At 71.0% G+C, this 57,503-nt stretch carries 52 protein-coding genes (2 of these 52 cut by a window edge); 23 read left to right on the plus strand and 29 right to left on the minus strand.

Going from position 1 to position 57,503, the window contains the following annotated elements; all coding sequences use genetic code 11:
* The 7 genes from PKF00_RS08655 to PKF00_RS08685 form a co-directional block, all read right to left on the minus strand.
* Positions 1–92 carry the start of a (2,3-dihydroxybenzoyl)adenylate synthase gene (locus tag PKF00_RS08655; protein WP_271216856.1) on the minus strand. It extends 1,855 nt beyond the left edge of the window, so the window shows 92 of its 1,947 coding nt (coding positions 1–92); the start codon lies at positions 90–92; its stop codon lies beyond the left edge, outside the window.
* Between the two features lie 7 nt (positions 93–99).
* Positions 100–2,394 (minus strand): acetate--CoA ligase family protein, encoded by a 2,295-nt coding sequence (locus PKF00_RS08660; protein ID WP_271216857.1) that lies wholly within the window; start codon positions 2,392–2,394, stop codon positions 100–102.
* A complete protein-coding gene (locus tag PKF00_RS08665) occupies positions 2,391–4,268 on the minus strand; it encodes an FAD-dependent monooxygenase (protein WP_271216858.1) in 1,878 nt (625 codons plus the stop codon). The genes PKF00_RS08660 and PKF00_RS08665 overlap by 4 nt, the downstream gene beginning before the upstream one ends.
* Positions 4,269–4,454: 186 nt before the next feature.
* Positions 4,455–5,315 carry a VOC family protein gene (locus PKF00_RS08670; protein ID WP_271216859.1) on the minus strand — a complete coding sequence of 287 codons (861 nt, stop codon included), beginning with the start codon at positions 5,313–5,315 and terminating at the stop codon, positions 4,455–4,457.
* Between the two features lie 84 nt (positions 5,316–5,399).
* Entirely contained in the window at positions 5,400–6,023 is a 624-nt protein-coding gene (locus tag PKF00_RS08675) for a flavin reductase family protein (RefSeq protein ID WP_271216860.1), read from the minus strand.
* A 47-nt stretch (positions 6,024–6,070) separates the two neighbouring features.
* Positions 6,071–6,982: an alpha/beta fold hydrolase gene (locus tag PKF00_RS08680; protein WP_271216861.1), complete on the minus strand. Its 912-nt coding sequence runs from the start codon at positions 6,980–6,982 to the stop codon at positions 6,071–6,073.
* Between the two features lie 13 nt (positions 6,983–6,995).
* Entirely contained in the window at positions 6,996–8,450 is a 1,455-nt protein-coding gene (locus PKF00_RS08685; RefSeq protein ID WP_271216862.1) for a 4-hydroxyphenylacetate 3-hydroxylase family protein, read from the minus strand.
* Between the two features lie 292 nt (positions 8,451–8,742).
* Here PKF00_RS08685 and PKF00_RS08690 point away from each other — a divergent pair, with 292 nt between their 5' ends.
* Positions 8,743–9,513: a GntR family transcriptional regulator gene (locus PKF00_RS08690; protein WP_271216863.1), complete on the plus strand. Its 771-nt coding sequence runs from the start codon at positions 8,743–8,745 to the stop codon at positions 9,511–9,513.
* Positions 9,514–9,790: 277 nt separating this feature from the next.
* On the plus strand, positions 9,791–10,777 hold the full coding sequence (locus PKF00_RS08695) for an arylamine N-acetyltransferase family protein (protein WP_271216864.1): 987 nt from the start codon (positions 9,791–9,793) through the stop codon (positions 10,775–10,777).
* Positions 10,778–10,780: 3 nt separating this feature from the next.
* Here the strand turns inward: PKF00_RS08695 and PKF00_RS08700 are convergent, their stop codons facing one another.
* Together PKF00_RS08700 and PKF00_RS08705 are read right to left on the minus strand one after the other, a co-directional pair.
* Positions 10,781–11,665, minus strand: coding sequence for an alpha/beta fold hydrolase (locus PKF00_RS08700; RefSeq protein WP_271216865.1), 885 nt, complete (start codon positions 11,663–11,665; stop codon positions 10,781–10,783).
* A gap of 233 nt (positions 11,666–11,898) precedes the next feature.
* Positions 11,899–13,083 carry an NsdA family TPR-like regulatory protein gene (locus PKF00_RS08705; protein WP_271216866.1) on the minus strand — a complete coding sequence of 395 codons (1,185 nt, stop codon included), beginning with the start codon at positions 13,081–13,083 and terminating at the stop codon, positions 11,899–11,901.
* A 259-nt stretch (positions 13,084–13,342) separates the two neighbouring features.
* On the opposite strand from PKF00_RS08705, the gene PKF00_RS08710 reads away from it, so the two are divergent.
* Both PKF00_RS08710 and PKF00_RS08715 read left to right on the plus strand, forming a co-directional pair.
* The gene (locus PKF00_RS08710; RefSeq protein WP_271216867.1) at positions 13,343–13,630 is read left to right on the plus strand and encodes a hypothetical protein; all 288 of its coding nucleotides are present in this window, start codon (positions 13,343–13,345) and stop codon (positions 13,628–13,630) included.
* Positions 13,630–13,953, plus strand: a complete 324-nt coding sequence (locus PKF00_RS08715) for a hypothetical protein (RefSeq protein ID WP_271216868.1) — start codon at positions 13,630–13,632, stop codon at positions 13,951–13,953. The genes PKF00_RS08710 and PKF00_RS08715 overlap by 1 nt, the downstream gene beginning before the upstream one ends.
* Before the next feature lie 200 nt (positions 13,954–14,153).
* Here PKF00_RS08715 and PKF00_RS08720 read toward each other — a convergent pair whose 3' ends face one another.
* The gene (locus PKF00_RS08720) at positions 14,154–14,624 is read right to left on the minus strand and encodes a winged helix-turn-helix transcriptional regulator (RefSeq protein WP_271216869.1); all 471 of its coding nucleotides are present in this window, start codon (positions 14,622–14,624) and stop codon (positions 14,154–14,156) included.
* 117 nt (positions 14,625–14,741) lie between these two features.
* Between PKF00_RS08720 and PKF00_RS08725 the strand changes: the two genes are divergently transcribed.
* Positions 14,742–15,263 carry a pyridoxamine 5'-phosphate oxidase family protein gene (locus PKF00_RS08725; RefSeq protein ID WP_271216870.1) on the plus strand — a complete coding sequence of 174 codons (522 nt, stop codon included), beginning with the start codon at positions 14,742–14,744 and terminating at the stop codon, positions 15,261–15,263.
* A 158-nt stretch (positions 15,264–15,421) separates the two neighbouring features.
* Here the strand turns inward: PKF00_RS08725 and PKF00_RS08730 are convergent, their stop codons facing one another.
* Positions 15,422–16,486 (minus strand): serine hydrolase domain-containing protein, encoded by a 1,065-nt coding sequence (locus PKF00_RS08730; RefSeq protein WP_271216871.1) that lies wholly within the window; start codon positions 16,484–16,486, stop codon positions 15,422–15,424.
* 266 nt (positions 16,487–16,752) lie between these two features.
* On the opposite strand from PKF00_RS08730, the gene PKF00_RS08735 reads away from it, so the two are divergent.
* Complete coding sequence (locus PKF00_RS08735) at positions 16,753–17,751, plus strand: RDD family protein (protein WP_271216872.1); 999 nt, start codon at positions 16,753–16,755, stop codon at positions 17,749–17,751.
* A 183-nt stretch (positions 17,752–17,934) separates the two neighbouring features.
* Here the strand turns inward: PKF00_RS08735 and PKF00_RS08740 are convergent, their stop codons facing one another.
* Complete coding sequence (locus PKF00_RS08740; RefSeq protein WP_271216873.1) at positions 17,935–19,371, minus strand: LVIVD repeat-containing protein; 1,437 nt, start codon at positions 19,369–19,371, stop codon at positions 17,935–17,937.
* Between the two features lie 196 nt (positions 19,372–19,567).
* On the opposite strand from PKF00_RS08740, the gene PKF00_RS08745 reads away from it, so the two are divergent.
* On the plus strand, positions 19,568–20,197 hold the full coding sequence (locus PKF00_RS08745; RefSeq protein WP_271216874.1) for a DUF305 domain-containing protein: 630 nt from the start codon (positions 19,568–19,570) through the stop codon (positions 20,195–20,197).
* 106 nt (positions 20,198–20,303) lie between these two features.
* Here the strand turns inward: PKF00_RS08745 and PKF00_RS08750 are convergent, their stop codons facing one another.
* The 4 genes from PKF00_RS08750 to ahcY form a co-directional block, all read right to left on the minus strand.
* Positions 20,304–21,569: a CU044_5270 family protein gene (locus tag PKF00_RS08750; RefSeq protein ID WP_271216875.1), complete on the minus strand. Its 1,266-nt coding sequence runs from the start codon at positions 21,567–21,569 to the stop codon at positions 20,304–20,306.
* Positions 21,566–22,099 carry an RNA polymerase sigma factor gene (locus tag PKF00_RS08755; protein ID WP_271216876.1) on the minus strand — a complete coding sequence of 178 codons (534 nt, stop codon included), beginning with the start codon at positions 22,097–22,099 and terminating at the stop codon, positions 21,566–21,568. The genes PKF00_RS08750 and PKF00_RS08755 overlap by 4 nt, the downstream gene beginning before the upstream one ends.
* Before the next feature lie 172 nt (positions 22,100–22,271).
* Entirely contained in the window at positions 22,272–23,513 is a 1,242-nt protein-coding gene (locus PKF00_RS08760) for an adenosylhomocysteinase (protein ID WP_271216877.1), read from the minus strand.
* 101 nt (positions 23,514–23,614) lie between these two features.
* Positions 23,615–25,042, minus strand: coding sequence for an adenosylhomocysteinase (ahcY, locus tag PKF00_RS08765; protein ID WP_271216878.1), 1,428 nt, complete (start codon positions 25,040–25,042; stop codon positions 23,615–23,617).
* Positions 25,043–25,285: 243 nt separating this feature from the next.
* Here ahcY and PKF00_RS08770 point away from each other — a divergent pair, with 243 nt between their 5' ends.
* From PKF00_RS08770 to PKF00_RS08785, 4 genes are all read left to right on the plus strand, one after another.
* On the plus strand, positions 25,286–25,621 hold the full coding sequence (locus tag PKF00_RS08770; protein WP_271216879.1) for a MerR family transcriptional regulator: 336 nt from the start codon (positions 25,286–25,288) through the stop codon (positions 25,619–25,621).
* A gap of 221 nt (positions 25,622–25,842) precedes the next feature.
* Entirely contained in the window at positions 25,843–27,036 is a 1,194-nt protein-coding gene (locus PKF00_RS08775) for a sensor histidine kinase (protein WP_271216880.1), read from the plus strand.
* A complete protein-coding gene (locus PKF00_RS08780; protein WP_309298380.1) occupies positions 27,033–27,851 on the plus strand; it encodes a response regulator in 819 nt (272 codons plus the stop codon). The genes PKF00_RS08775 and PKF00_RS08780 overlap by 4 nt, the downstream gene beginning before the upstream one ends.
* Before the next feature lie 333 nt (positions 27,852–28,184).
* Positions 28,185–28,919: a sulfite exporter TauE/SafE family protein gene (locus PKF00_RS08785; protein WP_271216881.1), complete on the plus strand. Its 735-nt coding sequence runs from the start codon at positions 28,185–28,187 to the stop codon at positions 28,917–28,919.
* A gap of 221 nt (positions 28,920–29,140) precedes the next feature.
* On the opposite strand, the gene PKF00_RS08790 is transcribed toward PKF00_RS08785, so the two are convergent.
* The 5 genes from PKF00_RS08790 to PKF00_RS08810 all read right to left on the minus strand — a co-directional run bounded on the left by PKF00_RS08790 (position 29,141) and on the right by PKF00_RS08810 (position 33,238).
* Complete coding sequence (locus tag PKF00_RS08790) at positions 29,141–30,100, minus strand: cation diffusion facilitator family transporter (RefSeq protein WP_271216882.1); 960 nt, start codon at positions 30,098–30,100, stop codon at positions 29,141–29,143.
* A 42-nt stretch (positions 30,101–30,142) separates the two neighbouring features.
* Positions 30,143–31,249, minus strand: coding sequence for a bifunctional phosphoglucose/phosphomannose isomerase (locus PKF00_RS08795; RefSeq protein WP_271216883.1), 1,107 nt, complete (start codon positions 31,247–31,249; stop codon positions 30,143–30,145).
* Positions 31,246–31,419, minus strand: a complete 174-nt coding sequence (locus PKF00_RS08800) for a Trm112 family protein (protein ID WP_184712993.1) — start codon at positions 31,417–31,419, stop codon at positions 31,246–31,248. Before PKF00_RS08800 ends, PKF00_RS08795 begins: the two co-directional genes overlap by 4 nt.
* Positions 31,420–31,423: 4 nt before the next feature.
* Complete coding sequence (locus PKF00_RS08805; RefSeq protein WP_271216884.1) at positions 31,424–32,776, minus strand: phosphomannomutase/phosphoglucomutase; 1,353 nt, start codon at positions 32,774–32,776, stop codon at positions 31,424–31,426.
* 93 nt (positions 32,777–32,869) lie between these two features.
* Positions 32,870–33,238 (minus strand): DUF3499 domain-containing protein, encoded by a 369-nt coding sequence (locus tag PKF00_RS08810; RefSeq protein ID WP_271216885.1) that lies wholly within the window; start codon positions 33,236–33,238, stop codon positions 32,870–32,872.
* Between the two features lie 228 nt (positions 33,239–33,466).
* Here PKF00_RS08810 and PKF00_RS08815 point away from each other — a divergent pair, with 228 nt between their 5' ends.
* Entirely contained in the window at positions 33,467–33,862 is a 396-nt protein-coding gene (locus PKF00_RS08815) for a metallopeptidase family protein (RefSeq protein ID WP_271216886.1), read from the plus strand.
* 190 nt (positions 33,863–34,052) lie between these two features.
* On the opposite strand, the gene PKF00_RS08820 is transcribed toward PKF00_RS08815, so the two are convergent.
* The 4 genes from PKF00_RS08820 to PKF00_RS08835 all read right to left on the minus strand — a co-directional run bounded on the left by PKF00_RS08820 (position 34,053) and on the right by PKF00_RS08835 (position 41,080).
* A complete protein-coding gene (locus tag PKF00_RS08820) occupies positions 34,053–35,468 on the minus strand; it encodes a DUF5719 family protein (RefSeq protein WP_271216887.1) in 1,416 nt (471 codons plus the stop codon).
* Entirely contained in the window at positions 35,465–38,326 is a 2,862-nt protein-coding gene (locus PKF00_RS08825) for a glycosyltransferase family 2 protein (protein ID WP_271216888.1), read from the minus strand. Before PKF00_RS08825 ends, PKF00_RS08820 begins: the two co-directional genes overlap by 4 nt.
* Positions 38,327–38,485: 159 nt before the next feature.
* Positions 38,486–38,746 (minus strand): WhiB family transcriptional regulator, encoded by a 261-nt coding sequence (locus PKF00_RS08830; protein ID WP_012888122.1) that lies wholly within the window; start codon positions 38,744–38,746, stop codon positions 38,486–38,488.
* A gap of 228 nt (positions 38,747–38,974) precedes the next feature.
* Complete coding sequence (locus PKF00_RS08835; RefSeq protein ID WP_271216889.1) at positions 38,975–41,080, minus strand: hypothetical protein; 2,106 nt, start codon at positions 41,078–41,080, stop codon at positions 38,975–38,977.
* Positions 41,081–41,330: 250 nt separating this feature from the next.
* On the opposite strand from PKF00_RS08835, the gene cofD reads away from it, so the two are divergent.
* A complete protein-coding gene (cofD, locus tag PKF00_RS08840) occupies positions 41,331–42,350 on the plus strand; it encodes a 2-phospho-L-lactate transferase (RefSeq protein ID WP_271216890.1) in 1,020 nt (339 codons plus the stop codon).
* A complete protein-coding gene (locus PKF00_RS08845) occupies positions 42,347–43,666 on the plus strand; it encodes a coenzyme F420-0:L-glutamate ligase (RefSeq protein ID WP_271216891.1) in 1,320 nt (439 codons plus the stop codon). Before cofD ends, PKF00_RS08845 begins: the two co-directional genes overlap by 4 nt.
* A 119-nt stretch (positions 43,667–43,785) precedes the next feature.
* Here PKF00_RS08845 and PKF00_RS08850 read toward each other — a convergent pair whose 3' ends face one another.
* Positions 43,786–44,841, minus strand: coding sequence for a sigma-70 family RNA polymerase sigma factor (locus PKF00_RS08850; RefSeq protein ID WP_271216892.1), 1,056 nt, complete (start codon positions 44,839–44,841; stop codon positions 43,786–43,788).
* A 108-nt stretch (positions 44,842–44,949) separates the two neighbouring features.
* Here PKF00_RS08850 and PKF00_RS08855 point away from each other — a divergent pair, with 108 nt between their 5' ends.
* Entirely contained in the window at positions 44,950–45,819 is an 870-nt protein-coding gene (locus PKF00_RS08855) for an alpha/beta fold hydrolase (protein WP_271216893.1), read from the plus strand.
* A gap of 172 nt (positions 45,820–45,991) precedes the next feature.
* Here the strand turns inward: PKF00_RS08855 and PKF00_RS08860 are convergent, their stop codons facing one another.
* A complete protein-coding gene (locus tag PKF00_RS08860; RefSeq protein ID WP_271216894.1) occupies positions 45,992–46,246 on the minus strand; it encodes a hypothetical protein in 255 nt (84 codons plus the stop codon).
* 138 nt (positions 46,247–46,384) lie between these two features.
* Positions 46,385–47,083, minus strand: a complete 699-nt coding sequence (locus PKF00_RS08865; protein ID WP_271216895.1) for a YoaK family protein — start codon at positions 47,081–47,083, stop codon at positions 46,385–46,387.
* Positions 47,084–47,482: 399 nt separating this feature from the next.
* On the opposite strand from PKF00_RS08865, the gene PKF00_RS08870 reads away from it, so the two are divergent.
* From PKF00_RS08870 to PKF00_RS08880, 3 genes are all read left to right on the plus strand, one after another.
* A complete protein-coding gene (locus tag PKF00_RS08870) occupies positions 47,483–47,782 on the plus strand; it encodes an ArsR/SmtB family transcription factor (protein ID WP_271217040.1) in 300 nt (99 codons plus the stop codon).
* Entirely contained in the window at positions 47,779–48,000 is a 222-nt protein-coding gene (locus PKF00_RS08875) for a hypothetical protein (RefSeq protein WP_271216896.1), read from the plus strand. The genes PKF00_RS08870 and PKF00_RS08875 overlap by 4 nt, the downstream gene beginning before the upstream one ends.
* 248 nt (positions 48,001–48,248) lie before the next feature.
* The gene (locus PKF00_RS08880; RefSeq protein ID WP_271216897.1) at positions 48,249–50,504 is read left to right on the plus strand and encodes an MMPL family transporter; all 2,256 of its coding nucleotides are present in this window, start codon (positions 48,249–48,251) and stop codon (positions 50,502–50,504) included.
* Between the two features lie 51 nt (positions 50,505–50,555).
* On the opposite strand, the gene PKF00_RS08885 is transcribed toward PKF00_RS08880, so the two are convergent.
* The gene (locus PKF00_RS08885) at positions 50,556–51,440 is read right to left on the minus strand and encodes a sigma-70 family RNA polymerase sigma factor (RefSeq protein WP_271216898.1); all 885 of its coding nucleotides are present in this window, start codon (positions 51,438–51,440) and stop codon (positions 50,556–50,558) included.
* A gap of 76 nt (positions 51,441–51,516) precedes the next feature.
* Between PKF00_RS08885 and PKF00_RS08890 the strand changes: the two genes are divergently transcribed.
* From PKF00_RS08890 to PKF00_RS08910, 5 genes are all read left to right on the plus strand, one after another.
* Positions 51,517–52,227, plus strand: a complete 711-nt coding sequence (locus tag PKF00_RS08890; RefSeq protein ID WP_271216899.1) for an FMN-dependent NADH-azoreductase — start codon at positions 51,517–51,519, stop codon at positions 52,225–52,227.
* Between the two features lie 263 nt (positions 52,228–52,490).
* The gene (locus PKF00_RS08895; protein ID WP_271216900.1) at positions 52,491–52,985 is read left to right on the plus strand and encodes a hypothetical protein; all 495 of its coding nucleotides are present in this window, start codon (positions 52,491–52,493) and stop codon (positions 52,983–52,985) included.
* Between the two features lie 308 nt (positions 52,986–53,293).
* Complete coding sequence (locus tag PKF00_RS08900; protein WP_271216901.1) at positions 53,294–54,472, plus strand: sigma-70 family RNA polymerase sigma factor; 1,179 nt, start codon at positions 53,294–53,296, stop codon at positions 54,470–54,472.
* The gene (locus PKF00_RS08905) at positions 54,469–55,851 is read left to right on the plus strand and encodes a hypothetical protein (protein WP_271216902.1); all 1,383 of its coding nucleotides are present in this window, start codon (positions 54,469–54,471) and stop codon (positions 55,849–55,851) included. Before PKF00_RS08900 ends, PKF00_RS08905 begins: the two co-directional genes overlap by 4 nt.
* Before the next feature lie 398 nt (positions 55,852–56,249).
* Positions 56,250–57,503: the 5' portion of a tetratricopeptide repeat protein gene (locus PKF00_RS08910; RefSeq protein ID WP_271216903.1), read on the plus strand. Its footprint extends 552 nt past the window's final position; the window shows 1,254 of its 1,806 coding nt (coding positions 1–1,254); its start codon is at positions 56,250–56,252; its stop codon lies off the right edge, out of view.

Consider the following 57,503-nt stretch of genomic DNA (forward strand, 5'->3'; position numbering starts at 1 on the left):
GTGCCCGACGTGCCTGGCGCGCCTGGCCTGCCCGATGCGTCCGATGTGTCCGGCATGTTCGGCGTGTCCGGCGGCGTCGACGTGTCTGGCATCGTGCTCCTATTCGGTGTCTTCGACATCGCGCGTCCCCCCGGTCTCCGTCCTGGCCCGGACGACCACCGCGTCCAGCGCGACCAGGCCCCGCTCGGTCAGCCTGAGCGGGTTGATCTCGATCTCCTCCAGGGAGGGGCTGGCGGCCAGGAGGCCGCCGAGCGCCGCGAGCAGGCCGCCGAGCCGGTGCTCGTCGAGGACGGGCCCGCCGCGCCACCCTTCGAGGAGGCGGCGGCCCGCGAGGTCGTCCGGCATCCGGGCCGCCTCGGCCGCCGAAAGCGGCGCGAGCCGAACGGCCACGTCGGAGAGGGCCTCGGCCGCGGTCCCGCCGAGACCGAGCAGCACGACAGGCCCGAACACCGGATCCCTGCGAGCGCCCACGACCAGCTCGGGACCGCCGGAGACCATCCGTTCCACCAGGTAACGGCGCGCGCCCGCAGCGTCCAGGGCGGCCAGGGCCTCGTCGAGTTCGGCGGGGTCGCGCACGCCGAGGCGCACCCCGCCGACCTCGGTCTTGTGCGTCACCTCGGCGTCGAGGAGTTTGACCGCCACAGGCCCGGTCAGCTCGCGCAGTGCCCGGTGCGCCTCGGCGTGATCGGCGCAGACCCTTCGCTCCGGGGTGCGGACGCCCAGGCGGTCCAGGAGATCCTTGGCCTCGGCCTCGTCCATCGCCCCCACCCCGCCGACCGTGACCGGGAACGGCCCGCCGGAACCGGCCGCGGCGGACTCCGACACGCCGGAACCGGCTGCGGCGGACTCCGACACGGCGGAACCAGGCACGGCGCGACCGGTCGCGGTGGAACCGGTCGCGGTGGAACCGGTCATGGTGCGGCCGGTCGCGGAGAAACCGGTCATGGTACGGCCGGTCGCCGCGAGATCGGTCACGACGTGACCGGTCGCGGGGTGGGTCGCGATGTGGCGGGCGCGGGCGTCCGCGACCAGCGCGCGGACCGCGTTGGCCGCCGCCGCGGCGGTGCCGAATGCGGGCACCCCGGCCTCGTGCAGGCGGGCTCGGATCTCGTGCGCCTCGGCGGCGAGCCCGCCCACCGCCACCACGGCGGCGGAGACCCGCGCGGCTCCGACCGCGTCGGCCAGGTCCACGCTGCCGGGTTCGGTGAGGGCGTACACGGCGAGCAGGTCGACGCCGGGATCGTCGGCGACGGCGCGCAGCACTCCGGGGAAGGTCTCGGCGGGCCTGCCGGTGTCCACGGGGTTGCGCTGGTAGGTCAGCGGGGGCAGCAAGTCGCCGATCCGCTCCCTGGTCGCGCCGGTGAGGTCCGGAACCCGGATCCCGTCGTCCTTCACCCGGTCGACCAGCAGCAGGCCCGGTCCGGCCTGCGCGGTGACGATTCCCAGCCCGGGGTCGGCGGCGGGCGCCAGGCGCAACCGCGACAGGGCGGTGAGCGCGTCGACCGCCTCCCCTTCCTCCTCGGCGAGCACCGCGCCCGCCTGCCGCAGCGCGGCCCGCGTGACACGCCAGGAGGTGGCCAGCGCACCGGTGTGCGAACGCGCGAAGTCGCCGACGTCGCTGCGCCCGACGACCAGGGCGACGACCGGTTTCACCGCGGACAGCCTCCGTACCGCGGCCACCAGGCGCGGGCCGTCGGGAACGGTCTCCACGTGCAGCGCGACCGCCGTGGTCAGCGGGTCCTCCGCCAGGTAGTCCAGGACGTCGGCGGCCGTCACGTCGAGCCCCGCGCCGATGCCCGCCGCGAGGCTGATCCCGTTGCCCGCGTTGGCCAGCTCGAACGCGAGCGCGTGGTTGACCCCGCCGCTGGCCGCGACCACCGCGATCCCGCCGGAGGGCACCCGCGCCGCGCCCGGGACGAAACTCGCGGTCAATCCCGCGGCGGGCACGAAGAAGCCGGAGGTGTTGGGACCGAGCAACCGGACGCCGGTCGCGGCGACCACCCGGGCCAGGTCCCGCTGGAGGCGGGCTCCCTCCTCGCCCGCCTCGCCGAAGCCGCCCGCGCACACCAGGGCGGCCCGCACGCCCGCCTCCGCCGCCTCGGTGAGCGCGGCGGCGCACGCGGCCGCCGGGACGCAGAGCACCGCCAGGTCGACGGGCTCGCCCGTGCTCGCGACGGCCTCCCCCACGGAGGCGTACACGCCCGCCGCCCGGTCGGGGTTGCGTGTGTTGACCAGCACCGGCCCCCCGGCGTACCCGGCCAGCGATCCGGCCATCATGGCGCCGAGCTTGACGCCCCGCCGGGACGCGCCCACCACGGCGATCCCACGCGGCGCGAACAACGGCCGCAGCGTGGCGGACCCACCGGACCCGCTCACCGTGTCGTGCCCGCTCATCGCCTCCCTCCCTTCTCGTTCCCCTCGCCCGCCAGGAGCACGTCCGCGAGGTCGTCTCCCGGGACGGCCGTGTCCGGCACCGGGACCGGCACCGGCACCGAGGCCGACACCGAGGCCGTATTCGGCACCGGGTCCGTGGAGGCCGCGAAAGCCGGAAAGACCGGAGAGGCCGGGGAAGCCAGGGCGACGAGGTCGGCGCGGCCGGACAGCACGAGAGTCACGGCGCGGTCCTCACCGGCGCGACTCCCGCCCGAGCCGCCCTCACCCTCACGGCCCCCGCCCGAGCCGCCCTCGTTCGCGCGGTCGCCGTCCTCGGGGTCCTCGACGACCAGTGCCGGGACGCCGTGGAGCAGGCGCGAGTCCTCCGCCAGCAGGACGCGGGTCAGCGGCGTGCCGCCGTGCACGGCGATCAGCGCCGCGCCGGACGCGACGGCCGCCGCGAGTTCCTCGCGTGCCGCGGGCAGGCCGTCCTCACCGTCAGGCGCGGCCAGCCGGCGGCCCCACGGCGCACCAGTCCCATCCTTCGGCTCGCCTTCCCGAGTCGCCGCTCCGGGGAGACCGGCCTCGTGCGGCGTCACGTCGTACAGCGAAAGCGCGGCGACGTCTCCGGCGGCCTGGGCCACCAGCTGTCCCCGGGTCTCCCGTACGGCGACGAGCCTCCCCGAGAAGGTGTGGCCGTCCAGCCGCAGCGGCGTGGCGAGCGGCTCCGCGCCGTGAACGGTCCGCCAGTCCTGTTCGACCTCCGCCGCGAAGACCGGGTCGCGCCGGGCCAGCTTGCCGAGCCCGATGCTCCGTGACATGAAGTGGAAGGCGAACGGCAGCGGCTCGAAGGCGTCGTGGTAGGCGCCGAACCGCTCCCACCAGGACAGGCTGGGGCGGGCTGAGTTCTGGATGCGCTCCACCCGTGGCCGCCGGACCGCCTCGTACTCCGCGAACGCCGCCTGCGGATCACCGGGGTTGCCGGTGATCGCGGAGGCAAGCGCCACCGCGTCCTCCATGGCCATCTTCGTTCCTGAGCCGACGGAGAAGTGCGCGGTGTGCGCGGCGTCGCCGAGCAGCACCGTGTTCCCCGACCACCACCGCCGGGCGCGACGGGTCCGGAAGTTCGCCCAGCGGGAGTTGTTGGCGAGCAGCCGCTCCCCGCCGAGCTGCTCGGCGAAGAGCCGCTCCAGGTACAGCCTGGAGTTCTCGTCGCTGGGCCCGGGGGGCTGCCCGGTGTCGAACCCGTCGAGACCGGCCGCGCGCCATGAGGCCTCGTCGGTCTCCACGATGAACGTACTGGCGTCGTCGCTGATCGGGTAGGCGTGCGCGGCGAAGACGCCGTGCGGGCCGCGCTCGTGCACGAAGGTCAGGCCGTCGAACATGTGGGTGGTGCCGAACCAGACGAACTTGGCGGTGGCGGTCTCGGCCCGTGGTTCGAGATCGGCCGCCAGCCGGGCGCGGATCGCGGAGTTGGCGCCGTCCGCCGCGACGACCACGTCGTGGCCGTCCAGCTCGGCCAGGTCGCGGATCTCGGTCTGGAACCGTACGTCGACGCCGACCTCCGCGGCCCGCCGCCGCAGGAGCCTCAGCAGCGTCCTGCGGGTGATGGCGGCCATGCCGTTGCCCGCGCAGCGGATCCGCCGCCCCTTCGACCTGACCTCGATGTGCTCCCAGTGCCTGCCGTGCTCGCGCAAACCGGCCAGCAGCACCGGATCGGCCTCGTGGATTCCGGCGAGCGTGGCGTCGGAGAAGACCACGCCGAAGCCGAAGGTGTCGTCGGGGCGGTTCCGTTCGAAGACGGTGACCTCGGCCGAGGGGTCCGCCTGTCTGATCAGGCTCGCGAGGAACAGGCCGCCGGGCCCGCCTCCGACGATCGCGATCCGGAGGGTCATCGGGGTTTCTCACCTCATGCCAAGCAGGCCCTCTGCGGGCCGTCGATCCGTGCGATGACGGGATGATGGGCTGATGAACGCCGGTGGCACGGGCGGCCGCGGGGAACGACCGCCGACACCCCCGGTCCGGGCTGGTGGACGCCGGTCGCACGGGCGGCCGCGGGGAACGGCCGCCGGTGCTCCCGGTCAGTGCAGGTGACCCCAGATGTCCGGGCCGGGCATCTCGCAGACCTGCCAGGTGTCCTCGTCGACCAGGACGCCGCCGGCCCCGAACTCGGTGTGCACCCCCGCCGGGGACTGGACGTAGAAGGAGAACATCTGGTCGTTGGTGTGCTTGCCGAGCGACATCGTCACCGGGACGTCCTTCTCCAGCACCATGTCCCAGGACCGGCCGACCTCGTCGGGGTCGTGGACCTCCAGCATGAAGTGGTGCAGCGCGTTCGGCGCGTTGAAGAACGTCGCGTCGGCGATCGCCAGGCTGTGGTGACGGGGGTTGGTCCGCATGAAGGAGGCGCTGAAGGGCTTGTCGTTCATGTAGTCGCTGAGCCGGAAGCCGAGGACGTCGGTGTAGAACCGCTGGCTCTCCTCGAGCCTGTCGCTGAGCAGCACGACGTGTCCCAGCCCGAGGTCGCCGGCCACGAAGCCCGGCAGCCCGCGCGGCGAGTCGAAGGACGCGCCGGTGCGCGCCGGGTCGCAGTAGAGCTCGACCCGGTGCCCCGACGGGTCGGCGAAGTGGACCATGCGGCCGACCTTGCGCACCTCCAGCTCCTCGGGGGTGGCCTCGTGGACGGCCACGCCGCCGCGCTCGACGCGGTCGGCCAGCGCGGCGACGGCGGCGGAGTCCGCGAGCTGCCAGCCGTAGTAGGCCCCGCCGTCGGTCTCCGCGTGCTCGATGATGATCCGCTGCTCGAAGTCGTCCATCCGGAAGTAGGAGCGTCCCCTCTCCCCGTGTACGGCCTGCAGGCCCAGGATCCCGGTCGCGTAGTCGGAGAAGGCCTGCGGAGAGGTGGAGTTGATGCCGAGGTAGCCGAGCTGTTCGATCTGCATGATGATCCGTTCTGTCCAGGAACGTGGGGGGACGGCGGGGCCCTGCCGGCCCGGGTCACCGGGCCGGGGGCGTCCGGTCGGAGGTCACCAGTCGGGGGCGCCGAGGAACGGGATGTGACCGGCGTGCGGGTCCTCGACGCGGGGGTGGGAGTTGCGGAAGTACAGCAGGGGTCTGGCGGTGCTCGTGACCGCGAGGTCCAGGACCCGGCCCACCACGATGTGGTGGTCGCCGCCGTCGTGGACCGCCTCGACGCGGCAGTCGACGTATCCGATCACGCCGTCGAGCACCGGCGAGCCGCCGGGTGTGGCGTGCCACGACGTGCCGTCGAACTTGTCCGCGCCCTTGGACGCGAAGCGCCAGCAGTCGGCCTGCTGGTGCTCGGCGAGGATGTTCACACAGAAGACGCCGGTCGCGGCGATCCTCGGCCAGGTCGTCGACCCCTTGCCGGGGCAGAGCAGCACCAGCGGCGGGTCCAGCGAGAGCGAGGAGAACGACTGGCAGGTCATCCCGGTCGGCCCCTGGTCGTCGACCGTTGTGACGATCACGACTCCGGAGCAGAAGTTGGACAGAACCTTGCGGAAGGTCGCCGGATCCGGCGACGTGGGGAGGGGCCGCGCGTTCGTCCCGGCGGTTCCGGGACGCCACGCGCTCGCCTTGGCCGTCTCAGGACGCCCCGCACCCGCCTCGGCGGTGTCGGAACGCCTCACACTCGCCTCGGCGGTTTTGGAACGCCTCGCACTCGCCTCGGCCATGGTCAGCCCTCGCCCTGCCCCGCGGGTCCGGCCGCGCTGTTCGGCACTCCCCGGCCCGCGACGAAGTCCAGGCAGACCTCGGCGAACAGCTGGGGATACTCGATCATCGCCCAGTGCCTGCAGTGCGGCAGGATGTAGCCGGTGGAGTTCTCGAGCAGCGCCAGGAACCGGTAGGCCGTCTCCACCGGGACGATGACGTCGTCCTTGCCGTTGACCACGAGCGTCCTGGCCTTGACCTCGCGCAGCCGCTCCTCGGTGTAGGCGAGGCCGTTGGCCTTCACCCAGCCCATGGTCGCGCGGTAGGCGGCCCGGATCTCCGGCCGCACCGACAGCTCGTAGCGGTAGCGGACCTGGTCCGTGGTCGGCACGAAGCCCGGGTTGGAGAGCACGCCGATCAGCCTGCGCATCCCGTCCTCGGTGAAGTCGTAGTCGACCACCGCGCCGAGTTCGTGGGAGATGTGGGTCGTCAGGCCGCCGCTGCCCATCAGGACCAGGTTGGCGACCAGGTCGGGGCGGGTCATGGCGACGCCGAGGGCGGTCGCGCCGCCCATCGAGTTGCCGATGATGGTGACCCGTTCCAGGCCCAGCGCCTCGATGAACGCGACAAGCTGCGCGTTGCGGGCGTCCTGGGTGTAGGCGAACCTCTCGGGGTCGGGCTTGTCGGTCTCGCCGAACCCGACCAGGTCGACCGCGAAGGTGCGGGCCCTGGAGGCGAAGAGGTCGAAACACCCCTCCCAGTTGGACCGGCTGTCGGCGCCCGCCCCGCCGCCGTGCAGCAGGATCACCGTCTCGCCCTCGCCCGCCTCGTAGAAGGCCGTGCGGTACCCGAGGGTCTCCACGTGCCGTACGGCGGGCAGGCCGGTGAACGCGCCGTTCGCGGTCCCGTTCACAGTGGCGGTCGTCTCGTCGGTCACGCTCATCTCCGCCTCACCAGCCCAGCAGGCGGCTGACGAGGTCTTCGGCCTCCACCCGCTTGGGCATGCCGAAGAAGATGAGCCGGTTGGTGATCGGGTCGCCGGTGTAGTAGCGCTCGTAGAGCGCCTGCCGTCCGCCGAACTGGTCGCCGGTGATGTCCCAGGCGAGCTTCATGATCTGCAGCCGCTTCTCGGCCGGGGTGTCCGGGCCGTGCAGGAACTTCTCGACCAGGTCGTGGAGTTCGGGGTGGTCGAAGTCCGCCCTGGTCATCGCGATCGCGCCGCTGCCCGCCACGATCCGGACGGTCTCGATGGCCTTGGCCAGCACGCCGGGGAAGAAGAACATGATGCTCGCCAGACCGACGTAGGACTGCTCACGCGGCTCGCCGGGCCCGGAGGGCCGGTAGGCGTCCTGGCCCTGGGCGCGGGCGTTGACCCGCTGGTAGGTGTCGACGACGGCACCCTTGAGCAGTCCCTCCGCGACGTTGAGGAGGCCGACCAGCTCGCCGATCTCCTCCTGGTAGCGAGGAGCCTTGGCCCGGCCGTTGGTCCTGGCGAGCAGGCCCGCGAGGCCGGTGAGGAAGCGAAGCTTGGCTGTGCTGCGGGCGGCGCCCTGGATTCCGGCGTAGCCGGGGAAGTTGGGGATCACCCCGTTGTACGCCTCCAGGTCCCTGGCGACGATCACCCGGTCCCACGGCACGAAGACGTCGTCGAAGATCAGGATCGCGTCGCCCTCGTCGAACCGCCCGGAGAGCGGCCGGTCGAACTCGGCGCGCCCGAGGTCGTACGGCTCACGGCAGACGATCTTCAGCCCCTCGGTCGCGGCCGGGATCGAGAAGATCAGCGCGAAGTCCTCCTCACCCGGGCGGCGCGGGACGTAGGGGCCGACGAAGATCTCGTTGGCGAGCGGGGCCAGCGTGGACAGCAGCCGGGCGCCGCGGACCGTGATGCCGTCCTCGTTCTCGGCGACGACGCGCACGGCCTCGTTCGGCGCTCCCGCCTTGGAGCGGTCGCTCTGCGGGTCGATCAGCGTGTGGGTGACCGCGAGGTCGTTGGCGCGCAGGTGCGCGAGGTAGGCGTCGGCCTTGTCCGCCGCCTCGGTCTTGCCCATGTGCCGCAGCGCGGCGGCGGTGTCCAGGACGAAGGCCGCCATGAAGTCGGGCAGCCTTCCCATGAGGCCGTACGTCAGGTCGGTGCGGAGGTACTCGCAGCGCAGCCGCGTCTCCATCTCCTCCAGCGTCTGGGCCGCCAGCAGCGTGGTGCTGAAGCGCTCGCCGTCCTCGCCCACCTGGGTCAGGGTGTCGATGTAGCGGGGGTCCGTCTGGGTGTCATACAACCCGGCGAGGGTCTGCACTGCCCCCCGAAAAGGGGCATAGCTCGCAACATCGGACACCACCGAGCCATTGATGAACAACTTTCGCCCGTCACGCAGGCTCTCGACGTACTCTTTGCCGGTTCTGAGGCCCATGTACAGCCCTTCCCTCTCCTACCTGGCAACCCAAGGGCTGCATCGGCGGTTCGCTGTGCCGTAAATCGTTAGACAACACTCATTCACGCCGCCCGCTCCTGTCAATAGCGGGGGGACGCGCAAGTTACGGACAGGTTTCCGGCCCTCCGAAAGCCGGGTCGCCCCTCCCGACTGAAGCCCCGAACGCACGGCCCTTCCACCTCGGCCGCCAATGGGGCAAGAAGCTGTACTACAATCTTGAGCACACGGGGGGCCATCGCCGGGCGGCCGCGGATGACGGATGGGAGCGGAAGTGGACGAGCACCAAGGCGGTGGGCGCACGAAACAGGTGGAGGAGACGTCGGCGGAGGAGTCGGTCACCGACCGCGCCTACGCCTCGATCCTGCACAACGCGCTGACCGGCTCCTACCGCGCCGGGGAACGCCTCACGGAGGCCCGTCTCACCAGCGACCTCGGCATCAGCAGGGTGCCGGTGCGCGAGGCGCTGCAGCGCCTCGAACGGGACGGCATCATCGAGCTGCAGCGGCACCGCGGCGCGGTGATCCGGGTGATCACACGACGGGACATCACCGAGTTCTTCCGGGTCCGCGCCCTGCTCGAAGGCGGCGGCGCCGCCGCGTCCGCGGCCGCCGCCACGGCGGGCGACCCCAGGAACGGCGGGCTGCTGGAGGGTCTGGGCGGACAGATCGGCCTGCTGAGCCGGTGGATCGAGGAGGGCCACGACTGCTCGGCCGAGGAGTACGCCCTGCACAGCCAGGAGTTCCACCGGCTGGTCGTCTCATCCGGCGAGAACCGGCTCCTGATCCGGATATGGGACAGCCTGCACCTGCCCGTCCAGCGCCTCAACTACTTCCAGCGGTACCGGGGCGAGGACTTCCGCGTCTCCATCGACGAACACGCGAAGATCGCCTGGGCGATCCTCGCCGGAGACGCCACCTCGGCCGAGCGTCTCGCCCGCGAACACGTGAACCGGATCGCCGCGCACGTTTTCATGCTCCCCGACGAGGAGTTCAACCGCGTGTTCAACCCCGGCCTCAGCCGGGAGCCCGCGACGACGGAGTGACCACGCGGCCCCGGACCACGGCCGGGCGAACCCTCCTGACCGGGCACGCGGCGGGAGCGCCCACCAAGCCGCGAACACAGCGGCGTGAATCGCCCTGACCGGCAACCCAGCAGGACGGCCCGCCGAACCGCGAACACGGCGGTGTGCCCCGGCCGGCAACCCGGCAGGACGGCCCGTCGAACGCGAGGCGGGGCACCCCCGCTTGACATCAAGTCAAGTCGAGGTTCTAGGTTCGGTCCCGTCGACCGAAGCCCGCCGACCGAACGGGGAAGAGAACATGGGGCACACCGACGCCGCCCGCGGATGGGACGGCGACGAGCTGGACCTGGACGCCTACCTGGACCGGATCGCCTTCACCGGAGATCTCGCCCCGACCGGCGAGACCCTGCGCGCCCTGCAGCGGGCGCACAGCGCCGCCATCCCCTTCGAGAACCTGGAGATCACTCTGGGCCGTCCCGTCCTCCTGGACCTCGCGAGCCTCCAGGACAAGATGGTGCGCGGGTCACGCGGCGGCTACTGCTTCGAGCACACCCGGCTGTTCGCGGCGGCGCTGGAACGCCTCGGCTTCGGCGTCACCGGACTGGCCTCACGCGTCCGGATGGGCTCGGGCAAGCTGCGGGCCGCGACCCACGCGCTCCTGCTGGTCGAGACCGAGGAGACGGCGGACGGCGGCGCGAGGCAGCTCTGCGACATCGGGTTCGGCGAGGGGCCGATCGAGCCGATCAGGCTCGTCGACGGCGTCGAGTCGGTCCAGGGAGGCTGGCGCTTCCGCCTCGAACGGCACAACCTCGCGGACGGCCTCCGCGCCCCGGGAGGCGACACGGGCACGGGCAGGTCCTGGAAGCCCGTGCACGGCACGGGCCCGGACAGGCCCCAGCGCGGCACGGACGCCGACGGCCCCCACGAGTGGGTGCTTCACGCGCTGCGCCAGGACGGCTGGCTCGACCTGCACGGATTCACCCTCGATCCGCACTACCCGGCGGACTACGTGGTGATCAACCACTACATCTCCACCCACCCGCACTCGCCGTTCGTCGACGCCCCGGTGATCCGACGCACCGGCCCCGAAGTCCTGCACGGCCTGAACGGAACCGAGCTGACGGCCTCCCGCCCCGACGGCTCCGCCGAGAGGAGGCGACTGGAGCCGGGCGAGGTCCCGAAGACGCTGGAGGACGTCTTCGGCATCGCCTTGGACCCGGCCGACGCCACGGCGCTCACCGCCTACCTGGTCGCCCACGCGACGAGGAACTCCGAGGACGGCTGAGCGCTACTCCGGGGAGAGGAACCCCAGCAGGGACGCGACGAGGGCGCGTGGGTTCTCCTCGGCGATCCAGTGGGCGGTGCCGGGGACGACGCAGCCGACGACGTTCTCGGCGACCTCCTTCATCATCTCCTCGACGAGCGAACCCGACGTGCTGGCGGCCCCGCCCACGGCCAGCACCGGCACGGTCAGCTTCCCCTCGCTCTCGAGCGCCGCGCGGTTGTCCCGCGCGTCCTGGTCGAAGGCGCGATAGAGCTCGAACCCGGCGCGCATCGCTCCCGGAGCCGAGTAGGCCGAGACGTAGACGTCGAGATCCGCCTCGCTGATCGCCGAAGGATCGGAGTTGCGCACGTTGAAGAACGTCTGCAGGTACGGCCGCTCCCGCCCGGCGACCAGCATCTCCGCCACGTCACGTGCGCCGTGGAAGGCGAAGTGCCACACCCGCGGATCGCCCCGCAGACGGTCGAAGACCTCCGTCCCCGGCAGCGGCGCGTCCATCACCACCAGGTGGGAGACCTCCTCGCGGTAGGCCCGCGTGTAGGCGTAGGCGACCATGAGCCCGATGTCGTGACCGACGACCGCCACCGGGCCTTCGAGGCCGAGATGCCGCCGCAGCAGGATCTGGACGTCACGGGCGACGGTCCGCTTGTCGTACCCGCCCGCCGGACGCCAGGAGTGCCCCGCGCCCCGGTAGTCGGGGGCGACCACGCGGAAACCGCTCTCGACGAGCGGCGGGATGACGTGACGCCACTCCCACCATGTCTGCGGGAACCCGTGCAGGAGCACCACGGTGCGCTCCCCCTCTCCCGCGGTGACGTAGTGCAGGCGCAGACCGGGTTCGATGTCGGCCATCCCATGTGAGACCTGCGGCGAATGGTGCTCGGACGGCATGACGGATCTCCTCCTGCGCTCGAACGGGACCACGGCGTGACGGCGGCCACCCTACGTCCGATCCTGCTCGGTCACAGCGGCCGACGGCGGGATCGAACACTTCACCGATGGCACTTCAGCCGCATCCGTGACACTCCAGACTGTCGACTTCGGGCTCCGTTCGGGGCCCCGCCCTGGCCGCGCGGTCTTGAGCTCCTCAAAAAGCAGTCACCGTGAGCGGTTTTCCTGTCGGCTCAGAGCCGTGGGCCAGTGCCTGGAAGTCCTCCGGAGCCGCACAGCTCGCGGTACGCCTCGCGCAGTTCGACGGCCTCAGAAGCGCGGCGGGTTTCAAGAGTCGTGATCACCTCGGCGGCTCTCCAGTAGTTCGACGGCACCAGGACGCCACTTGTCACGGCCGTGAGAGTGAGGTGTCGTGCCTCGTCGATCTGCCCCGAGGCGACCAGGGTCAAGGCCAGATCAAGGCGTGCGGACATCGCCCTGCGTGGCCGGGGCGGCCCGTCCTGCGGTGACTCCATCCGAGCGAGAACCTGACGGGCGTACTGCTCCGCGGCGGGATCCCCGAGCCATGAGAGGGCCGTCGCCCTGTAGGCGTCGCTCTTGGCGGGGTCGTAGCGATAGTGGTGCTCGGGCCGGTCCGGCATCGACATGGGGGAGACCAGCCGGTCGACACGCTGTATCGCGTCGCGGGTTTCCTGAGCGGCCCCCAGCCGCGCCCACGCCCGCCCTTCCTGTGCGATCGCCTGAATGTGGGCAGAGCTGCCGGGCGGCGCGACCCGCTGTGCGGCTCGGGAGAGCACCACGGCACGCCGGTGGTGGCCACCGGTCAGAGCCTGCCAGGCTTCCGTCTCCATGCACCACGCGAGGATCTCGGGATATTCAGCATGGTTCGCCAGCTGGGCCGCGGTCCGAAGCTGTGCTTTGGCCGCGGGGAACCGGTGAAGGTCGATGTTGCATGTGGCCGCCAGCAACGACAGCCATCCGCCGACCACGAGGAGGCGACGATGCTCGGCGAGCGTTTTCCTCGCGTCGAGCAGCCTCGTGACATACGTCAGATGCTGCCGCACCCTGTCGAGCAACTCCATCGGCGGCGTGCCCTGATAGGCCACAGCGAGGTCGTCGAACGCCGCCTCGAGCCGGAGGATCGTCTCTTCACTCACATCACTGCTGCCGACTCTGCGCGCCAGGTCCACAGCGGCGATCTCGTCATCGTGGATGGCGCCGTCGTCCTCGTCCGAGGCTTCGTCGCCGAACAACTCGGCTTCGCTCATCCCGAGAACACGGCAGTACAGCAGCCGGTAGGGATCCTTCGGCTGGTGCTCACCGGCTTCCCAGGACTTGATCCGCCTGATGATCGTTTCTCTCGCGGGGAGACAGGCCCTTGAAAGGTCCGCTGCGGCTTCGGCGAGCGCCTTCGCCATGTCACGTTGGGACCATCCTCGCTCGCGCCGCCCGCTACGGAGTCGGACGGCCCAGCCGGGGGCGTTTTCGGCGCTCATGCGTGCACCTCATCACCTGGAACACCTGACGGGGAAAGGCTGCCCCCTCAGTGTCCCCCATCAGCACCTGCCTGCACTCGGTATCGGCTCGTTGAATAAGGCCATGCTCTGAAGGCAGGCGGACCCGCCCGGCGCTGGAGACGACCGGGCGGGTCCTTGATCAGGAAAGGACTCCTGACCCGTGACACACCCTAGAACCACACCCCCCGCCCCGGTGATCCCCGGATGGCGGGTGATCCTCAGCGACAGGGGGCGGCTGTGGGCCTCCCGTGTCGTCCCGTTCACCGACTCCCAGTTCGACCTCGGGGCGGAGCGCACGGTGGACGCCGACACCCTCGACGATCTCAGAGCCGAGGTCGACAGGCAGGAGACGACCGCCGACAGGGCGGCCGCCCAGGCAGCCGGACAGGTGCCAAGGCAGGCGACCGGCCAGGCGACCAGCCAGACGACCGGAGGGGTGACGCCGTGATGTGGCGACGGTTCCGTGCGCCAGGCGTTCACGGCGACGGGCGGATCGGATCCCCCGCCCCGACAGCACCTCACCGCCTGTGGGACAGCCAGTCCCGCGCGGAAGCCGAACGGCTGACCCGGGTCTGGAAGGACTGGACCGTCCTGTACGGCCCCGGCAGCCGCCGCTTCTACGCCGTGGCGGCCTGGCCGACGCCCGACCCCCTGGTCGTCGAGGACCGCACCCCGGAGGGCCTGGAGATCCGGATACGGGAAGCCGAAGCGGCCGTCGTCACCCGCCGCGCGGAAGGCGACGCCGCCCCGGACACTCCTCCCGCTCCCTGAGGCGGCCTCGGCGTCCCTGAGGCGGGAGCGGTTCCCCGAAGCAGGCGTGGCGGCGTCACTTCCCCGGCGCACGCCGCCGCGCCGTACCTCGTGCGGCCAGGAACGGAGGGGTTCCTGGCCGCACTCCGATCACGGCTCCGCGCACGAACACGGTCCCGGCCTTCAAGAAGGCTTCGACAGGGGGCGGGGCACGGTTCCCGTCAGGGCGAGGACGGGGCGGGCAGCGAGCCGGGGCCGGGGAGCACGTCCACGTCGGCGGCGCGCATCGGCTGGTCGCACACCGCGCAGCGCAGTTCGACGTGGCTGATCTCACCGCAGGCATGGTGGCGGTGGAGCACCGGCGGCCCGGCCTCGCCCGCCGTCCACCGATCGCCCCAGCGCGCCATCACCAGCAGCAGGTCGCACAGTTCCATGCCCTTGGCGGTGAGCACGTACTCGTGGCGAGGCGGCCGGCTTGAGTACTCCTGGCGCTCCAGCACGCCGTTCTCGGTGAGCCACCTGAGCCGCTCGGCGAGCACCTTGCGCGAGATGCCCAGATCCTGCTGGATCTGCTCGAACCGGGTCATGCCGACGTAGACGTTCCGCAGGATCAGCGGCGACCACGGTTCGCCGACGACGTCCAGCGTGCGGGCGATGGAGCAGGCCATGTCGCCGAACCGGGTTCGCTGCATGGGACCAGTCTAGGCAGTGGGTTCTCTTAAGGAACGGTCTCTGCTACGGTCACCAAATGAGTTCCCTAAGGGAACCAACTGAAGAGACCGAAGAGTCCGAGGGCAAGGGGATTCACGATGACTCGAAGGACACCCGTGGCCGAGCTCCTGTTCGGCGAGACCGACGCGACGCCCTTCAGCACGGACGAGGCGACGCTGAAATCATGGGACCAGGCGCGGGCGTGCCTGGAGTCCACGCCGAAGGCCTGGCTCTCCACCGTGCGGCCCGACGGCCGCCCGCACGCCACGCCCCTGTTGCTGGTCTGGGCCGACGACGCGCCCTGTTTCACGATTCGTCCAGGGTCCCGTAAGAGCGGGAACCTCGCCCTCAACCCCCACTGCGTCATCACCGTCCCCGGCGAGACCCTCGATCTCGTGGTCGAGGGCGAGGCCTCCCGGCTGGACGACGAGGCCGAGCTCCAGCGGGTGGCCGACGCCTTCAAGGCGAAGTACGGCTGGGAGCTGGTGGTGCGCGACGGCTCCGTCTACGAGGACGGTTTCCCCGGCACGCCCGAGTACGGCTTCTACCGGATCACCCCTGCGCGCGCCTTCGGCTACGGCTCCGACGGCCTGACGGCGACACGCTGGCGGTTCGCGTGAACGCGACCGCCGTGCCCAGGCGGCTCGACCTCCGAGGACGGCACCGGGGACGGCGGCGGGGACGGCCGGAAAGGGCGTGACCGTCCCCGGCGGCCGAGACGAGGGCGCCTCCCCCGCGACATGTGCCCGGCCGTGATCGACCGGTCATGGCGAGGCGCTCAGCCCGCGGTCCCGCAGAACACCTTGACGGCGATGCCCATGATCTCCTGCGTGGACGGGTTGCGGGTCGAGGGGTTGATCGACATGGTGAGAGCCTTGCCCGAGTCGGCGCGGAACGCGAAGGTCTGATACCCGATCAGCTCTCCGCTGTGCCCCCACACCGTGCCGCACGGCAGGGTGTACGCCTGCAGGCCCAGCCCATAGCCGAATCCGGCCCCTGTCTCGACGGTCGTGCGCATGGCCCGCAGCGACGCGGCGCTGGTCAGCCTGCCGTTCAGCAGGGCGGACATGAACCGCTCCAGGTCCGCCGTGGTCGAGATCATCTCGCCCGCCGCCCAGTCGAGCGAGGGGTTCATCCGGGTGGCGTCCACGAGGTCGGGCATCGGCTCATACCCCTTGGCGTGCGGCGACGGCACCCCCGCCCGGTCGCCCGGCACCACCGTGTGGCGCAGTCCCAGCGGGCGCAGGACGCGGCGCGCGACCTCCTCACCGTAGGCCCGGCCCGTCAGCTTCTCCACCAGCAACCCGAGCACCACGTAGTTGGTGTTGGAGTAGTGCCACCGGCCGTCGTCGGGCAGCTTCTTGGCGAAGGCCACTTCCAGCAGCTCCCGCGGTTGGAAGGAGCGGAACCGCGCGTCGCCGCGCCACCGGTTGGTCGAGTACCCCGGCTCGCTCATGTAGTCGTACAGATGGCTTGTGTGGTTGAGCAGCTGGCGGACCGTGATGCGCTCCCCGCCCGGCACCAGGCCCGGCAGGTGCCGATCGACGGGATCGTCGAGCCGTACCTTGCCCTCGTCCACGAGCTGGAGCACCACGGTCGCGACGAACGTCTTGGTCACACTGCCGATCCGGAAGTGTCCGCTGGGCGAGGGCTGCCCACCACGCTTGACGTCGCGCACTCCCACGGCTCCGGACCAGGTCCGGCCGCCGTCCGAGACCCGCGCCAGAGCGGCTGTCGCCCCGTCGCCCGCCACGATCCTCTCCAACTCGGGACGTACCCCGACACCCTGGCCGCCTGTCGCGACGGCTACCGCTACCAGCACGTTCGTCATCGTCTGCATCATGGGCTCAACGCTATGGAGGGCCGGCCCGCGACTGAATGAGGTGCTCTGCCCACTCCTCCTGCGGAAAACCACAGCAGGAGGCCGGCAGGCGGCGATCGACGCCGGCGGGGCGACCGACCGCACCGCCGCCGGCCAGCGCGTCTCGGTCACCATGAGCGGAAAGGTCGGAGCGGACATCGGGGGCCGTCGGGGCAAGTGCCGGAAAGGGGACAGAAGCAGGTGTGCTGGCAGGGTGAAGCCTGTCCGGCATAGGTAGGGTGCTGAATGTGTCCGATGTCGTAACCGGCGAGGCCGTTGTCGTCGAAGTCCGGGTCGCCCAGCTTCCGAGCAGGGCCGTGGCTCTGCTGATCGACATGCTGGTCCAGATCGTGACGCTGTTCGGCGCGTCCCTGCTGATCGGCACCGTCGCCTGGGATCTCGACGGGGCACTGGCCACGATGATCTACATCGCCTTCACGGTTCTTGTGCTCGTGGGCTATCCCGTGCTCTTCGAGACCCTCTCCCGGGGCCGCAGCCTGGGCAAACTCGCCCTCGGCCTCAGGGTCGTCAGCGACGACGGCGGCCCCGAGCGCTTCCGGCAGGCCCTGTTCCGCGGGCTGGCGGGCATGCTGGAGTTCTGGACGCTCGGCGGCGCCCCCGCGCTGATCAGCTCGTTGATCTCGGAGAAGGGCAAGCGGCTCGGCGACCTCTTCGCGGGCACCATCGTGATCTCCGAGCGCGGGCCGAGGCAGTACGGCCCGCCGCTGGAGATGCCTCCGCCGCTCGCGCCGTGGGCCGCGACACTGGAGCTGTCCCGGCTGCCCGAGGGCGTCGCCGCCACCGCGCGGCAGTACCTCATGCGCTGGCACGACCTGGCGCCCGCCGTGCAACACGAGATGGGCGTGCGCATCGCCACCGAGATGTCGGCTTTCGTCTCCCCTCCCCCGCCTCCGGGCGTGCCGCCGTTCGCCTACCTGACCGCCGTCCTGGCCGAGCGTCGCCGCCGAGACCAGGTACGGCTGGCGCGGCAGGCCGGCACACGGCAGTCCTCCCAGGAGTGGCCTCAGCAGGGGATCCACGCCGCACAGCCCGCGCATCAGGGACCGTACGCCCAGCGCCCCCACCAGCAGGGGCCGTACACCCCGCAGCCGTACACCCCGCACCAGCCCCCTCAGCAGGGGCCGCACTCTCCGCAGCCCCACTGGCAGGCGCCGTACGTCCCGCCGCCCGTCCAGCAGGGGACGGCTCCGGGCACCACCCCGGGCGGGTTCGTCCCTCCCGCCTGAGCCCACGCCGTACGGGCCGATCGCCGCGTGGCGGAAAGCACGCGGGAGCGCATGGGAGCGCACAGGGGAGAGCACGGACAAGAAACGGACAAGAAATGGAAGAAGGGCGGCGGAAGGGGTTCGCCGCCCTTCTTCACCGGGCTCCTCGGAGCTCCGCGGGGCTTTTCAGGGCCGCACGGAGTCTCACTCGGTTTCGGGGGCAGCCGCCTCCGCGAGGCCGTGTCCTCCGTGCCCGAATCCGTACGAGGCCTGGGTCTGCACGTTCAGCCGGTCGAAGTGGACTCTCCTCGCCGGGTCGGTACGACGGTCGCTGATCTTGATGACGTCGAAGCCGAAGTTGAAGTCGCTTCCGTAGATGTATCCGTTGTAGTAGTACGCCGACCAGATGCCGCCGCTGCCGCCGCTGGGGTCGGGGCCGCGCTCGAAGAAGCCGATCTCCTTCGGGTGGGCCGAGTCGGTGAAGTCGACGACCGAGACGCCGCCCTGGTACCACGCCTGGACCAGGATGTCGCGCCCCTTGACGGGAACCAGCGAGCCGTTGTGCGCGACGCAGTTCTCGGTCTCGCCCTGGTAGCGGGGGATCTTGTAGTAGCTCTTGAACACGAGCTTGCCGCGCCTGATGTCGAAGATGGCGTCGGCGCCGCGGTTCGGACCGGTGGCCTCGTTGCAGGTGGCCCCGCCGCCGCCGCCGAGCTCGTCGGTGAAGATGACCTTGTTGCCCTCGTTGTTGAACGTCGCCGAGTGCCAGAAGGCGAAGTTCGGGTCGGTGACCCGGGTCTTGACCACCGGGTTCTCCCGGTTGGAGATGTCGAACAGCACGCCGTCGCCCATGCAGGCGCCGGCCGCGAGGTCCTTCTCCGCGTAGACGGTGATGTCGTGGCAGCCGCTGGTGGGCAGCAGCAGGCCGGGCTGGGTCTCGTTGCCGCCGTCGGGGAAGACGACCGGGGTGCTGACGACCGCCGCCTCCGTCGGGGCGTGCAGCGGCACCTTGATGATCGAGATCTTGTCGTGCGGCGGCTGGCAGTCGGGGAACGTCGCGTTCGGGCTGTAGGAGGAGATGTAGAGGTAGACGTTCTTCCAGCGGTCCCTGCCCTTGCCCGGGACCTGGGTCAGGGTGTGGGAGCCGCAGTTGGTCTCGACCGACTTGATGTACTTCGGGTTCGCCTTGTCGGTGATGTCGAAGATCCGGACGCCTTCCCAGGACTCCTTGTTCGACGCGGTCTGCGCGGTGCTGCTGCAGGAGTCGTTGTTGCGGGAGGAGTCGACCGCGGTGAACAGCAGGTTGCCGTGGACGGTGACGTCCATCTGCGAGCCGGGACACACGACGCTGCTGACGACCTTGGTCTGTTTCGGATTACTGATGTCGTAGATAGAGAAACCACCGTAATTGCCGACATAGGCGTAGTCACCCTGGAACGCGATGTCGGAGTTGATGGTGTTCGCCAGCCCCGCGGGTTTGGGCACGTTGATCACGTGCGACACGTTGGGGCTGGTGACGACCTGGCCGGGGGGCGGGATGTCGGCGGCGCCGGCGGGCACGGTGGCCAGGACCATCGCCACCGCGGTCGCGGCCATGACCAGGAACCGGCCGCCCAGGCCCTTCCTGAGAGGGGATAACACTTGCGAGCCTCCTTGCCACATGTGCCGTAAAGGTCACATAAATGACTAAATCGTTTATCCGAAGGATCGACTCGACAAGCCCTCACTATGTCAGCAACTTTTTCCGATTTGCCGCCTTTACTGCCTCCTCCGCCGACGTTAAAGTCTTTCATCGGGAGATCTTGAAGAGATGAAAAGATCTTGCAGAGGAGGGCGGTTGCGCGTCGCGCCGGTGCTTGCGGTCCTCGCCGTCCTTTCCCTCAGCGCGTGCGACAGCGACCGGAGACCGCCTGTCGCGCTGTCGACCGCGCCCGTCATCGCACCCGGCAGACCGGGTGAGGCCGCCAGGACGCTCGGCGCGAGCGAGGCGGCGACCGCCGTGCCGAGCCCCACGGCGAACGCCTCGGACGTGAGATACGTGCAGGACATGATCGTCCACCATCGGCAGGCCCTCCAGATGGCGATCCTGGCCCCGACGCGCGCCGGAACGGAGAAGGTGCGGAGCATGGCCTCGCGCATCAAGGACTCCCAGACGCCGGAGATCCAGTTCATGACGCTGTGGCTGACCCAGCAGGGCCTGCGACCGCCCGACCACCACGCGCGCCACACGGACATGCCGGGCATGGCCACTCCCGAGCAGCTGAAGGCCCTCGCCGCCGCCTCCGGCCAGGACTTCGACCGGCTCTTCCTCCAGCTGATGATCGCCCATCATCGAGGAGCGATCACGATGTCCGAGCAGGTCCTGACCTCAGGCTCGCACCTGAGGATCGAGGAGCTGGCGAACGAGGTCGCCACGACCCAGGCCGGTGAGATCCGCCGGATGTTCCAGCTCCAGACCACCCCCTGAACCCCCCAGAGCCCTGGACCGCCGATCGTCGCCGTCGCCGTCGCCGTCGCCGTCGCCGTCGCCGACCAGCCTGTACGGCCGCCGCGACGGCCGTACAGGCTCGTCCTCACCGGACGCAGGCGGGGCTGTCCTGGGTGGCCTCCGTGCAGCCCTCGGGCAGCACGGGAGGGACGTCCGTCCAGCCCGCCCGCTCGTAGACGAGCGCCCGGTAGACGGTTCCCGCGGGCAACCCGGCGACTCCCGAGATGTAGGCGGGATCCAGGAGCCACGGCCGCACGACGACGTTCTGGAGGGCGAGCAGACGACCGTCCGACTCGTCCACGATGACCTGTTGCTCGTCCTGCCCGCCTCCGTGGTTCACTCCCGCGATCGCGATCCCGACCCCGGGACGTCCCTCCACGTCGCGGACCCGGCCCAGGGCACGGACACCGGGCATCCTGGCGACCATCCGGTAGAGGGCGCCTCGGGTGCCGCCGCTGATCGGGGCGTTCGACATCAGATGGGCCGCCACCTCCCACAACCACCAGTCCTTCGTGAGCCGCGACGTGCCGGGGAGCGTGGTCGGCCACGCCGCCATGCGCTTTTCGTAGGCGGGCCAGAACGACAGCAGACGTTCCCTCAGCGCGTCGGGGTCCTGCGGGAGACCGAGCAGCTCGTCGGTCCCGAGGGACATGCCCATGGTGTCGCCGGGCCGCGCGGCGGGGAGGAAGAGGACCCTTGTGCCTCCGATGGGGGCGATGTCGTTCCGGCAGTCGGTGTCATGGCCGCAGGGCCTGGGGGCTCCCGCCCGTCGCCACGCCGCCCTGTCCTCCGGCGAGGCGGGCTCGGCGGACAGGCCGCGCACGACCAGGACTCGGGACGACGCCGGGTCGCGCGGGATCCACTCCGTCTGCCGGTTCCGTGTCCTGATCCGGTACCGGTCACCCTCGGGACCGGTGTTCTGCTCGTCGACGACGACGGTCTCGGCGCGCCAGTAGGCCCCCGGCTTCTGCCGCTGCTCGGCCGCCCGGTCCGCCGCCGCGTCCAGCACCGTCCCCGCGGACGAGGATCCACCGACCCGGACCTCGTTCGAGGAGGTGCGCGACAGCTGGGGGAGCGCCACCACGCCGATCACGACGGCCGTGCCCACGGCCGCGGCGACCACGCCGACCCACGTCGGCCTTCTCCTCCGGTCACGCCCGGTCCGGTGGTCTCCGACCGCGGGGGAACCGCCCGGCTCCCCGAGTCGCTCCCCGATCCGCCACACCGCGCCGTCGCCCTCGGCCCGCCACACCGCGCCCGGTTCCGTCGTGCCGCCTCCGGCGCCCCGTGCCCGGTCCAGGTCGGCGGGGCGAGCAGCCGCCAGAGCGTCCAGTACGTTCCTGCGCTTCACCGTTCCTCCTCGGGGACGAAAACGCGCTGCCTGCGATGGTGGAGCGCGGCGCCGTCCATGGCCGCCTCCAGACGACGCCTCGCCCGGTGCAGGCGCACGAAGAAGGCCGCCTTCGAGCAACCAAGGACTCCGGCCGCCTCGCCCGCCCCCAGACCGTGCCACGAGACCAGGGTGAGAACCTCTTTGTCGTCGTCGCCCAGCGTGGCCAGAGCCCTCAGTACGGCGGAGCGCTCGGCCACCTCGTCGGCCACGTCCGTCTCGACCTCTTCGGCCCAGCCCCGCAGCGCCTCCTCGAGCGCCGCGCGCCTGACCTCGTCCCTGTACAGCTCACGGCTCACGTTGCGGGCCACGCCCAGCAGCCACGGCAGCACGGCCCTCACCGGGATGTCCTCCCGCCGCCGCCAGGCGACGGCGAACGTCTCGCCGACCACCTCCTCGGCGAGCCGACGTCCGCACCGGCTCACCGCGTACGCGAACACCCGTGGGTGAAGCGCGTCGTACAAGGCGGTGAACTCCTCTTCGTCCAACACACGGCTCCTTCGACGACCCTTCACCGAGTAGTGGTCGTCAAGGCTCCGGTCTTACAGGCACCGGGAACATCCGACGCGGTCTTACAGACGTCGGAGACGTCCGACGCGGTCTTACAGACGTCGGAGACGTCCGACGCCGCGATGCCAGCCGGGGCGGTCGCCACCGGGGCTGTTAAGAGCCCAGCCGCCAGGAGTGGAGGTAGCTCTCCTGGTCGGAGCTCAGGCTGTCGACCTCGATGCCCGCGGCGGCCAACTTGAGCCGCGCGACCTCCACGTCGACCTCTCCCGGCACGTCGTAGACGCCGGGTTCGAGCCGCGCGCGCTCACGGGCCAGCCAGGCCACGGCGAGGGCCTGCGCCGAGAAGGACATGTCCATGACGGCGGCCGGATGCCCCTCGGCGGCCGCCAGGTTCACCAGGCGGCCCTCGGCGAGCAGCAGGAGCCTGCGGCCGTCGGCGAGGACGTACTCGTCGGTGTTGGGGCGCACCCCGGGATGCACGGCGTGCGCCAGCTCCTCCAGGGCCCGCACGTCGATCTCGACGTCGAAGTGCCCGGCGTTGGCCAGGATCGCGCCGTCCTTCATCACCGCGAGGTGCTCGCCCCTGATGACGTCGCGGTTGCCGGTGACGGTGACGAACACGTCTCCGATCGTCGCGGCCCTGCCCATGGGCTGCACCTCGTAGCCCTGGAGCGAGGCGTCCAGCGCCTTGACCGGGTCGATCTCGGTGACGACGACCCGCGCCCCCAGGCCTCTGGCCCGCTCGGCCACGCCCCGGCCGCAGAAGCCGAACCCCGCGACCACCACGACCTTGCCCGCGAGCAGCGTGTTGGTGGCGCGCATGATGCCGTCCATGGTGGACTGGCCGGTGCCGTACCGGTTGTCGAACATCCGCTTGGTCCGGGTGTCGTTGACCGCGACGACGGGAAACCTCAGCGCCTGCTCCGCGGCCATCTGCCGGAGCCTGATGATCCCGGTCGTGGTCTCCTCACATCCTCCGGAGACTCCCTCGAGCAGCTCGGTCCGCTCGGTGTGCAGGATGTTGACCAGGTCGCAGCCGTCGTCGAGGACGAGGTCGGGGACGATGTCGAGCGCCTGGTGGATGTGCCGGTAGTAGGTCTGCCTGTCCACTCCCGCCAGGGCGTGCACACGGACGCCGTAGACGCCGAGCGCCTCGGCGACGTCGTCCTGGGTGGACAGCGGGTTGGAGGCGGCCAGGGCGATCTCGGCCCCGCCCGCCCGCAGGGCGCCCATGAGGACCGCGGTCTCGGCGGTCACGTGCAGGCAGGCGGCGATCCGCAGCCCCTCGAGGGGGGCCTCGGCCGCGAACCGCTCCCCGATCGCGGTGAGCACCGGCATCGCCCGCGCCGCCCACCCGATGCGCCGCTCCCCTGCGGCGGTCAGCGCGCTGTCCACGTTTCTCCCCAGATGGCCCGAAGGCCCCCGCGTAACTCGCGGGGGCCGGGTGGAACGGTCGGATCAGTGTCTGACCGGCGTCCGGTCAGTACGTTAACCGATCAGTAGCGGTAGTGGTCGGCCTTGTAGGGGCCCTCGACGTCCACGCCGATGTACTCCGCCTGAGCCTTGGTGAGCGTGGTGAGCTTCACGCCGAGGGCGTCGAGGTGGAGGCGGGCGACCTTCTCGTCCAGGTGCTTGGGCAGCACGTAGACGCCGACCGGGTACTGCTCGGTCTTGGTGAACAGCTCGATCTGGGCGATCACCTGGTTGGTGAACGAGTTGGACATGACGAACGAGGGGTGGCCGGTGGCGCAGCCCAGGTTCATCAGACGGCCCTCGGCGAGCACCAGGATCTGGTGGCCGTCGGGGAAGGTCCAGGTGTGGACCTGCGGCTTGATCTCGGTCTTGACGATGCCGGGGATCCTGGCCAGGCCGGCCATGTCGATCTCGTTGTCGAAGTGACCGATGTTGGACACGATGGCGTTGTGCTTCATCTTCGACATGTGGTCGGCGGTGATGATGTCGAAGTTGCCGGTCGTGGTGACGAAGATGTCGGCGATGCCGACGACCTCCTCCAGCGTGGTGACCTGGAAACCGTCCATGGCCGCCTGGAGGGCGCAGATCGGGTCGATCTCGGTGACGATGACGCGGGCGCCCTGACCCTTGAGGGCGTCGGCGCAGCCCTTGCCGACGTCGCCGTAGCCGGCGACGACCGCGACCTTGCCGCCGATCAGCACGTCGGTGGCGCGGTTGAGGCCGTCGATGACCGAGTGGCGGCAGCCGTACTTGTTGTCGAACTTCGACTTGGTCACCGAGTCGTTGACGTTGATCGCCGGGAAGAGCAGCGAGCCCGCCTTGAACATCTCGTAGAGGCGGTGGACGCCGGTGGTCGTCTCCTCGGTGACGCCCTTGATGCGCGAGGCGATCTCGGTCCACTTCTTGTCGGGACCGACCGTACGGCGGAGCAGATCGAGGATGATCTTCCACTCCTCCGCGTCGTCCTCGCCGGCGCTGGGGACGGCGCCCGCCTTCTCGTACTCGACGCCCTTGTGCACGAGCAGGGTGGCGTCGCCGCCGTCGTCGAGGATCATGTTGGGGCCGTCACCGCCGGGCCATACGAGCGCCTGCTCGGTGCACCACCAGTACTCCTCCAGGGTCTCGCCCTTCCAGGCGAAGACCGGCACGCCCTGCGGGTCGTCGACGGTGCCGTTGGGGCCGACGACGACGGCGGCGGCCGCGTGGTCCTGGGTGGAGAAGATGTTGCAACTCACCCAGCGGACCTCGGCGCCGAGCGCGACCAGCGTCTCGATGAGCACGGCGGTCTGGATGGTCATGTGCAGCGAGCCCATGATCTTCGCCCCGGCCAGCGGCTGGGCCTCGGCGTACTCCTTGCGGATCGCCATCAGACCCGGCATCTCGTGCTCGGCGAGCTGGATCTCCTTGCGGCCGAAGTCCGCAAGGGAAAGGTCGGCGACCTTGAAGTCCATGAATTACCCCTCTGGTTGATGGTCTCGCGCGCCTGATGCCCTCGCCGGGGCTCGCTGGCCTCGATGTCTCGCCGAGTCTCGCGACCCGCTTCGCTCCCGGGCACGGCTCGCCACTCCACCGGAAAGTCGACGATGTGAGTTTAGGCGGCCGGTACCGCTCAGCGCACCTTGGAGAGCGGTAACCTGACACAAGAATGTCAGCTTCCCTTGAATTCCCGCGAATTTCCTCGAAAGGGGCGGAGAATGCGGATCACCGAGGCCGCCAGACGGCTGGGCATGTCCCCCAGGATGCTCCGTTACCGGGAGGCCCTCGGCCTGCTCCCGCCCGTCAGGAACCAGGGGGCGCACCGGCGCTTCGGCGACGAGGAACTCGCGGCCGTCGCCCAGGGGGTCGAGCTGGAGAAACGGTTCGACATCTCCCCCGCCGAGCTGTCCTTCGCGCTGCGGGTGCTGAGCGAGCCCGCGGTGGCGCAGGCCGTACGGGATCTGGGACTGCGGATCGGGCGCGTCCAGGCCCCGCGCAGGGCGCTGGACTTCGAGAAGGAGAAGGCCCTGCGCCTGCTCCAGGGCCGCTCCTAGACAGCTGCGCGCCGTCCGGCCCCGTACCCCGCAAACCGGCACTGCGCGTCGCCCGGCCCACGTACCCCGCGGACCGGCACTGCGCGTCGTCCGGCCCCCCGTAGACCACTGCGCGTCGTCCGGACACCTGCGGCCGCCCGCCTCCGGTACGGGCCGTCCGTGCGCCAAGGTCGCTCCCAGGAGTGACGACGCCGGGCCCGCGAGTCAGAAGAATTCACCTCATGAACCCCTCCACCTCGCCGTCCGCCCTCGAACAGGTCACGGCGGCCCTGAGATCCCCCTTTGCCAACCCGCGGCTCGTCGGCGACGTCCTGGTGACGTCGGCGCTGACGCTCATCGCGTGCGCGGAGGTCGTGGTCAGCCGCCTCGGCAGCGTCCCCGTTCTCGTCGCCGCCGTCATGGCGACCGCGCCCCACGTGGGCCGCCACATCGTGCCCCGGCAGACGGTCGCGCTCACCCTCCTCGGCGCCCTGGGCCTCGGCCTCGCCGGGTTCCGCCCGGACAACCTGCCGATCGCCGTGTACGTCTCCGGGCTGCTGTCCTTCTACACGCTTCTGCGCATGATGAGCCGTCGCGCCGCCTGGCTGCTGACCGGCTGCGTGACACTCGTCATGGCGGCCGCCGGCCTGCTCCTGTTCGCGCGCAGGGGCGTGGACGGCATGCTGTCCCTGGTCATGGAGAGCGAGGGGACCTGGTTCCTCCTCATGCTCACCGCCGTCGTCGGCACGGCGTTCCTCGCGGACACGCGGCGCAGCCGTACGGAGATCAGGGAGGTGCGCGCCGACAACCTGGAGAGCCTCAGGGAGCAGGCGGCAATGGCCGAGCGGGCCAGGATCGCCAGGGAGATGCACGACATCGTGGCCCACTCGGTCTCGATGATCGCCGTTCAGGCGGAGACCGCGCCCTACACGCTCGGTGACCTGGACGACAGGACGAAGCAGGAGTTCGCCGAGATCGCGACCTCGGCACGCACCACGCTCACCGAGATGCGCCGCCTGCTCGGCGTGCTGCGCGCCGACGTCACCACCGCTCCGGAGACCGCGCCGCAACCGGGGCTGGCGCGGCTTCCCGAACTGCTCGAACAGTACGAGGGCGAGGCCGACCTCGACGTGGTCGGCGAGGCGGCGCCGGTGCCGCAGGCCGTGGACGTCTCGGCCTACCGGATCGTCCAGGAGGCGCTGACCAACGCCCGCGTCCACGCGCGCGGAGCTCGTGTCTCGATCGAGCTCACCTACCGCCCCGGCCTGCTGGTGCTGCGGATCGCCGACGACGGCCCCGGCCCGTCGGGCGACACCTCGAACGGGCACGGCCTGGTCGGCATGCGGGAGCGGGCGCTGGCCCTCGGCGGCTGGTTCCAGGCGGGCCCCGGCCCGTCAGGGGGCTTCCTCATCCAGGCGGGCCTTCCCCTGGAATGACCTCCTCCGACCACCGCCGGGTCTCCTCCTCCGGCACGCCGTCACCGAGTTCCTCCGGCACGCCGTCACCGGACTCCCCCGGCACGACACCGTCAGCCGCCCCCGGCACGACGCCGTCAGCCGACCTCGGCACAGCACCGTCGGGCGATCCCGGCACGACGCCGTCGGGCGGCCGGATCCGCGTCCTGGTCGCCGACGACCAGCCCGTCGTGCTGCGCGGGTTCGCCGCGGTGCTCGACGCGCAGCCCGACCTCACCGTCGTGGGCACCGCCCCCGACGGCGTGCGGGCCGTGCGGCTGGCCGGGGAGACCCATCCGGACGTCGCACTGCTCGACATCCGGATGCCGGAGATGGACGGGATCGAGGCCGCCCGCCGGATCCTGGAGACCGAGACCACCAGGATCATCATGATCACCACGTTCGACCTGGACGACTACGTGTACGACGCGCTCACCGCGGGGGCGAGCGGGTTCCTGCTCAAGGACGTCAGGGCGGACGACCTGGCCGAGGCGGTCAGGACGGTGGCGCGCGGCGACGCGCTGCTGGCCCCGAAGGTCACCAGGCGGCTGATCGCCGAGTTCTCCCGGCAGCGGCGGCCCGTGACACCCGGCGGCTCGCTGACCCCGCGTGAGGTCGAGGTGCTGCGGCTGATCGCCCAGGGCCTGTCGAACGCCGAGATCGCGGCCCGTCTCGTGGTCACCGAGCACACCGTCAAGACCCACGTGGCCAGGCTGCTGGCCAAGCTGAACCTGCGCGACCGCACCCAGGCCGTCATCCACGCCTACGAGTCGGGCCTGGTGGTCCCGCGCGCGTGAGCCCCCTCTCCCAGAGACTCCCCGTCAGGAGAAAACTCCCAGAGACTCCCCGTCAGGAGAAAAGGAGTGGAAGAACCCGTCCCACGCGGCGAGACTCCTGGAGATGATCGGGGATCGAGATGGCTGGGCCGACCCCACGACTGAAGCCGAGGGTCCGCGCCCGAGTTTCTCGATCGACTCACACGGGTCGTTCACGGGGGGGCCGTCTTTGACATCCTCCCTGCCCGAAAGGACCGGGACTCCCGGCCGAAGCCGGGTGGTTCGCGGTTCACAGCCCCGCCCAGCGGCTGGAGGACTCCGCCCTGCAGGACGGGGCATCCATGCTGGAGGAACATGGTGACAGGCGGTTGGGGCGCCGACCTTCTGCTGGGCGGCATCGTCCTGGCGGGCGCGTCCGTGCAGCGGATGGCGGGCGTCGGATTCGCGCTCGTGGCGGTGCCCGCCCTGGTGGCGTTTCTCGGCCCGATTCAGGGGGTGGCTCTTTCGAACTGCGCGGCCGCCGCCATCAGCGCGATCGGACTCGCCACCGAATGGCGCGGGGTTCGTCTGGCCGCGATGGTGCCGCTGGTCCTCGCCGCCGCCTGCACCGTGCCGGTGGGAGCTCTGGTGGCCGGCTCCCTGCCCGCCCCCGTGCTGCTGGTCGGCATGGGGATCGTGGTGAGCGCGGCCGTGCTGCTGGTGATGCGTGGAGCCAGGGTGTCCGCCCTGCGTGGCATGGCAGGCGCGCTGACCGCCGGCGCCGCGAGCGGTTTCATGAACTCCTCGGCGGGAGTGGGCGGCCCCGCGGTGTCGTTGTACGCGGTGAACGCGGGCTGGACGGTGCGGGAGTTCGTGCCGAACGCGCAGTTCTACGGTGTCCTGGTCAACGGGTTCTCCCTCACCGCCAAGGGGCTGCCCCAGCTTTCGACCACCGCCTGGCTGCTGGCCGGCGTCGGGATCGCGGCGGGAGCCGTCATCGGCGAGATGGCGGCGGAGCGGGTGCCGGAGCGGCTCGCCCGGCGGACGGTGCTTCTGCTCGCGCTGACCGGGGGGCTCGTCACGGTGGGCAAGGGGCTGTCGGAACTGTGAGCCGCGGACCATGCGAAACGCTCGGCGGGGAAAGCACCGCCGAGCGTCTCTTCGCTTCCTTCAGGACGCGGTCAGTCACCGGGGCACGGCCAGGACGCGGTCGATCACCGTGTCATGGCGCGCCCCCTCCGGGCGCCACGGGACGGGGCCGTCAGGTCCTCCACGCCATGCGCGGCCCCTGTAGCGGCCCCTGTCAGCGGCCCCTGTCAGGGGCGGCCCTGTCAGGCGCGGCCGTTGGCCGAATGCGGGTCGGAGGCGACTCCGCCGACCCTGGCCCTGTCCAGGTCAGGCTCCAGGTAGATGACCCGGGCCATCGGCACCGCCGAGCGGATGCGCTGCTCCGCCTCGTCGATGCCCCTGGCGACCTCGGCCGCCGTGTCGTCGTGGTTGACCGCGATCTTCGCGGCGACCAGGATCTCCTCGGGGCCCAGGTGGAGCGTGCGCATGTGGATGACCCTGGCGACCTCGGGGGCGCTCTCCAGCGCGTCGATGATCTGCGTCTCGACCTCGGGGCCCGCGCTCTCACCGATCAGCAGCGACTTGGTCTCGATGGCGAGGATGATCGCGATGACGGCGAGGAGAACGCCGATCGCCATCGTGCCGACGCCGTCCCAGACGCCGTTGCCGGTGACCACGGCGAGCGTCACGCCGATCAGCGCGAGGACCAGTCCGACGAGGGCGCCCAGGTCCTCCAGCACGATGACCGGCAGCTCCGGCGACTTGGACCTGCGGATGAACTGCATCCAGGACTGGTTGCCGCGGAGCGGGTTGGACTCCTTGATCGCGGTGCGGAAGGAGAACGACTCCGCGATGATGGCGAAGATCAGGACTCCGAAGGCCACGATCGGCGTCTCCACCGGATGCGGGTCGCTGATCTTGTGCCAGCCCTCGTAGAGGGAGAAGAGCGCACCGATCGTGAACAGCACGACCGCGACCACGAAGGCGTAGAAGTATCGCTCCCTGCCGTAGCCGAACGGATGCTCCGGGGTGCGCTTGCGCTCGGCCCGCTTGCCTCCGACCAGCAGCAACACCTGGTTGCCCGAGTCGGCGAGTGAGTGGATCGACTCGGCAAGCATGGATGACGAGGTCGTGATCAGGAAGGCGACGAACTTGGCCGCCGCGATCGCAACGTTCGCGGCCAACGCCGCAATGATCGCCTTTGTACCGCCGCCCGCGCTCACGACAGCCTCCACTCATTTATTCCGAAAAAGACGAGAAGGATCCTATTGGGAAATTCTCGCCTTGAGCTCCGTGATGGCCGACACAGGGGTCGGGTCGATCCCGTACCCCAGAGCGAGGTATGTACTCGCGTAGTCTCCCAGCGCGATCAGGGTCGCGAGCCGCTCCAGCGGATGCAGGCCCTCCGCGACGATCTGGGTGACCGGCACGCCCCTGTCCTCCGCCATCCGCACCGACGCCTCGCGACGCCGCGCCACCTGCGGATGCTCCTCCACGTCTCGCAGCACGAACAGCCTCAGAGAGCGTCCCGCCTCGTCGGCGAAGATGTCGCGCCGGGCCAGCGGGCCGTCGAAGGCGACCACCTGGTTGTGGTTGACCTCGGGGATCTCTCCCCAGACCGCGGGGTACTTGCCGTTCTCGTTGAGCTGGGAGGCCCACCGGTAGGCCGCGACGGCGGCCAGCGGGGAGGACCCCCAGACCATCGGCACCGTCTCGGCCAGCTCCATGGCCAGCGACTTGCCGGGGTTGATGAAGGACTCGCTCGTCGGGCGGCACCGGTGGGCGACGTCCTCCAGGCGCGTGGCCACGGCCTCGAAGACCTCGTCGTCCAACTGGAGCAGGCCCAGCTCCGCCGCGACGACCACCAGCGGGATCGACAGCGCCCAGACGGCGGCACGCGGCTGCCCGCCGGTGGTGGCGGGCACGAACGGCGCGCCCGCCTGCCGGGCGACCGCGTGCAGCGGCGAGTCCACGGCGGCCAGCACGAGCAGGCGGCAGCCGCGGCGAACGGCCTCCATCGCCACCGCGATCGTCTCCTCGGTCTTCCCCGAGCACGACACCGCGATCACCAGGTCGGTCGCGCCGACCCAGCCGGGCAGCTGGTAGGACCGCACGGTCACGATCGGCAGCGGGGCGCCGTGACCGCACACCACGTCGAGAATGTCACCGGCGATGCCGGAACCGCCCATGCCCGCGACCACGATGGCGCGGGGCCTGCCGCCCCGGGTCACCGCGGTGAGATCCGCCTCCCGCGCGGCCCTGTGGGAGGTGCGGATCTGCGCCGCCGAGGCGGCCACCGCGCGCAGCATGCCCGAGGGGTCGCCGTCGACCAGCAGTGCTTGATCGTCGAGCCGATCCGGCTCCCAGCTCACGACTTCCGAGCCTCGTCGACCAGGAGGACCGGGATGTCGTCGCGCACGGGATAGACCAGCCCGCAGGAGGCGGAGGTGCACGAAAGCTCGTCCACCTCAGGCTCGGCACGCAGCGGAGACTTGCAGTTGGGGCAGGCCAGGATCTCCAGCAACCATTCGTCGATCTTCACTCGCTCAGCTCCTCACGACGGCGAGGACTTCGTCCCTGATCGCCGCCATCTGAATCTCGTCGGCCGCCTCGGCGTTCAGCCTGAGCAGCGGCTCGGTGTTGGACGGACGAAGATTGAACCACCAACCGGGGCCCGAGACGGTCATGCCGTCCAGCTCGTCGAACGTGACGCCGTCCCGGCCCTCGAACCTCTCCCTGACCCGCGCCGTCGCGGCCCGCTGGTCGGCGACCGTGCTGTTGATCTCTCCCGAGGCCGCGTAACGGGCGTAGCCGGCGAGGATCTCCGACAGCGGCCTGTCCTGCTCGCCCAGCGCGGCCAGCACGTGCAGCGCGGCCAGCATGCCGGTGTCGGCGAACCAGAAGTCCTTGAAGTAGTAGTGGGCGGAGTGCTCCCCGCCGAAGACCGCGCCGGTCCTGGCCATCTCGGCCTTGATGAACGAGTGGCCGACACGGGTCCTGACCGGCACCCCTCCGTGCTCGGCGACGATCTCGGGGACGCCCCGCGAGGTGATCAGGTTGTGGATGATCGTCGCGCCGGGCTGCTTGGCCAGCTCACGAGCCGCGACCAGCGCGGTGATCGTGGACGGGGAGACCGACTCCCCGCGCTCGTCGACGACCCAGCAGCGGTCGGCGTCGCCGTCGAAGGCCAGGCCGATGTCCGCGCCGACGTCGAGCACGGCCTTCTGCAGGTCGCGGAGGTTCTCCGGCTCGATCGGGTTGGCCTCGTGGTTGGGGAACGTGCCGTCCAGCTCGAAGTAGAGCGCGGTCAGCTCCAGGGGAAGCCCCTCGAAGACCACGGGCACCGTGTGCCCCGCCATCCCGTTGCCCGCGTCGACCACGACCCGCAGCGGCCGGACGGCGGACAGGTCGACGAGCGTGCGCAGATGGTCGGCGTAGCCGCGCAGCAGATCCCGCTCGGAGACGACGCCGCCGCCCTCGCCGCCGACCCCCGAGGCCAGGAGCTCGGCCGCCCTGTCGCGGATCTCGACGAGCCCGGTCTCCGCGCCGATCGGCACGGCTCCCGCCCTGCACATCTTCATGCCGTTGTAGCGGGCCGGGTTGTGGCTGGCGGTGAACATCACCCCGGGCACGGAGAGGCTGCCGCTGGCGTAGTAGAGCATGTCGGTCGACCCGAGACCCGTGTCGACCACGTCGGCCCCGCGCGAGGTGACCCCGCGGGCGAAGGCCGCGGCCAGCGGCCCCGAGGAGGCGCGCATGTCGTGCGCGACCGCCACGGTCGCGGCGCCGGTGACCTCCACGAAGGCCGCGCCGACCGCCTCCGCGGTCTCCTCGTCTAGCTCGTCCGGCACGACGCCGCGCACGTCGTACGCCTTGAAGATCCTGGCGAGGTCGCCCACTCCAGCTCCGCCCCTTTATCTCGTCTCTGCCGCCCCCAGCCTAGGCCCTGTCCCCAAGATCTTTCGCCTGCCTAGGAACAGGATCGGACAGGGTCAGCGGTCACGCTGGGGCTGCGCGGAGCGGAGCACTCTCAGATGCCCCCGGCGTCCGACCTCGACTCCCTGCCCGACGGGCTCGGTGCCGTTCGTCGGGGCCGGCCTGGCCGCCTCGCGGACGGCGTTGGCGAGTGCCTCGAGGTCGTCGGTGCTCGGCGGCGCGCCGTCGGTGGGAAGACGGACGACCTCCCAGCCACGGGGCGCGGTGAGCCGCTCGGCATGCTCGGCGCACAGGTCGTAACAGTGCGGCTCGGCGTACGTCGCCAAGGGCCCGAGAACGGCGGTCGAATCGGCGTAGACGTACGTGAGCGTGAATACGGCAGGCTGACTGCACGCGGTGCGGGAACAGCGGCGGACGGGGCTCACGGTGGGACCGTATCCGGTAAGCGTCCGAGGCGCCACTATCTGAGCGCTCTTAACGAGCGTGTCGCCACAATTCGGACACGTGTCCCGGCTTCCACCCCCCTGTACGGCTTGCACACCCTCCCGACAACCCCTTCCCACCACCGCCGCATGCGCGTCTAAGCTTGGCCCGTGAGCTCGGCACCCGGTAGACCTCGTCCTCCCCGCAGGCGCGACCGGCACGGTCGCGGCATGCGGGGTCCGCTGGCCCCCTCTCACGTGCCGATCGCCAAGTCGCGCAGCGAGCGCTTCGACGATCTCGTCCTGGACGCCGTGGACCGCCTCAAGCCCCGCTGGAGCAACCAGCTGGCGGCCGTCGAGTTCGCGGTCGAGGAGGTGCCTCCGGTCTCCGAGCTGGGTGACGGTCCGGGGCTGCTGTCCGGCGAGCCGATCCCGTTCGGCAGGGCGGAGCCCGCCGTGGGCAAGCGCCCCGCCGTCGTGATCATCTACCGCCGCCCCCTCGAGGCCAGGGCCCGCGACCGCGACCAGCTCGGCGCGATGGTGCACGACACCGTGGTCGAGCAGGTCGCCGGACTGCTGGGGTTGTCCCCTGAGTCGGTCGACCCTGGATACGACGAGGGCGACTAGGACGCGTTTCCCGGGGGTCGGCACTGCCGGGCAGCCACGCCCTGGGATTGAGCGGCGACCCGCCCTGAACCGGACCCGCCAGGCCGGAGGCCTGAACCCGCCAGAGCTCAGCCGAGACGGCCGGCCGGACCACCCGGACAACCCGGCGAACCGGCGTCGCCCCCCAAGCACGCGGCTTCAGGGAACAGCCTCAGGGCAGCACGGTCGCCACGGACTCGGTGATCGGCGGGACCAGTGCCCACACGCGGGCCGCGGCCAGCGGCTGGAGGGTCAGCGCCAGCCCCTTCTTGATCCGCTCGTCCATCACCCGCCCGCCGTACACAGGTCCCGAACCCGACGCGGGCAGCACCAGCACTCCGAAGGGGCCGTCCGTCTTGGGCAGGCTGACCTGTTTCGTACGGGCAGCGGGGATGTCCACCTCGAACGGTTCCGGCGCCTGCCCCTCTCGCGGCAGCACCTGCACGCTCACCCTCCCTGCCGCCTCCGGCGCGCTGAGCACCAGTCGGGAGCTCTTGTCCCCGCCGGTGCGGTTGTCCGCGACCACGCTGCCCAGGACGATCGGGGCCGCTCCCGCGGTGAAGGCCACGTCGGTCTTCTTCCCGGTTCCGGTGACGACGAGCCCGGCCACGATCGGGGTCTCCGAGGTGAGCACGATCGCGGAGGCCCGGCTCGCGATGCCGCTGGACAGGTCGAGGGTCGCGACGGACCCGGCGGGCACCTCGAGCAGTTCTTTGCCCTTGAGGGCGTAGGTCCCGTCCGGGGTGAGCGCCTTGACCTCGACCAGGGCGTCGGTCTCCGCGATCGAGGCGACCAACAGCTGACGTCCGCCGCCGCCTCCGGGGATTCCGGGGACCACGACGCGGGTCGCGGGGGGCGCGGAGGCGGGCAGCCAGTCGACGCCCCGGCCGCCGTGCATGACCGCCCGAGCCGCCGCGGTGACCCTGCCCGAGCTGGTGCGCACCTCGACGGCCATGACGAGCGGCGAGGGCGCCACGTCCTTGAGGTCGATCGTCCGGCTCTCACCCGGCCTGAGGATGATCACGTTGCCGGAGTCGCTGACCACCGGCCCCTCCCCGGCGTAGACCATGATCTCCACGGTGGCCGGGGCGGGGTAGGGGTTGGCGAGGTGGAGGGCGACGTCGGCCGCGGCGGGCCCGGGGCCGACCAGCCAGGTGCTCGCGGCGGGCTCGACGCACCGCACCCCGGCCAGTCCTCTGTGCGTGCCCGAGGTCTCCCTGCGGGTCTGCGACGCCTCAAGGCCCGCCGCCATGCTTCCCGTGGCCGTCACGACGAGCGGCCCCGACTTGGCCGGGATCTTCTCGTGCCAGAGGTTGCCCGGTGTCCGCGGGGGGTCGAGCCTCCTGTCGCCGACGGTGATCGCCGCCGCGCCGGGTCCCTGTCCTCCCGGCGGGGTGACGACGCCGACGGCGGTGTCGCCCGTGTCGGGGCAGACGGCCGTCACCGAGGCGACGGGCACCTTCCTCAGGCCCTGCGCGGGCTTGGCGAGGGCCTTCGGCTGGCTCGCGGAGGCGACTCCGTACAGGGCGAGCAGGGCGACCAGGACCAGGCCGAGAAGGCTGAACCGGTTCTCGATCAGGGATTTCATCGGGCGGACGGCTCTCTGGCTGGCTCGGACATGTCATGGGAGGCGTGGCCGTCCGCGGCCCGTGAGCCGGGCGCGGCCAGGATCGAGACGACCAGCGCCATCACGGCCTGGGCCCAGAGCCAGCGGCTGTGCCAGGGGTCGCCCGGCGGCGTGGGGGGAACCGTGACCGGCTGGGTCAGCCGCCACACGCCGAGCGTGCGCGACAGGCTCATTCTTGCCAGCGCGGGCTGGGAGTCGAGCGCGTCGCTGATCTCCTGGCTCACCGGCGGGCTCACCACGACGAACCGGATCCCGTAGGCGGCCAGCACGCCCGCGTCGTCGCCGCCTCTGCCCGAGGCCAGTCCGGCCGCCGCGACGGCGACCCGCTCCCTCGGCCCCGGCGGCGTGGGGATGTCCGCCTCGCCGACCAGCGGGGTACGGCCGCGCAGCACGGTGAAGGTCAGTCCCTCGTCCTGCGCGCGCAGAAGCAGGGTCCGCTCGCCTCCGCCCGAGTTGAGCGCGGCCAGCGCGGGCATCACGTCGCGGACGTTCCCGTCGAGGGGTCCCCTGACGCCTCCGGTGACCCACATGCCCGCCGCGAGCACCGGTGTGGAGAAGGCGATCGCCACGACCACGAGCGCGGCGACCCTGCGAAGCCCTCCCGCCGCCCTGAACTCGGCGATCCGGTCGGCGGTGAGCGCGGCCACCACGAGCATGCCGGTCGCGGCGAGGGCCAGCGGCACGCCCGGCCAGGCGGGGGCCTGCGCGTCGGCGTTCAGCGAGGTGACCTGGGTCCGGCTGACCAGGATCGCCACCAGCACGCCGAAGAGCGCGACGCCCCAGCCGACGGCGATGACCATCCGGTTGCGGCGCATCAGCAGCGCGGCCAGGCAGGCGGCGATGAGGCCGCCGGTCACCCAGAGCGGCGGCATGCCGGGGCCGCCCGGGCTGAGCAGCAGCAGCGAGGAGGCGGGCAACGAGGCGTCGACCAGGTCGGGCTGGTGCAGTCCCGCCTCGAGCAGGAGCTGACCCGGGTTGGCGACCACCTGGGCCAGCCAGGGGAACAGCAGCGCCACGGGAACGCCGAAGGCGATGACCACCGAGCCGGTGAGTCCCTTGCGCGGGAAGGCGAGCGCGGCCAGCGCGCCGAGGACCAGCGTGAGCGGGTAGACGAGCGGGGCGAAGGCCGTGCCGACCGTGAGCAGGAGGCCGAGGCCCCAGGCCGCGCGGCGCACCCTGCGGCCCTGTCCGGTCAGCAGCGTGGTGGCCAGCGCCGCGTAGACGGGCAGCAGCGTGAAGACCACGGCGGTGCCGAGCCTTCCGCTCGCGACGGCTCCTGTGGCGACGGGCAGCAACGCGTACGAGGAGGCCAGCCAGACGCGGGTCCACCGCCCGCGGATCATCGACCTGGTCGCCGCGTAGGCGGAGAGTCCCGCCAGCGGCACGCAGCCCAGCAGCAGCACGGTGACCGCGAGCCAGGGCTTGCCGAACAGCACCGTGGAGAGCAGGGCGAGCACCGCGACGTACGGCGGCGCCCAGGCGTCGCTGCCGAGACCCGCCTGGTGGTAGCCCTCGGCGTAGAGGCGCCACAGGTCGGAGGAGCCGCCGATCACCGGGACCAGCGCGCCGCCTCCGAGGCGCGAGCCGCCGATCAGCCCGCGTTCGGCGACGAGCGTGACGGCGATCAGGACCAGCAGGAGCAGCGTCCCCGGGTTGCCGAAGAACCGCCGCGTGGCCCCGGCGTCGTCGGTGAGCAGCTCCTCCCCGTCCTCCTGCGCGAGGCCGGCGGCGTGGTGGCGGCCCGCGGACTCCACGAAACCGGTCCCGGCGAGATAGCTCTGGAACCGGTCGGCGAGCCGCCGGTAACCGGCGCCCGGCGGGGTGAGCAGCATCGCCGCCGCCGCGCCGTTCCGTCTCCTGCTCGCGGCGCGGGCGCGGCGGGCCCTGACGAGCCTGCTCGGATGCCCGATCACGGAGCCGAGCGCGAGGGCCTCGTCCAGCGCGTTGGCGGGCTGCTTGGCGACCAGGAACAGCAGCGTGTGGAAGAGCGAGCTCGCGAGGTTGCGGACCAGCGCCCACGGCAGCGACCGCAACGGCAGGTTCGCCATGACCACGAACATGGCGTTGCGGCGGTCGAGGCGGCGGGGGTGGTCGCCGCTGACGGTGATGCGGCGGCGTCTCCTGCTCGCGGCCTCCGCGTGCCAGGCGACCGCGTCGGTGACGTTGCGCACCCGGTATCCGGCGGCCCTGACCCGCCAGCACAGGTCGAGGTCGTCGCGGAACAGCGGCAGGAAGGGGTCGAGCCCGCCGACCTCCTCCCAGACGTCCCTGCGGATCAGCATGCCCGCCGTCGAGACCGATAGCACGTCCCTGAGACCGGCGTACTGCCCCTGGTCGAACTCGCGGGGGTCGATCCCGGTGTCCCTGCGGCCCCTCAGGTCGACGGTGACGCCGACTTCGAGCAGGAGCCTGCGGTCCAGCCAGTCGAGGAGCTTGGGGCCGAGCACCCCGGCCTGCGGGTCCTCGTCGGCGGCCCGCAGGAGGGCTTCGAGGGCGCCCTCGTCCGGCGCGCAGTCGTCGTGCAGCAGCCAGATCCACTCCTGTCCCTCCGCCGGACCCAGCTTGCCGAGGACGGTGGTGACGGCCTCGCCGAAGCTCGTCGAGCGTGGAAGGGTGAGGACGGCGCTGCGGCCCAGGGTGCCGGTCAGCAACGCGGCGCTGCCGTCTCTGCTGCCGTTGTCGACCCCGACCGCCCGGTCGACGGGGCGGGTCTGCCCCAGCAGCGCGTCGAGGGTCTCCCTCAGCCAACGAGCGCCGTCGTGGGCCACGACGATCGCGGTGACGGTGTGGTGGGGGTTGGGGGAGTCGGTGATGGACATGCGTCCCGTGTTCAGGAGGAGCTGATGATCGGCGCGACCACGATACGGCACCCTCTGTCAGGCTATGCCTGATGCACGAAAAAAGGGTCACGTGGCCGCAGGCCACGTGACCCCCCGATATATGATCAAACGCTCACAGTGAGCGTGTGAACCTCTTCCTCAGACCGCCTCACGCTTGATCCTGCGGCGTTCCCGCTCTGAGAGACCCCCCCAGATCCCGAACCGCTCGTCATGCTCGAGGGCGTACTCAAGGCATTCGGCACGCACCTCGCACGAGCGGCAGACCTTCTTGGCCTCCCGAGTGGATCCCCCCTTCTCCGGGAAGAACGCCTCAGGGTCGGTCTGCGCGCACAGCGCGCGTTCCTGCCAACCAAGCTGCTCTTCAGCGATGCTGTCCTGTGCGATGACCAGGTCGGCCACTGCACACCTCCCTGCCACCCGCCCGCAAATGGAGCCCCCCTATGAACGCCTCCCTCTTACCCACCAGCAGGAAGGCGTAACAACACGTGTGTAATTACACGCGCGTGGCCTGTGTGACGTCAAGCGGCATGCCGGTATCCGGGGAAAGACCTGCTCTCCCCGGTTCTGGGTCGTGTGCCTGCCTGGACCGGCGACCGTCCGGACGTCCGTGACGATCGCCTGGCCCGTTCAGTGCTCTCGGCGGTCGGAACCGTACCAGGACATGTTCTGCTCCTGACCGGGGCCCACCCTTTCTCTGTCCGAGCTTTCCTCTCCGGTGACCTGAGCCGAGCGCTCGGGCTTGTATATCGCGGTCGGGTCGATGGGCTGGGAGTCCCAGGACCTCGCGGACGGGCTGGGCCCGCTGAGCGGATCTCCCTGGTAGGCGGCGGGGTCGAACCTGAGCGTCGTCTCCGCCGGGGTCTCCCACTGGCCGCCCTGCTGGTACGGCTGCTGCGCCGGGGGCGCCTGCTGGGCCTGCGGGTGGCCGAACGGGTCGTCGTAGGAGCCGCCCGCCTGCGAGGAGGTGTACTCGGGGACCCTCAGCTGCGGCTCGGTTCCCCCCTGTGACGTGGGCTGCGAGACGCCCTGCGACTGCTGGTAGCTCTCCGCCTGCTGGTAGGCCTGCGCCATCTGCTGGGAGCGGAGGTCGACCGGGTCGGGGGCGGGAGCCGGGTAGTGCAGGTTCGGCTCGGTCTGGCGGGCGTACTCCGCGCCGGAGTAACCGGTGAACGGCTGGCCGTAGTTCTCCGGCGGCTGCGGGAAGCCCTGCTGTCCCTGGCTGTCGAAGGAGAGCCTCGGCTGGCTGTCGGAGCCGCTGTACGGCGAGGCCCCCTGCGCCTCGGACTGCGCCGCGTAGAAGGGAGCCTGCTGTTCGGGCTGCTGGGCGTAGCCGGGAAGCTGAGGCTCGGCGGGCGGGGTGTAACCGGGAAGCTGGGGGTCGGTGTACGCGGAGGCCTGCGGCTGCTCGGCCGGGGCGGCGTAGCCCGGCGGGTCGTAGGCGGTCGCCGGTGAGTCGTAGGCCGTGGCCGGTGAGTCGTAGGCCGTGGCGGGCGGGTCGTAGGCCGCACCCTGGGACTCGTACGGCTTGGCCTGGGGCTGCGCGTCCGCGGGGACGTACGGCCCTGGGGTGTAGACCTCGGCGGAGGACGGGGAGGCGGGCTGCGCCGGGGACTGGCCGTAGGAGGAGGGCTGCGTGCCGTACGGCTGGCTGTCCCCCGGCTGCGGGTAGGAGGCGGGGGAACCCGGCGAGCTCTGGGAGGTCTGGGGGTAGGCCTCGTTCGGGGAGGAGCCGTAGCCGTGCGCCTGGCCGTATCCCTCCGCCGCGCCCGTGGAGGCGCTGGAGCTCGGCGCGGGGGGAAGCGCGGGCGGGCTGTAGGGAAGCTGGACCATCGGGGCGGGCTGGGCCTGCTGCGGGTAGGCGTTCCCGCTCTGGTCATGCCCGGGGAAGCCGTGCTGGGAGGTCTGCTCCTGGGCGTGGAAGCCCTGGTGGGGGGCCTGATGGGAAGGCTGGTGGGAGGGCTGGTCGTGCGGCGGGAAGCCCTGCTGTTGGAGCGGCTCCTGAACGTGGAAGCCCGGCTGCGCGCCCTGCTCGTACGGCGGGAAGCCCTGCTGCTGGGCCTGGTCCTGCGGGTGGAAGCCCTGCTGGGGAGCGGCCTGCTCGTGCGGCGCGTAGCCGTGCTGGGCGGCCTGGTCCAGGGTGTGAAGTCCCGGGGGCGGGACCTGAGGAGCGCCCTGGGGCGGGAGCTGAGCGCCCTGGGGGCCCGCGGGGCCGCCCTGCGGGGTGGCGTATTGTTCCTGCGAGGGGAAGATCGGGCCGTGGGGAACGGCGGAGCCCTTCGTCCCCGAGGCTCTCGCGGCCGACCCGGCGGAGGCGGCCCTCGGCAGCAGGTAGGCCAGGGCGAGGCCGGTCAGCGCGAGGGTCGGGAGGGTGAGGACGAAGAACTCGAACTTCTCCCTGAAGTCCGTCTCCCCGGCGAACAGGGCGCCGAACAGGCCGACCGTGCCGAAGAGCGCCGCCAGCCCGAGCGCGCCCAGGGCCACCTGGACCATGAGCTTCAGCCGGTCGATCGCCGGACCCGCGTTGCCCGCCAGGAGGACGGCGCCGACGAGCAGTGCGGTGGTCACCGGAGAGGTGAAATCGTCCACCTTGGTGGCGGCGCGAAACGCGAAGGATGTTCCCGACGATGTACTGAACAGAAGCTGCTCGACGCCGATGAGAACGCGCGTGGACGCTACGGCGATCATGAGCCACGCGGCCGGCTCTCTGAGCCTGCTCGCCTCGACATTGATCACAACTACCCCCAAAGGGTCCTCAGGTAAACCCGGGCCAAGTTTTGCACACGGCTGACTTAGGTGGCGGGAGACCCAGGAAGCCCATGAATCTCATAAGTACTTCATAGCACCCTATTAGGACATATTTCGGACAGCTCCTGAGCCGACCCTGCCAGCGAAGACGCCTCTCATAACGATCAAGACAAGTCGGCTTCCCCGTGGTGTCGGGCCCTCCGAACAGCGCGGTCCGGGCAGTGAAACACTGGACGGCATGCGCATTGTGTCCCTCGCCGGCGGAATTGGCGGCGCCCGTTTCCTGCGCGGCCTCCTCACCGCCGCTCCCGACTCCGAGATCACCGTCATCGGCAACACCGGTGACGACATCACCCTGTACGGCCTGCAGGTCTGCCCCGACCTGGACACCGTGATGTACACCCTGGGCGGCGGCATCGACGAGGAGCAGGGCTGGGGCAGACAGAAGGAGACACACGTCGTCAAGGAGGAGCTGGCCGCCTACGGCGTCGAGCCGCAGTGGTTCGGCCTCGGCGACCGCGACTTCGCCACCCACATCGTCCGTACCCAGATGCTCTCCGCCGGATATCCCCTGTCCGCTGTCACCGAGGCGCTGTGCGCGCGCTGGCAGCCGGGCGTGCGGCTGATCCCGATGACCGACGACCGGACGGAGACCCATGTGGTCATCTCCGACGAGCGTGGCCGCAGGGCCGTGCACTTCCAGGAGTGGTGGGTACGGCTGCGCGCCTCGGTGCCCGCCGAGCAGATCATCCTGGTCGGCGCGGACGAGGCCCGTCCCGCGCCCGGTGTGCTCCAGGCCGTCGCCGACGCCGACGTGGTGATCCTGCCGCCGTCCAACCCGGTGGTCAGCATCGGCACGATCCTGCAGATCAGGGGCATCCGCGAGGCGCTGGAGGCCAAGACCGTCGTCGGCGTCTCCCCCATCGTCGGCGGCGCGCCGGTCCGCGGCATGGCGGACGCCTGCCTCACCGCGATCGGCGTCGAGACCACCGCCCAGGCGGTCCTGGAACTGTACGGCTCACCGCTGGTGAACGGCTGGCTGGTCGCGGAGGAGGACGCGGGGGTCGCCCTCGACGGCGTGCGCGTCGAGGCCCGCCCCCTGATCATGCACGACGTCGAGTCGGCCGCCGCGATCGCCGGGGCCGCCCTCGACCTGGCCACGGCGCTCGCCGGAATCACCGGGACCGGCACAGGGACCGGGACAGGCTCGGGCCGGGCCGGGCAGTCGGACGCGGGCCGGGACGAGGCCGCCCGATGAGCAGGATCCGCCGCATCCAGGACGACCGCCCGGACGCCCGGCTGGAGATCTTCGCGATCCCCGGGATCCCGGAGGTCCGGGAGGGCGACGACGTCGGGGAGCTGATCGCCGCCGCCGTGCCGGACCTTCGCGACGGCGACATCCTCGTCGTCACCTCCAAGATCTCCAGCAAGGCCGAGGGCCGGGTCCGCAGAGGCGTCAGCCGTGTCGAGGCCGTCGCGGCGGAGACCACGAGGGTCGTCGCCCGCAGGGGCGAGACGGTGATCGCGCAGACCGCGCACGGTTTCGTCATGGCCGCCGCCGGGGTCGACGCCTCGAACACCGAGTCCGGCACCGTCGTGCTGCTCCCCGTCGACCCGGACGCCTCGGCGGCCGCGGTGCGTGCGAGCGTCAGGCGGCGGCTCGGCGTCTCGGTCGGCGTGGTCGTCTCCGACACCTTCGGCCGCCCGTGGCGCAACGGCCAGACCGACATGGCGATCGGCGTCGCCGGGCTGACGCCCATGCTCGACTACCGGGGCATGTCCGACGACCACGGCAACGCGCTCGAGGTCACCATGACCGCGGTCGCCGACGAGTTCGCCGCGGCGGGCGACCTGGTCAAGGGCAAGCTCGCGCAGACCCCGGTCGCGGTGATCAGGGGGATGGCCGAGTACACCACGGAGGAGGACGGCCCCGGCGTCCGCGAACTGGTCCGCCAGCCGGAGGACGACATGTTCCGGTACGGCTCCCGTGACGTGCTCTTCGCCCGCAGGACGGTGCGCGAGTTCGCCGCCGAGCCGGTCGACGGCGCAAAGGTCCGCAGGGCGGTCGAGGCCGCGATCGCCGCGCCCGCCCCGCACCACACGACCCCGTGGCGTTTCGTGCTGCTGGAGTCGCCCGAGATCCGCGCCAAGCTGCTCGACGCCATGCGCGAGGCCTGGATCGCCGACCTGCGCGGCGACGGCTTCTCCGAGGAGGCGATCGCGAGAAGGGTCAGGCGGGGAGACGTGCTGCGCGGCGCGCCGTACCTCGTGGTGCCCTGCCTGGTCATGGACGGCTCGCACACCTACCGCGACGACCGGCGCAACGCCGCCGAGCGCGAGATGTTCGTGGTCGCGGCGGGCGCGGGGGTGCAGAACCTCCTGGTCCAGCTCGCGGTCGAGGGTCTGGGCTCGGCCTGGGTCTCCTCCACCATGTTCTGCCGCCAGGTGGTGCGCGAGGTGCTCGACCTGCCCGCGAACTGGGACCCCATGGGCGCGGTGGCCGTCGGCCGCCCCGCCGCCCCGCCGCGCGACCGCGCCCCCAGACAGGCCGCCGACTTCATCGTGGTCCGCTGAGCGGATGACCCGCTGACCAGGTGACGGATGCCCGGGATCGGGGGCGGGTCCCGGGCCGTCTCCTGGCCGTGCACGGACGGCGGAGTCCGCCGAGCGGACGGCCGTCGCCGCCGCCCGGGTCAGGGCAGTGCGTCGGGCAGCCCGAATCCCGCGAAGTGGCCGGAGCCGAGGAACGAGGTGACCTCGGCGATCCGCCCGCCGCGCAGGGTCAGCACGTCGACCGCCCAGCCCAGGTGCGCGCCGGCCTCGTCGTCCCACAGGTAGCAGCCCACGCCGGGCTGGCCGTTCGCGCCGGTCGGCAGGTGCCGCCAGCTCCCGCAGCCGGTCAGCGGGATTCGTACGGCGAAGTCGGTGACGGCCTCGATGCCGCGGTACCAGTGCCCCAGCGGCGGCATCGACCAGGTGACGTCCTCGGTGAGCAGCGCCACCAGGGCGTCGGCGTCGCCGCGTTCCAACGCGGCGGAGTAACCGGCGACGACCTCCCGCACCCGGGCGTCGCCGATCCGGCGCAGCGTCCGCTGCTGGGTGAGGGAGGGAACCCGCTCCGCGACGACCCTGCGGGCCCGCGCCAGGGCGGAGTTCACCGACGTGGCCGAGGTGTCCATCATGGCGGCGATCTCGGCGGCGGAGAAGCCGAGGACCTCGAACAGCAGCAGCGCCGCCCGCTGGTTGCCCGGCAGGTGCTGCAGGGCGGCGACGAAGGCCAGCTCGACGGCTTCGCGCTGCTCGTAGCGCGCCCCCGGACCGGCCGGGCCGTCGGCGAGGCCCGCGTCGGGGTAGGGCCCCAGCCAGGCGACCTCGGTCAGCGGGACGTCGCCGACCACGACTCGGTCGCTGGACGGGCCGAGATCGACGGGCAGGGCCCGCCTGCCACGGGTCTCGACGGCGTCCAGGCAGGTGCGGGTGGCCACGGTGTAGAGCCACGAGCGCAGCGAGCTGCGGCCCTCGAAGCGCGCGAGCCCCCGCCACGCCCGCAGCAGGGCCTCCTGCAGGGCGTCGTCGGCGTCGTGGGCGGAGCCGAGCATGCGATAGCAGTGGGCGTGCAGTTCCCGCTGCAACGGCCGGACGAGACGGGTGAACGCGTCGTCGTCCCCGTCGCGCGCCCGGGCCAGATCGAAATCCTCCACCCCCTGCACGGCGGGCTCGGCGGTCCGCGTGGAAAAAACTTCGCTCACACCGACGATTCTTCCCCACGGCGGGAGTCTCCCTTTTCGGCCGGGCACCGGGGCTCCGGCCGACCCTCGGTTCCGGCCGGATGTCACAGCACCGTTCCAGGAGATCTCATGAACCACACGACGACCGTCACCACCGGCTCCCTCAGGGTTCCCGACGCCACACTGCACTACGAGGTGCGGGGCCAGGGTCCCCTCGTGGTGCTCGTCGGCGCCCCCATGCACGCCGTGTTCTTCGCGCCGCTGGCCGACCTGCTCGCCGCCGACCACACGGTGCTCACCACCGACCCGCGAGGCCTCAACCGCAGCCTCCTGGACGACCCCGACCAGGACTCGACCCCGGAGATGCGCGCCGACGACCTCTCCCGGCTCCTGGCCCACCTCGACGCCGGTCCGGCCGCGGTCTTCGGCTCCAGCGGCGGCGCCGTCACCGCGCTGGCGCTCGCCCTCGCCCACCCTGAGCAGGTGCACACCGTGATCGCGCACGAGCCCCCGCTGAACCGCGTGCTCGACGACCGCGAGGCGCGCGACGCCGCGGTCGAGGACATCATCGCCACCTACGCCTCCGGCGACGTCGGGGGCGCCTGGACCAAGTTCCTGGTCAACGCCAACATCACGTTCCCCGAGACCGAGGAGTCCGCCGACGCGCACGGGGCGCCGCCGACCGAGGCCGCCGACGCGCACGCGACGCCCGCCGAGCCCGACCCGCAGCAGGTCGCGGACGAGCGTTTCTGGTTCCTGCACGAGATGCGCGCGACCACCCACTGGCAGCCCGACGTCGCCGCCCTGCGCGCCGGACCGACCCGCATCGTGGTCGGCGTCGGGAAGGAGTCGGCCGGACAGTTCTGCGACCTCACGTCGGCCGCGCTCGCCGCGGCGCTCGGCACGGAGCCGACGTTCTTTCCCGGCGGCCACATCGCCTTCGCCGACGACCCCGCCGGATTCCTCCCCCGGCTGCGCGAGGTCCTGCGCGGAAACTGAGCGACGAGGCCGGGATCACCGCTCCCGGAAGTGCCGCCGACGGGAGGACCTCTCCCGGCGGCGGCGCCCCGGCGCGGCGACCGTTCGCCCTCGCCGTGCCCGCGTCGTCCGCACCCGGCGGAGGGCCGAGGACCCTCCGCCGGGCGCCACGGCCCTCTCCGGCGAAGCGGCCTCAACTCTGGCGGAGCGCGTTGGTGAGCACCGCGAACAGGACCAGCGCCCCCAGACCGACCACGATCATGCCCCGGACCGCGGCCCAGGCCGCCGCCTTCGCTCCCGGGATCTTCGCCGCCGCCTCCGCCGCGGCCTTGATCGCCTTCCCCCATCCCGCCCAGGTGTCCACGGTCCGCTGGAAGCGTCGCCCGACGAGGAACAGGGACACCGCGATCACCACGACGACGAGAACCCGTACGTCCGAGCCGCCCATGAGCACACTCCTACTGGGAGGGGAGCAGATTTCGCGACTCAGCGTAGTTTAATGACTACGCAAAGGAAGGGGAACGGCTCGGAAAGCCGGTGCCGTCGTGAGCGTCGGAGAATCTCAAGGGCGTCGGCCGCGAAGCCCTCACCTGGCTCCGTCGTGCCGGACGGAGCGGGAGGCGACGGCGACGGTCACGAGCAGGATCAGGGCCGCCGCCAGCGCGGACACCGGACCGACGTTGAGGTGGAGCGCGGCGCCCGCCAACGCGCCGCAGAACAGCGCGGCGACCAGGACCGACCTGCGCAGCCCCGCCCGCCCCGGTGGATCGACGGCCAGACGGGTGAGGGTGCTGGTGAGGACGGTGATCGTGATCAGGTCGGGCACCGCGAGGCGGTGCGCGGCGGCGTTCTGCATGCCCATGCCGTAGCCGAGCAGCCCGATGAGCGCCACCTGCGCGCCCGTCTCGCGGTATCCCGCCAGCCAGGCCACCATGAGGGCGACGGCGACCAGGACCGCGTGCGCGACCGTGAGGGCGGTGAACTCCCGCCGGACGTCCCGCATCCGCCCGGCGAGGCGTCCCGCGCTCCACGCCCCGGAGACGAAGGCGGCCAGGGCGAGGAGCGAGGCCCACGCCGACAGCTGGGAGTCACCTGCCAGGGCGAAGCCGAGGAAGACCACGTTGCCGGTCATGTTGGCGACGAAGACCCGGTTCAGCCCGAGGAAGCTGACGGCGTCCACGAGGCCGGTCGTGGCGGTCAGCACGATCAGCAGCGCCGGCAGGATGCCGTGCCTGTTCTCGCCGCGGACGAACAACGCATCGGAGACCCATCTCAACCCGCCCATCACGGGCGCCCCTGCGCAGGGGTTCCGTGCCGGGGTCGCGGACCGGCTCGCATGCGTTCTCCTCGATGCCAGGGCGGTGCGGGCCCATGGTCGTCCCCGCGCCGACAGACGCCTCGTAACTGGGACACTGCCCAGCTCAACCAGGTGTAGTGCAGGCGGAGCGCCCTTCGCGAAGCCACGAGCCGCCCCCTGCCCCTCGACGTCCCTCGGGAACCGAGGAGAACCCGGGCCTTCGCCGTCGACGTGCAGGGACGCGAACCGCATCTCCTCCGTGGCGGTCGCGCCCGCCCCGAACCGTCCGACGCGTGATACATATGTAAGATATAAATGACAGGTGTAAGTCGTGGCGATGGGAGTTGAACGCTGACCAGTGAGGAGCTGCTGGGCGCACTCGCGGCCATCGGCCATCCGCAACGGCTCAGGATCGTCGCCGAGCTCTCGGCGGGTCGGCTGCACGTCAGCGAGCTGGCCCGGCGGCTGGGCATTTCACGACCGCTGCTCTACATGCATCTCCAGCGGCTGGAGCAGGCCGGAATGATCACCGGAGAGCTGGAGCTGTCCCCCGAGGGAAAGGCGATGAAGTTCTACGAGGTGGTGCCGTTCAGGATCCACGTCACCGTGGACACGGTCCTCGACGCTCTTCGCGCGGACGAGGCGGCCGGACAGGAAGGACCCGACAACGTGCAGGAGAGCCAATGACGAAGGAAGTACTTCTCCCCCTGGGGGTCATACTGATCTGCACCGTGGGCGTCACGGTGGCCTTCGTGCTCAGCGCCAGGCTGCACCGGGCGGCCATGGCGGAGTACCGGGAGGCCGTCGACCGGATGGCCAAGCGGCAAGACCAGGTGGGCGCCCAGCTCGCCGAGCTGACCGGCCGGGTCGCGGAGGTCGAGCGCATCCTGCGCAGCGTCGGCTGACCGACAGCACCCAGCCGCCACATCGCCGTTTCATCCGATCCCGGCGACAGGAGCGGGGGTGGCGAGTGCCAGCTCACCACCCCCGTGATGGAAGTCGCGCGACCACGCCGTTTCCGGCGTGCCTTCATACGCACGTACCTCCCATGGAAAGGAGAGCAGTTCATGCTGCTCCCATGCAAATTCGACCGCCCGCGCGCCGCGACGGCGCCCGGCGGGCGGCCTCTGGCCGACACCGGTGAGGTGCGCCCGTGAGCGCGACGGCGGGACGCCGGTCCCCGTCCCCGGTCGTGCGCGTGGCCGCCTGGAGCGCGGCCCACCCGGGGCGGGCGATCACCGGCTGGCTGCTGTTCGTGGCGCTGTGCCTGAGCGCCGGGATCGCGGCCGGCACGAACGACGCCGGCACCGAGGACTACTGGATCGGCGAGGCAGGGCGGGCCGAGGAGATCGCCTCCGGCGTAGGTCTGCAACGTCGGCCCGAGGAGCATGTCCTGATCAGGGCCGAGAGGGGGCCGCTGGACCTCACCGCCGCCCGCGCCGCCGCACGGGACGTCACTACGCGCATGAGAGGGCTTGCCGAGGTCGAGAACGTCAGTCCTCCGGCCCGTTCGGCCGACGGCACGATGCTCATGATCGTCGTGACGATGAAGGGCCCAGAACTGGACGCCCGGCGGCATGTCGACCCGCTGCTCGCGCAGACCGCCGCGGCCAGGCGCGACCACCCGGGCCTGGTCGTGGAGCAGACCGGCAGCGCCTCCATCAGCAAGGGCGTCAACCAGCAGCGCGGCGACGACCTCGCGCTCTCGGAGGCGATCTCGTTCCCGGTCACGCTGGTCACCCTGCTCGTGGTGTTCGGCTCCGTGCTGATGGCCGCGGTGCCGCTGTTGCTGGCGCTGTCGTCGATCGCCGCCGCCATGGGGCTGTCGATGCTGGCCTCGCACCTGCTGCCGGACGCCGGGGTCGGCAACAACGTCATCCTGCTGATCGGCATGGCGGTCGGCGTGGACTACACGCTCTTCTACCTCAAGCGTGAGCGCGAGGAGCGGGCCCACGCGGGCGGACGGCTCAGCGCGCAGGCCGTGGTGGAACTGGCCGCCGCCACCTCGGGGCGGGCGGTCGTGGTCTCGGGGCTGGCCGTGCTCGCCTCCACCGCCACGCTGTACCTTGCCGCCGACGTCGTGTTCTCCTCCCTGGCCACGGGCACCGTGCTCGTCGTGCTGGTCGCGATGGCCAGTTCGGTGACCGTGCTGCCGGCGCTGCTCGTCAGGATCGGGCGGCGTGCCGAACGCCGCGCCGCCCGTGCGGCCCGGCGGGGCGCGCCGACGCGCCGCCAGCGGGAGCGTGGGACGGGCGGCGGCCGGTTGTGGCGGACGTTGCTGCGGCCCGCCGACCGGCATCCCGTGCTCACCCTGGCCGTCTCCGTCCTGGCGATGATCGCCTTGGCCCTGCCCGCGCTGGGCATGGAACTGCGCGTGCTCAACCGGGACAGCCACTCCCGCGAGATCCCGGCACTGCAGATCCACGACCGGATGACCGCCGCGTTCCCCGAGTTGCGGACCCGGCACCAGATCGTCGTACGCGACGAGCGGAGCCGTACGGAAGAGGTCGGTCAGGCGTTGCGGGAGCTCGGCCGGCGCGCCCAGGCCGACCCGCTGTTCGCCAAAGACGGCAGGGCGGTCTCGACCGGCGTGCGCACCTCGGAGGACGGCCGGGTCAGCGTGCTGGAGCTGGCCGTGCCGTACAGGCTGAGCTCGGCGGAGGCGGAGCGCTCACTGTCGCGCGTCCGCGACGACTACCTGCCCGCCACGGTGGGCGCGATCGCGGGCGTGGAGTCGGCCGTCACCGGAGACGCGGCACGCAACGTGGACGACCTCGATCACGTGAACGCGAAGCTGCCGCTGGTGGCCGGGCTCCTGCTGCTGGTCACCCTGGTCATGACGATGATCGTGTTCCGCTCGGTGACGTTGGGGCTGCTCGGGGTGCTGCTCAACTCGCTGTCGGCGGCGGCCTCGTTCGGGCTGGTGGTGGTGTTCTTCCAGCACGGCCTGGCGACGTCGCTGTTCGGATTCGACCCCGGCGCCACCAGCGCGATCGGGTCTCGGGTGCCGCTGTTCCTCCTGGTGATCCTGTTCGGACTGTCGATGGACTACCAGGTGTTCGTGGTCAGCCGCGTCCGTGAGAAGGCGGCCGCCGGGGCGCCGACCCGGCAGGCGGTGCTCGACGGCATCACCGGCTCGGCGGGCGTGGTGACCGGCGCCGCGGTCGTCATGGTGACCGTGTTCGCCGGATTCGTGTTCCTGCATCTGGCTGAGATGAAGCAGATCGGGTTCAGCCTCGCGGTGGCCGTGCTGCTGGACGCCTTCGTCATCCGCACCACGATCCTGCCCGCCGCCATGATCCTGCTCGGACGGTGGAACTGGTGGCCCGCAGGCCTGGCCCGGCGTACCCGGGACGCGCCGCCGCAGCCCGCGGCCTCGGGCGGGTACGCGCGGGCGAGCGTGGAGTAGCGACCTGGCACCGGAGGGAGTGGCCGAACCCCGTGCGGCATCGCCGGGAGGTCAGTCGCCGAGGATGGCGATGTCCAGCCGCCGGAGGCGGGCGGGATCGGCGATCACGTCGTATCCGGCGATCCGGTCCCCCTCGACCGTGACGCCGAGGGCGAGGAGCAGCCGTCCGCGCGGGGCCACGACCACTCCCACCGTCCCATTCACCAGCGCCGTCTCCGCGAACCGTGCCCTGCGCCCGAAGACGGCGATCCCCTCCGCCACGGCCCGCGCGCCGCGGACCTCCGTCGCCGCGCCCGGCGGCAGGGCGGCGGGATCGGCCCGGCGCACGACGTCAGGGACCAACACCGCGAGAATCGCGTCGAGGTCACCGCCGCGCGAGGCTGCGAGGAAGGCGTCGACGACGTGCCGCCGCCGGGCGAGTTCGGCGGTGGGAATCGCGGACCCGCCCCGCACCCTGTGGCGCGCTCGGCTGGCGAGCTTCTTCGTGGTGACCGATGAGCGGCCCACGATGGGAGCGATCTGGTCGAACGGCACGGCGAACATGTCATGAAGCACGAACGCGACCCGCTCGGCGGGGACCAACGTGTCCAGCACCACGAGCAGCGCGCGGCCGACGGAGTCGGCCAGCAACGCCTCCCGCTCGGGATCGCCCCCGTTGTCGGCGTCCCCGACCAGGTCGGGCACCTGCTGCCCGACGGGTTCCTCCGGTCGCGCCCTGCGGGAGCGCAGCATGTCGAGACACACCCGGGAGACGACCGTCCTCAGCCATCCGCCCAGGTTCTCGACACCGTCGGCGTCGACACGGCTGAGCCGTAGCCAGGCCTCCTGGACGGCGTCCTCCGCCTCGCCGAGCGAGCCGAGCATCCGGTAGGCGACCCTCAGCAGATGGTCGCGATGCGCCTCGAACCGCTCAGCCAGCCCGTCGTTCTTCCTCATCGGTCACCTTTCCCCGTCACACCCCGTCAATCACATGACGAACACGACACGGCCGACGTGACACGGAGAAGATCAAATGATGTCCCTGCTGCACCTGGACTCCAGTGCCGACCATTTCGACGATTCGGTCAGCAGGCGGCTGACCGCGTTGTTCGCCGACACCTGGCGGAGGCTGCACGGCACGGCCGGATACCGGTACCGAGACTTGGCCGCCGAGCCGGTGCCGCCGGTGACCTCGGCCTACGCCACCCTCGGCCGGCGGGTGGAGAGACACGGTGTCGTCCCTGCGGCCGGAGTGACCGCGCTGGCCGAGGACCCGGCCGAGAGACGGGAGTGGGCGCTGACCCTGCCGCTGGTCACGGAGGTGCTGGCCGTGGACACCGTGCTGCTCGGCGTCCCGATGTACAACTTCTCGGTACCCGCCACGTTGAAGGCGTGGATCGACCGGGTGTCCTTCCCCGGGGCGTTCACCGACCCGGACGGCGGGGGCAGCCTGCTGGGCCGTACCCGGGTGGTGGTGGTCACCGCGCGGGGCGGCGCGTACGGCCCGGGCACCCCCCGGGAGGCGTTCGACTTCCAGACCCCCTACCTGCGGGCCTACTTCGGCAACCTCGGGGTGACCGAGGAGAACCTGAGCTTCGTCCACGCCGAGCTGACCCGGGCCGGAGACGTGCCGGAACTGGGCCGCTTCCGGACACTGGCTGCCGACTCGCTGACGGCGGCCCGCACCGCGGTGATCGTGCTGGCCTCCCGCCTGGCGAACGCCGACACGGCGACCATGACGTAGGAACCGGGCCCACGGAGGCGTCAGTCCTTGATCGCCGTGGTGAGGGCGGACCAGGCGCGGCCAGAGTGTCGGCCCGCCGTACGGCGTCAACGGAACCGAGGAACGACGAAGGGGCCGGGTGATCAGCGGATGAACACCGAGCGCCCAGTGAGAGGACGGACGCGTCACTCCGATGGCTTTCGAGTGGGACATCACCTCCACCGGGTTTGATCGTTATCCCGTTCGTGATCACCAATCGATCGTCATCGAACGCGAGGTGGACCATGAAGCTGAGAATGGGACTGGCAGGCCGAGGTGCGGCCCTGGCGGCGGCGATGCTCGTCGGCGGAGTGCTGACGGCGGGCGGCGCCGCCCTGGCCACCGCCATGAATCAGGAGGCCATCCACGGCTGTGTCACCACCGCGACCGGCGCGCTGCGGGTCGTCGCGGAGGGAACGGCGTGCGAGGAGGGTGAGACCGCCCTGGACTGGAACCGCCAGGGTCCGCCAGGACAGTTCGCGGTCTTCCCCATCAAGGGGGAGGGCGGCGCGGTCGCACCCGGCGCCACCCGCTTCTTCAAGGCCGACTGCGGCGGGGGGAACTACGCCCTCTCCGGCGGCTACCTGGGCACCGCGACGACCGCGCCGGTGAGCGTGATCGTCAACACGATGGACAGCAAGAACCCCAGCACCTGGAAGGTCGGCGTCGTCAACCACAGCCAGACCGAGACCTACAAAATGGTGACCTACGCGTCCTGCGTGCCCGTCGCCGCGCAGTAGGGACACGCCTTCCCCGTGGGAGAACGGCTTCCAGGCTCTGGAGGCCGTTCTCCCACGGGCGGTTTCCTGGGCCGGGCGGCGGCCGAAGACCCGGGACACCCGGCGCCACCGTCACGGGTGACACCCGAACAGCAATCAGCGACGTCGACAAACAGCTCTATTTTCGGACACTTCCATCTCGACTTTCCTGTTTGCGCCACAAAACACAACGGCATTTCGACATGACTTTTTACGGCGATTTATTGCTATTTGATATCGCCGCGCTCGGCCATTGGCATCCGCGCCGAAGATGAGGCCATGACGAGTCCGTGGAGACCGTCGCGCAGGGGCCCGCTGTTCGAGGCCTCGGTCGCGTTGCCCACAGCACCGCCCACAGCGCCGCCCACTTCGCCTTCGCCGTCCGTTTCGCCGTCCATGCGGCCGCCGTCCATGGCGGTGCGATCGGCGGTGTGCTCCCCGACCGTCGGCGGCACGACGGTCGATCGATCATGAGCGCGTCGAAGTCAACCGTCGACCTCCGCAAGCAGAAGCTGGCCGAACACGAGCGGACGCTGGGACCCGACCACCCCGACACCCGGGCCGCCCGTGACGACCTGGCCCGCGCCCAGCGGGCCATGGAACAGCGGGAACAGGCCATCCCTCTGCTCGAACGGATACTGACCCACCGGCGACGGACACTGGGCCCCGACCACCCCGACACCCGGGTCGCCCACGACACCCTCACTCGCGCCTACCTGGCGACCGGCCGAACGAAGCAGGTCATTCCCCTGCTCGAAGAGACACTGACCGACCGGCGACGGACACTGGGCCCCGACCACCCCGAGATCCTGGCCGCCCACGACGACCTCGCCCGCGCCTGCTGGACCGTGGAACGGGAAGAACGCGCCGTCCCCTCGCACAGGCGAGTGCTGACCGGCCTCACGCGGATGCTGGGCGTCGAACACCCGGCCGCGCGGGCGAGGCGGAAGGAGCTCAGACACGCCCGCCTTTTCAGGCAGTCGACGAGTTCGTCCGTGTCCGAGGCGATCCTCGCCCATCAACCGGACCTGATCCGTTTGGCACTTGCCCTGGTAGGAGCGCGGCGGACGGCCGAAGACGTCGTCCAGGACGCCTTCGTCGCGCTCCACCGCCGGTGGGACCGGTTGACGGACTACGACCAGGTGCTGCCCTGCCTCCGAACGGCCGTGCTGAGGAGGTGCCGTGCGGTCCGTCGCCGGCAGGCGGTCACCCGCAGGTTCACCGGTGACCAGGAGGCGCCGTTCTGGTCACCGTGGGCCGCTTCCCCGCTGGACGAGACGCACCGTGAGGTGTTCCTCGCCGTGTACGCCCTGCCCCGCCGCCGGCGTGAGGCCGTGGTGCTGCGCTACTACCTGGACCTGCCGGAGTCGGACATCGCCGAGGTGATGAGGATCAGCCGCGCGACGGTGGCGACGACCCTGTCCCGAGCCCTCAAGACGCTCGCCGCGAAGCTGGAGGGAAACCGATGACCCGGGAGATCGAAGACCGGCTCCGCGACGCCTTCGCCTCCGGCGTCGATCAACACATCCGCGCCGAGCCCCTGCCTCCCGCCAGGAGAACCCTGCGCGCCATCGAGGAAACCCCGCCTCCCGCCGGGAGAGCCCTGCACGCCGTCAGGAAGATCCTGCGTGCCGTGGGGGAACCCCTGCCTCCTGCCGGGAGAATCCTGCGCGCCGTCGGAAATGCCCCGCGTGCCGCAGGGGAGAGCATCCTCTCCATCCCGAGGGCCGCGCACGATTGGTACGAGGAGCAGCACGAGTTCATCCAGATGGCCCTGTTTTTTGTGGTCTTTTCATCCTTTATAGGGGCCTCGATACTATCGATGAAGTTGTTCGTCAACCCCTGGATGAATTCCCTGTTCGGGATCCATTCCGGCCCGGGCTTCGTACTGGTCGGCGACAACCACGGGGTGACGCTCCGCAACGCACAAAAAGGGGAGATCGTCGACCGGGTCGAGTTGCCCCCTGTCTCGCAGGGCTCCGCCCGCGGCACAGTCGACCACCTGCTCGCCGGGAACGGCGACGGCAGAGTGTTCTACGTCGCCCAAAGGGTGACGTTCGGCCAGAGGGAGGCGAGCGTCACCTCGTTCCACCTGGTCGAACTTTACGGCGAGAGGAACAGGACACACACCACCTCCGGCGAGATCCCCACGGTGACCGGCGCGGCCGTGAGCTCCCTCGCCCTCAGCGGTGACGGCTCCCATCTGGCCTACAGCCTCAACGGCTCCCCACCGGCCTACGGATTCGACGGCGAGGCGTGCGACAGGAACGAGACACAGGGGTTCTGCCCCGTGGCGCGGCTCGTCGTCGTCGATCTGTCCACGAAGAGCACACGCTCCTGGGCGGTGGACGGAGCGGAGAGAATCGACAACCTGTCGTGGACGGCCGATCACCGCACCCTCGGTTTCACGGTGAAGTCCGAAGTCCGCGTGCTGGACACGACCGCCGAGGGCGACACACCGGTGGTCGGCCGTACCGTGGCGCGGAAGGAGGGCGTCATAGCCGCGACGATCAGCCCCGACGGCAGGCGCATGCTGGTCGGCCGGACCCGCGAGTCCGGCGGCGACAACCCGCACGCCCTCATCATCGACGAGTACTCCGTCGCGGACGGGGTGAGAACCCGCACGCTGATCACCAGTATGAAGATCTACGGTGAGCCCGTTCCGCACTGGAGCCTTCTCCGCGTCGACTCCACCGGAGATCACCTGCTGTTCATGAGCAACCGTTACCCGTTGAGCAGGCTGGACAACGACCTGCGCGAGAACGAGGTCACTCCCCTGCTCAGCCCGAACGCGTCGGATCCCGGCTTCCTGAACTTCGTGTCACCCCCGATGTCCGCGACCTGGTGACGCGGCCCGGACGGCGAGGGTTCACCGTTGTGAACCCTCACCGGCGTCGGCGAACGCTTCACGACGCCGCCGTCAGGCGACGTCGACGGACCATCTCACGGCGACCTCCGACCAACGAGCGATGACGCCGATGAGCAACCACATTTCCCTCCTGTCGCACCCTTCATATTTATGCCACAAAGCGCTACAGCATTACGCCATGTCCTTTTATAGTGATTTATTGCTATTTGGCATCACCACTCCCGCCAGCCGGTATTCGCATCGAAGATAAATCTCATGACGAGTCCGCGAAAATCGTCGCGCGGAGGCCGGCTTTCCACGGCCTCGGCCGTGTCGCCAGGGGCGGTACGGCCGGCAATGCGCTTCTGGACTGATCGCGACACGATGGCCAGGCGACCGTGAGCACGCCGGAATCGGCCATCGCCCTGCTCAAACTGAAGCTGGCCGACAACGTGCGGCGACTGGGGCCCGAGCATCCCCAAACCCTCAAGAGCCGCAGCGACCTCGGCCTCGCCTACCTGGACGCCGGACGGGTGGAGCAGGCCGTCCCCCTGCTCGAGCGGGTACTGGCCGATCGACGGCGAACACTGGGCGCCGACCACCCCGACACCCTGAACAGCCGCCAAAACCTCGCCCTCACCTACCGGGCGACCGGACGGGTGGAGCAGGCCGTCCCCCTGTTCGAGCAGATGCTGGCCGACAGCAAGCGGACGCGGGGAGACGATCACCCCACCACCACGGCCTACCGCCACAACCTCGCTGCCGCCTACCAGGCGGCGGGACGGGTGGAGCAGGCCATCCCCCTGTACGAGAAAGTACTGGCCGACAGCAAGCGGGTGCGGGGGGACGCTCACCCCGAGACCCTGTTCAGCCGCGACAGCCTCGCTGCCGCCTACCGGGCGGTGGGGCGGGCGGAGGAGGCCATCCCTCTGCTCGAGAAAGTACTGGCCGACAGCGAGCAGGCACTGGGTGACGATCACCACGACACTCTGGTCAGCCGCAACAACCTCGCCGCCGCCTACCAGGCGGTGGGACGGGTGGAGCAGGCCATCCCCCTGTACGAGAGAGCACTGGCCGACAGCGAGCGGGTGCTGGGCGCCGACCACCCCAACACCCTGACCGGGCGCAACGCCCTCGCCCGCGCCTATCATGCGGCGGGGCAGAGGGAACAGGCCATCCCCCTGCGCGAGAGAGCACTGGCCGACTCCGAACGGGCGCTGGGCGCCGATCACCCTGACACCCTGACCGGGCGCAACAACCTCGCCCGCGCCCACCTGGACGCCGGGCGGGCGGAGCAGGCCGTCCCCCTGTACGAGCGGGTAGTGGCCGATCGACAGCGGACACTGGGCGCCGACCACCCCGACACCCTGCTCAGCCGCAACGCCCTCGCCCTCGCCTACCAGGCGGCGGGGCAGGTGGAACGGGCCCTTCCCCTGTTCGAACAGTTGGTGGCCGACAATGAGCGGGTACAGGGAGACAGTCACCCCAACACCCTGAAGAGCCGCCACAACCTCGCGACCGCCTATACGGAGACCGGGCGGGTGGAGCAGGCCATCCCCGTGCTCGAACAGGTACTGGCCGACAACGAGCGGACGCGGGGAGACAGTCACCCCAACACCCTGAACAGCCGCCACAACCTCGCGACCGCTTAC

This window comes from Streptosporangium carneum, from assembly GCF_027922005.1.
Taxonomy (GTDB): domain Bacteria; phylum Actinomycetota; class Actinomycetes; order Streptosporangiales; family Streptosporangiaceae; genus Streptosporangium; species Streptosporangium carneum.

Coding starts and splice junctions, on each gene's coding strand:
- PKF00_RS08775 (WP_271216880.1), top strand. CDS start 25,843: ATGAACCCCTCCACCTCGCCGTCCGCCCTCGAACAGGTCACGGCGGCC.
- PKF00_RS08665 (WP_271216858.1), bottom strand. CDS start 4,268: ATGACCCTCCGGATCGCGATCGTCGGAGGCGGGCCCGGCGGCCTGTTC.
- PKF00_RS08670 (WP_271216859.1), bottom strand. CDS start 5,315: ATGCAGATCGAACAGCTCGGCTACCTCGGCATCAACTCCACCTCTCCG.
- ahcY (WP_271216878.1), bottom strand. CDS start 25,042: ATGGACTTCAAGGTCGCCGACCTTTCCCTTGCGGACTTCGGCCGCAAG.
- PKF00_RS08785 (WP_271216881.1), top strand. CDS start 28,185: ATGGTGACAGGCGGTTGGGGCGCCGACCTTCTGCTGGGCGGCATCGTC.
- PKF00_RS08820 (WP_271216887.1), bottom strand. CDS start 35,468: ATGAAATCCCTGATCGAGAACCGGTTCAGCCTTCTCGGCCTGGTCCTG.
- PKF00_RS08705 (WP_271216866.1), bottom strand. CDS start 13,083: ATGGCGAAGGCGCTCGCCGAAGCCGCAGCGGACCTTTCAAGGGCCTGT.
- PKF00_RS08825 (WP_271216888.1), bottom strand. CDS start 38,326: ATGTCCATCACCGACTCCCCCAACCCCCACCACACCGTCACCGCGATC.
- PKF00_RS08815 (WP_271216886.1), top strand. CDS start 33,467: ATGCGGGGTCCGCTGGCCCCCTCTCACGTGCCGATCGCCAAGTCGCGC.
- PKF00_RS08730 (WP_271216871.1), bottom strand. CDS start 16,486: ATGATGCAGACGATGACGAACGTGCTGGTAGCGGTAGCCGTCGCGACA.
- PKF00_RS08865 (WP_271216895.1), bottom strand. CDS start 47,083: ATGGGCGGGTTGAGATGGGTCTCCGATGCGTTGTTCGTCCGCGGCGAG.
- PKF00_RS08895 (WP_271216900.1), top strand. CDS start 52,491: ATGAAGCTGAGAATGGGACTGGCAGGCCGAGGTGCGGCCCTGGCGGCG.
- cofD (WP_271216890.1), top strand. CDS start 41,331: ATGCGCATTGTGTCCCTCGCCGGCGGAATTGGCGGCGCCCGTTTCCTG.
- PKF00_RS08855 (WP_271216893.1), top strand. CDS start 44,950: ATGAACCACACGACGACCGTCACCACCGGCTCCCTCAGGGTTCCCGAC.
- PKF00_RS08890 (WP_271216899.1), top strand. CDS start 51,517: ATGATGTCCCTGCTGCACCTGGACTCCAGTGCCGACCATTTCGACGAT.
- PKF00_RS08875 (WP_271216896.1), top strand. CDS start 47,779: ATGACGAAGGAAGTACTTCTCCCCCTGGGGGTCATACTGATCTGCACC.
- PKF00_RS08780 (WP_309298380.1), top strand. CDS start 27,033: ATGACCTCCTCCGACCACCGCCGGGTCTCCTCCTCCGGCACGCCGTCA.
- PKF00_RS08660 (WP_271216857.1), bottom strand. CDS start 2,394: ATGAGCGGGCACGACACGGTGAGCGGGTCCGGTGGGTCCGCCACGCTG.
- PKF00_RS08845 (WP_271216891.1), top strand. CDS start 42,347: ATGAGCAGGATCCGCCGCATCCAGGACGACCGCCCGGACGCCCGGCTG.
- PKF00_RS08695 (WP_271216864.1), top strand. CDS start 9,791: ATGGGGCACACCGACGCCGCCCGCGGATGGGACGGCGACGAGCTGGAC.
- PKF00_RS08860 (WP_271216894.1), bottom strand. CDS start 46,246: ATGGGCGGCTCGGACGTACGGGTTCTCGTCGTCGTGGTGATCGCGGTG.
- PKF00_RS08905 (WP_271216902.1), top strand. CDS start 54,469: ATGACCCGGGAGATCGAAGACCGGCTCCGCGACGCCTTCGCCTCCGGC.
- PKF00_RS08685 (WP_271216862.1), bottom strand. CDS start 8,450: ATGGGCCTCAGAACCGGCAAAGAGTACGTCGAGAGCCTGCGTGACGGG.
- PKF00_RS08770 (WP_271216879.1), top strand. CDS start 25,286: ATGCGGATCACCGAGGCCGCCAGACGGCTGGGCATGTCCCCCAGGATG.
- PKF00_RS08885 (WP_271216898.1), bottom strand. CDS start 51,440: ATGAGGAAGAACGACGGGCTGGCTGAGCGGTTCGAGGCGCATCGCGAC.
- PKF00_RS08725 (WP_271216870.1), top strand. CDS start 14,742: ATGACTCGAAGGACACCCGTGGCCGAGCTCCTGTTCGGCGAGACCGAC.
- PKF00_RS08720 (WP_271216869.1), bottom strand. CDS start 14,624: ATGCAGCGAACCCGGTTCGGCGACATGGCCTGCTCCATCGCCCGCACG.
- PKF00_RS08715 (WP_271216868.1), top strand. CDS start 13,630: ATGTGGCGACGGTTCCGTGCGCCAGGCGTTCACGGCGACGGGCGGATC.
- PKF00_RS08700 (WP_271216865.1), bottom strand. CDS start 11,665: ATGCCGTCCGAGCACCATTCGCCGCAGGTCTCACATGGGATGGCCGAC.